This window comes from Caldimonas thermodepolymerans (genome assembly GCF_015476235.1).
GTDB lineage: Bacteria > Pseudomonadota > Gammaproteobacteria > Burkholderiales > Burkholderiaceae_C > Caldimonas > Caldimonas thermodepolymerans.
Genome location: NZ_CP064338.1, coordinates 1,676,872 through 1,732,817 on the forward strand (window position 1 = coordinate 1,676,872; position 55,946 = coordinate 1,732,817).

Genomic DNA, 55,946 nt, shown 5'->3' on the forward strand with positions numbered 1-55,946 from the left:
CGCCGGCGCCGAGGCCGAGGCGCTGCGCAACCACTGGGCGGTGAGCATTGCGATCGTCGACGACGGCGGGCACCTGCTGTGGCTGCAGCGGCTGGACGGCGCCGGTCCGGTGTCAGCGCAGATCGCCCCGGCCAAGGCCCGCACCGCGGCGCTGGGTCGCCGGGAAAGCAAGGTCTATGAAGACATGATCAACCAGGGCCGCACCTCGTTCCTGAGCGCGCCCGGCTTGGAAGGCCTGCTCGAGGGCGGGGTGCCGATCATGGTCGAGGGCCAGTGCGTCGGCGCGGTCGGCGTCAGCGGCGTGAAGTCGGGCGAGGACGCCCAGATCGCGAAGGCCGGCATCGCGGCGCTGGGCCAGTGAGGTCGCGGGAAAAGGTGCTTGGCTGAGGGCCGGGCGGACCGGCTCGTGGCTGAGCTCAAAACACGACCCGGCGGCCCTGCGGCCGTCCGGGTCGCCCCACGATGAACTACTTGGTCAGGATCAGCTTGCCGAACTTGGTCGCGCGCAGCTGGTAGAGCGCGCCGTTGTGTTCGATCCGGACCGACTTGCGGCCGCGCAGCAGGGCGCTGCTGGCGATGGCCTCCAGGGCCTCGGCCGCCTCGGCCTGCGGCTGGAGCCGGCCACGGGGGCTGGCATCCGGCCGGTGCGCTGGAACAGCCGTCGGCGCGGTGGCCGGTTCGGTGGCGAGGGCGGACGGTTTCATCGGTCTTCCTGGTTCCAGAAACACTGAAAAACGGGGCAGGTTGCCTGCGGATCAGGGCCGCGACAGGGCCCACCAGGCCCCGAGCAGCACCACCAGCAGGCTCGTCAGCCAGACGAGCAACCCGGTCAGTTCGGTCATGCCAGTGCCAGCTCCGCGGCAAGGGGCAGGTGGGAAGCGGCCGGCTCGTGCCGCAGCGTAGAGGCCAGCTTCTGGCGGGCGCAGTCGGCGCACTGCCCGCAGCAGGTGGCCACGCCCAGCTCCATCTGCAGTTCGTCAAACGACGTGCAGCCAGAACGGGCCACGCGTTCGATGTCCCGGTCGGAGACCCTGCGGCATACGCAAACGATCATCTGGCGAACCCTTTCCAATCGACGCCTGTTCAATCGACGGGGTCAGTATAAATGAGAATGATTCCCACTTGAAAAAGTCTCGCTGGCGGCAGGGGCAAGCATTTGTTACCGAGTTCCCCCCTTTAGGGGACGCGGGCGCCCTGCCTGGGTCCGCATACTGGGGCGCCTGTGGACCACCGTTCGAGGACCCTTGTGACGGCCATCGGCCTGACGCCTTGCATCTGCCGCCCCTCATCCGCCTGTTCGCAGGCGCGCCGCCCCCCGGCACCGGGGCGGCGCCCGGACCGCCGGGACGCACCCCAGGGGGGGGCGGCATGAAGCCGGTCCATGCTTCTTCCGACCCTCGCCGCCCCAATGCCACGGCCGGCGTCTACGGGGCCCGGCTGCGGCTGTGGTTCCCGGTGCTGCTGTTCCTGCTGGCCATGCTGGCCTACCTCTGGCGCCGCGGCAGCGGCGTGCTGTGGCACGAGGTTGCCTGGGCGCTGGCGTCGTTCCTGCAGGCGGCGATCCGCTGGCCGTACGTGGAGGCGAACCGGGCCAACCGCATCGAGGCCAGCCGGGTGGGGCGCCTGGAGCAGTGGCTGATGTTCGTCGTCTTCATGACGCTGCTGTGCCTGCCGATGCTCTCCATCGCCACGCCCTGGCTGGACCGCTTCGGCTACCGGCTGCCGTGGCCGGCCGCGGCGGTCGGGGCAGTGCTGATGGCGGCGTCGCTGTGGCTGTTCCACCGTGCGCACGCCGACCTGGGGCGGCACTGGTCGCCGTCCCTGGAGGTGCACGTCGGGCATGAGCTGGTCACCCACGGGGTGTACCGCCACATGCGGCACCCGATGTACGCGTCGATCTGGCTGTTCGCGCTGGCGCAACCGCTGCTGATCCACAACTGGGTGGCCGGGGTGCTCGGGGTGCCGGGGTTCGCGCTGCTGTACTTCCTGCGCGTGCCGCGCGAGGAGCGGTTGATGCTCGACCGGTTCGGGTCGGCGTACCAGGACTACATGGCCCGCACCGGCCGGCTGTGGCCGCGCGGAGGGCGGCCACGGGAGGGACAGGGGCGTCGCTTCAGCTGAGTTCGCCCATCTGGGCCTGCAGGTAGTTCTGCACGCCGACCTTGTCGACCAGTTCCAGCTGGGTTTCGAGGAAGTCGATGTGTTCCTCGGTGTCGTCCAGGATGTCCTGCAGCAGGTCGCGCGAGACGTAGTCGCGCACCGATTCGCAGTAGGCGATGCCGTCCTTGATCGTGGCCTGGGCGGCCTGCTCGAGCTGCAGGTCGCAGCGCAGGATCTCGACCGTGTCCTCGCCGACCAGCAGCTTGCCGAGGTCCTGCAGGTTGGGCAGCCCGTCGAGCATCAGGATGCGGTCCATCAGCCGGTCGGCGTGCTTCATCTCGCCGATGGATTCCTCGTATTCCTTGCGTGCCAGCTTGTCCAGGCCCCAGTGCTTCAGCATGCGGTAATGCAGGAAGTACTGGTTGATGGCGGTCAGCTCGTTCTTCAGCTGCGCGTTCAGGTACTCGATGACCTTGGGGTCGCCCTTCATGTGGAGTCCTCTTCTTCGTGGGGTGTTTGTCGCGGCATTGTGTCTCCGCGACGAAAGGCTGACAAACTTGCGCAGGCGATGCCCCTGCGCAGCCTTGCGAGGGGCGCCCAAGAAGCAGAAGCGTTTTCATTCCGGACCGCGACCGACCGACCGGGCTCGTGTGCTGCGGTGCAATAAGGAAGGGCGCCTCAGGCTATAATTTTCAGGTTTACCCGCAACCACCCCGCCCCAGCGAAACTCCCCGGCCGTTTCCTTACCGGACTCATGCTGTCGAGCAGAGCTGGGCGTGCACACTCGAACGGAGAATCCCCGTGCTGCCGCAACTGCCTCAAGCACTCCTTGCACTCGCAGACGGCACGGTCTTTCGTGGTACCTCGATCGGCGCAGCCGGTCACACGGTCGGTGAAGTCGTCTTCAACACGGCGCTCACCGGCTATCAGGAAATCCTCACCGACCCCAGCTACTGCCGGCAGATCGTGACGCTCACGTATCCGCACATCGGCAACGTCGGCGTGAACCCTGAGGACATCGAGGCGACGAAAGTCCATGCCGCCGGCCTCATCATCAAGGACCTGCCGGTCCTGGAATCGAACTTCCGGATGACGCAGACGCTGCCGCAGTACCTGCGCGAGCAGGGCACGGTGGCGATCGCTGGCATCGACACGCGGCGGCTGACCCGCATCCTGCGCACCAAGGGCGCGCAGAACGGCTGCATCCTGGCGCTGCCCGAGGGGCAATCGATCACCGAGGCGCACGTGCAGGAGGCCATCGCGAAGGCGCAGGCCGCCCCCAGCATGGCAGGCCTGGACCTGGCCAAGGTCGTCAGCACCGACGGTCCCTACGAGTGGTCCGAGACCGAATGGAAGCTCGGTGCCGGCTACGGCCGCCAGTCCGCGCCGCGCTTCCACGTCGTGGCGTACGACTTCGGCGTCAAGCGCAACATCCTGCGCATGCTGGCCGAGCGCGGCTGCAAGGTCACGGTGCTGCCGGCGACCTCGACCGCGGCCGAGGCGCTGAAACACCAGCCCGACGGCATCTTCCTGAGCAACGGCCCCGGCGACCCGGAGCCGTGCGACTACGCGATCGAGGCCGCGCGCGAGCTGATCGAGCACGGCATCCCGACCTTCGGCATCTGCCTGGGCCACCAGATCATGGCGCTGGCCTCGGGCGCGAAGACCTTCAAGATGAAGTTCGGCCACCACGGGGCCAACCACCCGGTCAAGGACCTCGACACCGGCCGCGTCAGCATCACCAGCCAGAACCACGGCTTTGCGGTGGACGAGAAGTCGCTGCCCGCGAACCTGCGCGCCACGCACGTGAGCCTGTTCGACGGCACGCTGCAGGGGCTGGCGCGCACCGACCGGCCGGCGTTCTGCTTCCAGGGCCACCCGGAAGCCTCGCCCGGCCCGCATGACATCGGTTACCTGTTCGACCGCTTCGTGGCGCTGATGGAGAACAAGAATGCCTAAGCGGCAAGACCTGAAATCGATCCTCATCATCGGCGCCGGCCCGATCGTCATCGGCCAGGCGTGCGAGTTCGACTATTCCGGCGCGCAGGCCTGCAAGGCGCTGCGCCAGGAAGGCTACAAGGTCATCCTGGTCAACAGCAACCCGGCGACCATCATGACCGACCCGGAGATGGCCGATGTCACCTACATCGAGCCCATCACCTGGCAGGTGGTCGAGCGCATCATCGAGAAGGAGCGCCCGGACGCGATCCTGCCGACCATGGGCGGCCAGACCGCGCTGAACTGCGCCCTGGACCTGCACCGCCACGGGGTGCTGGCCAAGTACGGCGTGGAGATGATCGGCGCCAACGAGCACGCGATCGAGAAGGCCGAGGACCGCCTCAAGTTCAAGGAGGCGATGACCAAGATCGGCCTGGAATCGGCCAAGTCCGGCATCGCCCACTCGATGGAAGAGGCCTGGGCGGTGCAGAAGCGCATCGCCGCGGAGACCGGCGGCACGGGCTTCCCGGTCGTGATCCGCCCGAGCTTCACGCTCGGCGGCACCGGCGGCGGCATCGCCTACAACCCGGAAGAGTTCGAGGAGATCTGCAAGCGCGGCCTGGACCTGTCGCCTACCAACGAACTGCTGATCGAGGAATCGCTGATCGGCTGGAAAGAGTTCGAGATGGAGGTGGTGCGCGACAAGGCCGACAACTGCATCATCATCTGCTCGATCGAGAACCTGGACCCGATGGGCATCCACACCGGCGACTCGATCACGGTGGCGCCGGCGCAGACGCTGACCGACAAGGAATACCAGCTGATGCGCAACGCCTCGGTGGCGATCCTGCGCGAGATCGGCGTGGACACGGGCGGCTCGAACGTGCAGTTCGCGATCAACCCGAAGAACGGGCGCATGATCGTCATCGAGATGAACCCGCGCGTGTCGCGTTCCTCGGCGCTGGCGTCCAAGGCCACCGGCTTCCCGATCGCCAAGATCGCCGCCAAGCTGGCGGTGGGCTACACGCTCGACGAGCTGCGCAACGAGATCACCGGCGGCGCGACGCCGGCGAGCTTCGAGCCGACCATCGACTACGTCGTCACCAAGATCCCGCGCTTCGCGTTCGAGAAGTTCCGCGAGGCCGACCCGCACCTGACCACCCAGATGAAGTCGGTGGGCGAGGTGATGGCCATGGGCCGCACCTTCCAGGAAAGCTTCCAGAAGGCGCTGCGTGGCCTGGAGACCGGCATCGACGGCCTGAGCGAGCGCAGCACCGACCGTGAGGAGATCGAGCAGGAGCTGGGCGAGCCCGGCCCCGAGCGCATCCTCTATGTCGCCGACGCCTTCCGCATCGGCATGACGCTGGAGGAGGTGTTCGAGGAAACCGCGATCGATCCCTGGTTCCTGGCGCAGATCCGCGAGCTGGTCGAGGTCGAGGCGGGCCTGGCCGGCCGCACGCTGGCCAGCCTGTCGGCCGAGGAACTGCGCTTCCTCAAGCGCAAGGGCTTTTCCGACCGGCGCCTGGCCAAGCTGCTGGGCTCCAGCGAGCACGAGGTGCGCAAGGCGCGCCATGCGCTGGGCGTGCGCCCGGTCTACAAGCGCGTCGACACCTGCGCCGCCGAGTTCGCGACGCAGACCGCCTACATGTACTCCAGCTATGACGAGGAGTGCGAGGCCGAGCCGACCGACCGCAGGAAGATCATGGTGCTGGGCGGCGGCCCGAACCGCATCGGCCAGGGCATCGAGTTCGACTACTGCTGCGTGCACGCGGCGCTAGCGATGCGCGAGGACGGGTACGAGACCATCATGGTCAACTGCAACCCGGAGACCGTCTCGACCGACTACGACACCTCGGACCGCCTGTACTTCGAGCCGCTGACGCTGGAAGACGTGCTGGAGATCGTCGAGAAGGAAAAGCCCTTCGGCGTGATCGTCCAGTACGGCGGCCAGACCCCGCTGAAGCTGGCGCTGGACCTGGAGGCCAACGGCGTGCCCATCATCGGCACCTCGCCGGACAGCATCGACATCGCCGAGGACCGCGAGCGCTTCCAGCAGCTGCTCAACGACCTGGGCCTGAAGCAGCCGCCCAACCGCACCGCGCGCACCGAGGAAGAGGCGCTCAAGCTCGCGCAGGAGATCGGCTACCCGCTGGTGGTGCGCCCGAGCTACGTGCTGGGCGGTCGTGCGATGGAGATCGTGCACGGCGACAAGGACCTGGAGCGCTACATGCGCGAGGCGGTCAAGGTCTCCGAGAAGTCGCCGGTGCTGCTGGACCGCTTCCTGGATGACGCGATCGAGGTCGACGTCGACTGCATCAGCGACGGCGAGGAGGTCATGATCGGCGGCATCATGGAGCACATCGAACAGGCGGGCGTCCACTCGGGCGACTCGGCCTGCTCGCTGCCGCCGTACTCGCTGCCGCAGTCGCTGCAGGACGAGCTGCGCCGCCAGACCAAGGCGATGGCCAAGGCGCTCAAGGTCGTGGGCCTGATGAACGTGCAGTTCGCGATCCAGGGCGAGGGCGACGACGCGGTCGTCTACGTGCTGGAAGTGAACCCGCGTGCCTCGCGCACCGTGCCGTACGTCTCCAAGGCCACCGGCCAGCCGCTGGCCAAGATCGCCGCGCGCTGCATGGCCGGCCAGAAGCTGCGCGACCAGAAGGGCGTGCGCGGCGAGGTCGTGCCGCCGTACTTCACGGTCAAGGAAGCGGTGTTCCCGTTCAACAAGTTCCCGGGCGTGGACCCGATCCTGGGTCCGGAGATGCGCTCCACCGGCGAGGTCATGGGCGTGGGCCGCACCTTCGGCGAGGCCATGCTCAAGAGCCAGCTGGCCGCCGGCTCGCGCCTGCCTTCGGGCGGCACGGTGTGCATCACGGTCAAGAACGGCGACAAGGAGCGCGCCGTCGCCGTGGCCCGCGAGCTGCACCAGCTCGGCTTCCAGCTGGTGGCGACCAAGGGCACGGCCGCAGCGATCGCCGCGGCCGGCATCCCGGTGCGCACCGTCAACAAGATCAAGGACGGTCGTCCGCACATCGCCGACCTGGTCAAGGCCGGCGAGATCCAGCTGGTGTTCACCACCGTGGACGAAACCCGCACGGCGATCGCGGATTCCCGCTACATCCGCATGGCCGCGATCGCCAACCGGGTGACCTACTACACCACCATGGCCGGCTGCGAGGCCGCCGTCGAGGCGATGAAGCACCAGGCCGACCTGACGGTGTACTCGCTCCAGGAACTGCACAACCAGCTAAACTAAGCACGACTCTAACGATGCGGCCGCCGCCGCCCTCCTGTGCAAGGGAGTGTGGCGGCGGCTGATTTTTTGCTGCCGGAGAGACACTGATGGCCACCATTCCACTGACCAAGCGCGGGGCCGAGAAGCTCAAGGAGGAGCTGCACCGCCTGAAGACGATCGAGCGCCCGGCCGTGATCAACGCGATCGCCGAGGCGCGCGCCCAGGGCGACCTGTCGGAGAACGCCGAGTACGACGCCGCCAAGGACAAGCAGGGCTTCATCGAAGGCCGCATCCAGGAAATCGAGGGCAAGCTGGCCGCCGCCCAGATCATCGACCCGTCCACGCTGGACGCGGGCGGCCGGGTGGTGTTCGGCGCCACGGTCGACCTGGAGGAAGAGGAAACCGGCGAGGCCGTGACCTACCAGATCGTCGGCGACGACGAGGCCGACCTGAAGCAGGGCCTGATCTCGGTCAGCTCGCCGATCGCGCGCGCGCTGATCGGCAAGGAAGTCGGCGACGTGGCGGAGGTGCAGGCCCCGGGCGGCATCAAGCGCTACGAAGTCGTCAACGTCCGCTACATCTGATGTCCGCGCCGGCTGCCATGACGCTGTTGCGCCTGCGCGGCTGGCTGGCCGGCCTGTGGGCCGGCGCCGTGCTGTGCATCGGCGCCCTGGCGGCGCCGTCGCTGTTCGCGGTGCTGGAACGCGCCCAGGCGGGGCTCGCCGCCGGGCGCATGTTCAAGCTCGAGGCGGCGCTGAGCCTGGCGCTGGCGGTGGTGCTGCTGCTGGTCGAGCGCCGGGTGGCCGCGCGCCGGGTCGAGTCGGGCGCCGCCCGTTCGCTGGTCAGCGCCGAGCTGCTGCTGGTGCTGGGCGTGCTGTTCTGCACGGTGGCGGGCTACTACGCGCTGATCCCGCTGATGGAGGAGGCCCGCGCCGGGACCGGCCGCTGGACCTTCATGCAGCTGCACGGCGTCTCGAGCGCCTTCTTCGGCGTCAAGGCGCTGCTGCTCGCGGCGCTGGCCTGGCGCTGCGCCGCCCCGCGCTGACGGCGGGGCGCGGCCGGCCTCACTGGCCGGCCAGCTTCTTCTTGACGCTGGTGGCGCGCGGCTTGGCGCGCTTGATGCTGCCGCCGGGGGTCACGCGCTGGTTGCCCAGTACGGTCACCTTCTTCACCTGGGGCCGCTGGCCGCCGCGCTTCGAGTACTTGATGATCTTGACGGTCTTCGGGCCGGGCTTGCGGTCCTCGTCGGGGGCCTTTTCCTTCGGGGGGATGGGGCGCCACAGCACCAGCAGCTTGCCGATGTGCTGGATCGGCGCGGCGTCGAGCCGGCCGCTCAGCTCGGCGAGGATGCGTTCGCGTTCCTCCCGGTCGTCCGAGAACACCCGTACCTTGATCAGGCCGTGGGCCTTGAGGGCGGCGTCCGTTTCCTTCACGACGGCAGGCGTCAGGCCCTCGGCGCCGACGTAGACGACGGGGTCGAGGTGGTGGGCGGCCGCGCGGTGTTCCTTGCGCTCGGCCGGGGTCAATTGGATGGCAGGCATCTGCGTATTATCGTTGGGCAATGAAGATCAAGACCAAGAGCAAGAAGGTTAACAAGGCGTGGCTGCATGACCACCTCACCGATCCGTACGTGAAGCTGGCCCAGAAGGAGGGCTACCGTTCCCGCGCCGCGTACAAGCTCAAGGAAATCGACGAGGAGATGCAGCTGATCCGGCCCGGGCAGCTGGTGGTCGACCTGGGGGCGGCCCCGGGCGCCTGGAGCCAGTACGTGCGGCGCAAGTTCGCCGGTGCCGGGGCGGCGGCCGGCGAGCTCGACGGCACCATCATCGCGCTGGACCTGCTCGACTTCGAGCCGATCGAGGGGGTGACCTTCATCCAGGGGGATTTCCGCGAGGACAGCGTGCTGGAGCGCCTGAAGGAGGCGGTCGGCGGTCGCCCGGTGGACGTCGTGGTGTCGGACATGGCGCCCAACCTGTCCGGCATCGAGGTGTCGGATGCGGCCCGGATCGCCCACCTGGTGGAGCTGGCGGTCGAGTTCGCCCAGGCCCACCTGAAGCCCGAGGGGGCCCTGGTCTGCAAGGTGTTCCACGGCAGCGGCTACAGCCAGCTGGTCGAGCTGTTCAAGCGCACCTTCCGGATGGTCAAGGCGATCAAGCCGAAGGCCTCGCGGGACCGCTCCGCAGAAACCTTTCTGGTCGGCCGGGGTCTGAAACGGGTCGGCTGAGCCCGGGCTGCCGACCGGCGGCAAAGACTTGTCGCAAGCGTGGGAAACGTCGGGCGGGGCCTTGTCTTGAGTGGTCTAGAATCGTCCCAATCTAGGCGGCTGACGCTGGTTTATTGGATTCAGAGTTCGGAGAAGGAACCGCGGTGAACAATCAATGGTTCTCGAAAGTGGCCGTTTGGCTGGTGATCGCGTTGGTGCTGTTCACCGTTTTCAAGCAGTTCGACCGGGGTGTCGCGACTGCCGGCCAGATCGGTTACTCCGATTTCCTGGAAGAGGTGCGCAACGGCCGCATCAAGCAGGTCACCCTGCAGGAAGGCCCCGGCGGGGCCGAGATCGTTGCGCTCACCAATGACGACCGGCGCATCCGCACCACGGCCACCCATTTCGACCGGGGCCTGGTCGGCGACCTGATCAACCACAACGTCAAGTTCGACGTCAAGCCGCGCGAGGAGCCCTCGCTGCTGATGAGCATCCTCATCAGCTGGGGGCCGATGCTGCTGCTCATCGGCGTGTGGATCTACTTCATGCGGCAGATGCAGGGCGGCGGCAAGGGCGGGGCGTTCAGCTTCGGCAAGAGCCGTGCCCGCATGCTCGACGAGAGCAACAACTCCATCACCTTCGCCGACGTGGCCGGCTGCGACGAGGCCAAGGAGGAGGTGCGCGAGCTGGTCGACTTCCTGAAGGACCCGCAGAAGTTCCAGAAGCTGGGCGGGCGCATCCCGCGCGGCGTGCTGATGGTCGGCCCGCCGGGCACCGGCAAGACGCTGCTGGCCAAGGCGATTGCCGGCGAGGCCAAGGTGCCGTTCTTCTCGATCTCCGGTTCCGACTTCGTCGAGATGTTCGTCGGCGTCGGCGCGGCGCGCGTGCGCGACATGTTCGAGCAGGCCAAGAAGAACGCGCCCTGCATCATCTTCATCGACGAGATCGACGCGGTGGGCCGCCATCGTGGCGCCGGCCTGGGCGGCGGCAACGACGAGCGCGAACAGACGCTGAACCAGATGCTGGTCGAGATGGACGGCTTCGAGACCAACCTGGGCGTGATCGTGATCGCCGCGACCAACCGTCCGGACATCCTGGACCCGGCGCTGCTGCGCCCGGGCCGCTTCGACCGGCAGGTCTACGTCACGCTGCCTGACGTGCGCGGCCGCGAGCAGATCCTGAACGTGCACATGCGCAAGGTGCCGATCGGCACCGACGTGCGGCCGGACATCCTGGCACGCGGCACGCCGGGCTTCTCGGGCGCCGACCTGGCCAACCTGGTCAACGAGGCGGCGCTGTTCGCCGCGCGCCGCAATGCCCGCGTGGTCGAGATGCAGGACTTCGAGAAGGCCAAGGACAAGATCCTGATGGGCCCGGAACGCAAGTCCATGATCATGCCCGAGGAGGAGCGCCGCAACACCGCCTACCACGAGGCCGGGCACGCGCTGGTGGCCAAGCTGCTGCCCAAGACCGACCCGGTGCACAAGGTGACCATCATCCCGCGCGGCCGGGCGCTGGGCGTGACGATGCAGCTGCCCGAGGGCGACCGCTACAGCATGGACAAGGAGCGCATGCTCAACACCATCTCGGTGCTGTTCGGTGGCCGCATCGCGGAAGAGGTGTTCATGAACCAGATGACCACCGGCGCGAGCAACGACTTCGAGCGCGCGACGCAGATCGCCCGCGACATGGTCACCCGCTACGGCATGACCGACGAGCTGGGCCCGATGGTCTACGCCGAGAACGAGGGCGAGGTGTTCCTGGGCCGCTCGATCACCAAGCAGGTGAATGTCTCGGAAGAGACCATGCAGAAGGTCGACAAGGAGATCCGCAAGATCATCGACCAGCAGTACGCGGTGGCGCGCAAGCTGATCGAGGACAACAAGGACAAGATGCACGCGATGGCCAAGGCGCTGCTCGAGTGGGAGACCATCGACGCCGAGCAGATCGACGACATCATGGCCGGCCGGCCGCCGCGTCCGCCCAAGGACTGGACGCCCAACGACGGCAAGCCGGGCGGCGACGGCAACGCGCCCTCGGTCAACACCGACGGTGCGCCGGCCACGGCCTGAGCGCCGCAGGCATCCGACGACGGGGCTTCGGCCCCGTTTTCGTTTCTGTCCCCCGCGTTTTCCGTTCCGACCCGACCAGACCACCAGGAGTGCCGATGAACCCTTGCTGGCAGACCAGCCGCTTCCGCATCGACCTGTCCCGCCCGCAGGTGATGGGAATCGTCAACGCCACCCCCGATTCGTTTTCCGACGGCGGGCAGCATGCCGACCTGCGCTCGGCCCTGGCCCATTGCGAGCAGTTGCTGCAGGAAGGCGCCGACATCCTGGACATCGGCGGCGAATCCAGCCGGCCGGGGGCCGACCCGCTGCCGCTGGACGAGGAACTGGCCCGGGTGGTGCCGCTGGTGAAGGAGGCGGTGAGGCTGGGCGTGCCGGTCTCGGTGGACACCTACAAGCCCGAGGTCATGCGCGCCGTGCTCGACCTGGGGGCCGACATCGTCAATGACATCAACGCGCTGCGCGCGCCGGGGGCGGTGGAGGCGGTGGCGGCGCACCCCGCCTGCGGCGTGTGCCTGATGCACATGCGCGGCGAGCCCAAGTCCATGCAGCTTGACCCGCGCTACGGGGACGTGGTGGGCGAGGTCGCCGCCGAGTTGCGCGAGCGGGCCGAGGCGGTCCGGGCTGCCGGCGTGGCGGCCGAGCGCATCGTGCTGGACCCGGGCTTCGGCTTCGGCAAGACCGTGGACCACAACTTCGAGCTGCTCGCCCGCCAGGCCGAGCTGCTGGCGCTGGGCTACCCGCTGCTGGCCGGCTGGTCGCGCAAGTCCTCGCTGGGGGCCGTGACCGGCCGGCCGGTGCAGGAGCGCCTGGCCGCGAGCGTGGCCGCCGCGCTGGCGGCCGTCCTGCACGGTGCGCGCGTCGTGCGTGTACACGATGTCGCGGCGACTGTCGATGCCCTGAAAGTGTGGCGTCGCGCCGGCCTGCCGGGCATCTGAAGCGGTGAAAATACCGGCCGCGACGTATCTATCGAGCACACGAAGGGATCCGATGAGCAGGAAGTATTTCGGGACCGACGGCATCCGCGGCACCGTCGGCCTGGCCCCCATCACGCCGGATTTCGTGTTGCGGCTCGGCCATGCGGTCGGGCGGGTGCTGCTGCAGGACCAGTCGCGCGCCACGGTGCTGATCGGCAAGGACACACGCATCTCCGGCTACATGCTGGAGTCGGCGCTGGAAGCCGGTTTCTCGTCGGCCGGGGTGGACGTGCTGCTCAGCGGCCCGCTGCCGACCCCGGGCGTGGCCTACCTGACCCGGGCCCTGCGCCTGGACCTGGGCGTGGTGATCAGCGCCTCGCACAATCCGTACCCGGACAACGGCATCAAGTTCTTTTCCGCGCGCGGGGAGAAGCTGCCCGACGAATGGGAAGAGCGCGTCGAGGCCGCGCTGGCGGAGGCCCCGCAGTGGGTGGACTCCGCCCGCCTCGGCAAGGCGCGCCGCCTGGACGATGCCCAGGGGCGTTACGTCGAGTTCTGCAAGAGCACCTTCGGCAACGAGCTGTCGCTCAAGGGGCTCAAGGTGGTGGTCGACGCGGCCCACGGTGCCGCCTACCAGGTCGCGCCGCTGGTGTTCCATGAGCTGGGCGCCGACGTCATGACCATCGGCTGCAACCCGGACGGCCTCAACATCAACGAGCGTTGCGGTGCCACCGCTCCGCAGGCACTGGTCGAGGCGGTCAAGGCGCACGGCGCCGACTACGGCATCGCGCTGGACGGCGACGCCGACCGCCTGCAGCTGGTCGACCGCGACGGCCGCCTGTACAACGGCGACGAGCTGCTCTACGTGATGGTCAGCGACCGCCTGTCCAGCGGGCAGGGCGTGCCCGGGGCGGTCGGCACGCTGATGACCAACATGGCGGTGGAGCTGGCGTTGCAGCGCCGCGGGGTGAGTTTCGTGCGTGCCAAGGTGGGCGACCGCTACGTGCTCGAGGAGCTGGTCGCGCGCGGCTGGCAGCTGGGCGGGGAGGGCTCGGGTCACCTGCTGGCGCTGGACAAGCACACCACCGGCGACGGCATCATCAGCGCGCTGCAGGTGCTGCAGGCGGTGATCCGCTCGGGACGCTCGCTGGCGCAGCTGCTGGAGGGGGTCACGCTGTTCCCGCAGACGCTGGTCAACGTGCGCCTGCAGCCGGGGCAGGACTGGAAGTCCAACACCCGCCTGGCCGGCGAGCAGGAGGCGGTGCTGGCCGAGCTCGGCGCGCGCGGCCGCGTGCTGATCCGCCCGTCCGGCACCGAGCCGCTGCTGCGCGTGATGGTCGAGGCGGAAGATGCGGCGCTGGCGCAGCGCTGCGCGAACCGTCTGGCCGACGCGGTGCGCGCCGGCTGACGGCCACCGGCCCGCGCGGGCGTTCCCCGCCGCCGGGCGGCGGGGCCCCTGTGCCTTGTGGCGCCCCGGCTGGCGGTGTCACGATGGTGTCACATGCGGCACCTACAGTTCGCGGCAGTCGAGGTGTTTCCTCATGACCCGCAGCTGAAAAGGTGTTTCGCATGAAGCTTTCCCCGATCCGATGGGCGCTTGCCGCCTGCGCGCTGGCCGGTGCGGCCGGCATGGCTTCGGCCCAGAACGTCACTGGTGCCGGCGCGTCCTTCCCGGCGCCGGTGTACGCGAAATGGGCTGATGCCTACCACAAGGCCACCGGCGTGCGCATCAACTACCAGTCGGTCGGCTCCGGTGCCGGTCTGCGCCAGATCAAGGCAAAGACCGTGGACTTCGGAGCCTCCGACGCACCGCTGAAGGACGAAGAGCTGGCCCGCGACGGGCTGGTGCAGTTCCCGACCGTGATCGGCGGCGTGGTGCCGGTGGTCAACCTCCAGGGCGTCGCGCCCGGGCAGCTCAAGCTGACCGGTGCGCTGCTGGGTGACATCTACCTCGGCAAGGTCACCCGCTGGAACGACCCGGCGATCGTGGCGCTGAACCCTGGCGTGCCGCTGCCGGACGCCCGGATCGCGGTGGTGCGCCGGGCCGACGGTTCCGGTACCACCTTCCTGTTCACCAACTACCTGTCCAAGGTGAATCCGCAGTGGCAGGCCCAGGTGGGCGAGGGGACGGCGGTGAACTGGCCGACCGGCGCCGGTGGCAAGGGCAACGAGGGCGTGTCGGCCTTCGTGCAGCGCCTGCCGAACTCGATCGGCTACGTCGAGTACGCCTATGCCCGGCAGAACCGGATGTCGCACGTGCAGCTGCGCAACCGGGACGGGCAGTTCGTCGCGCCCGAGGAGGCCAGCTTCAAGGCCGCGGCGGCCGGGGCGCGCTGGGAGGAAAGCTTCTACCAGGTGCTGACCGACCAGCCCGGCAAGGACGCCTGGCCGATCACCGGCGCCACCTTCATCCTGATGCACCGGGCCTCCGACCGGCCGCAGCAGAGTGCGCAGGTGCTGAAGTTCTTCGACTGGGCCTACCGCCAGGGGGATGCAATGGCCTCGGAACTGGAGTACGTGCCGCTGCCGGAAAGCGTCAAGGCGCTGGTGCGCAAGCAATGGAGCACGCTGACCGACACGGCCGGCTCGCCGGTCCTGGCGCAGTGACCCGCACCGTCCCGGCCGCAAGCACCACACGAAGGGGGCGACGGGCACGTCGCCCCGAACCTGCATGAACGACGACGGCATGGCGGTCGCTACACTCCCTGCATCCGAATTCAAGCCTCGACACATGGACGAGACGACCAGCTCCCTCGGGGAGCCGCCGGGCGCGAGGACGCTGTCCCCCTGGGGCGACCGCGTGTTCGCGGCGCTGGCGCATGGCGCCGCGCTGCTGACGCTGGCCCTGCTCGCCGGCATCATCGCGGCGCTGGCCGTGGGGGCCGCGCCGGCCATCGAGGCGTTCGGGCTGCGCTTCCTGTGGAGCGCGGACTGGGATCCGGTGCAGGACCGCTACGGCGGCCTGGTGATGATCTACGGCACGCTGATGACCTCGTTCATCGCGTTGCTGATCGCGGTGCCGGTGAGCTTCGGCATTGCGCTGTTCCTGACCGAACTCTCGCCGCGCTGGCTGCGGCGGCCGCTGGGCATCGCGGTCGAGTTGCTGGCGGCGGTGCCGTCCATCGTCTATGGCATGTGGGGCCTGCTGGTGTTCGGGCCGGTGCTGTCGACCTGGGTGCAGCAGCCGCTGCAGGCGGCGTTCGGTGAGGTGCCCGTCCTGGGCGCGCTGTTCTCGGGACCGCCGGTGGGCATCGGCATCCTGGCTGCCGGGATGGTGCTGGCGATCATGATCATCCCGTTCATCGCCTCGGTGATGCGCGACGTGTTTGAGGTCACGCCGGCCATGCTGAAGGAATCGGCCTACGGCCTGGGCGCGACCACCTGGGAAGTGGTCTGGAAGGTGGTGCTGCCATATACCAAGGCGGGCGTGATCGGCGGGATCATGCTGGGCCTGGGGCGGGCGCTGGGCGAGACGATGGCGGTCACGTTCATCATCGGCAACATGAACCAGCTCGGCTCGTTGTCGCTGTTCGAACCGGCCAACAGCATCACCTCGGCGCTGGCCAACGAGTTCGCCGAGGCGGCTGAGGGGTTGCACCAGGCTTCGCTGATCTACCTGGGGCTGGTGCTGTTCTTCATCACCTTCGTCGTGCTGGCCTTGTCCAAGCTGTTGCTGCTGCGCCTCAAGCGCCGTGAAGGAACCCGGGCATGAAGTTCGACGCGCGCGATGCGTCCCGCCTGGCGAGCCTGCGCCGCCGGCAACGGGTCAACGACGTGGCACTGGCGTTGTCGCTGCTGGCAATGGCCTTCGGCGTGTTCTGGCTGCTGTGGATCTTGTTCGAGACGCTGCGCCAGGGCCTGGGCGGCATGGCTTTGTCGCTGTTCACCGAGATGACGCCGCCACCCCTGCAGGAGGACGGGGGGCTGGCCAACGCGATCTGGGGCTCGCTGCTGATGGTGACGCTGGCCACGCTGATCGGCACGCCGGTAGGCATCTTCGCGGGCATCTACCTGGCCGAGTACGGCCAGCGCGGCTGGCTGGGCAGTGCAGTGCGCTTCATCAACGACATCCTGCTGTCGGCGCCGTCCATCGTGATCGGCCTGTTCATCTACGCCGTGGTGGTGGCCCCGCTGCGAGGCTTCTCCGGCTGGGCCGGCGTGCTGGCGCTTGCGCTGATCGTCATCCCGGTGGTGATCCGCACCACCGAGAACATGCTGGCACTGATCCCGAACGCGCTGCGCGAGGCGGCCTACGCGCTGGGCGCCCCGGAATGGAAGGTGGTTGCCTCGGTCACGCTGCGCGCCGCGCGTGCCGGCGTGGTGACCGGCGTGCTGCTGGCGCTGGCGCGCATTTCCGGCGAGACCGCACCGCTGCTGTTCACGGCCCTGTCGAACCAGTTCTGGACCTCGGACCTCGGCGAGCCGATGGCCAGCCTGCCGGTGACGATCTTCAAGTTCGCGATGAGCCCTTACGAGAACTGGCAGCAGCTGGCCTGGGCCGGGGTGTTCCTCATCACGCTGGGGGTGCTGGTGCTCAACATCGTCGCGCGCGTGCTGCTGCGCAACCGCGACTGAACCGGAAGCAAGAGAATGGACGCAAGAGTCGAACTGCCGGTGACCGAGAAGCCCAAGCTCTCGGTGCGCAACCTGAACTTCTACTACGGCAGCTTCCATGCGCTGAAGAACATCAGCCTCGACATCCCGGAGCGCAAGGTGACGGCCTTCATCGGCCCCTCGGGCTGTGGCAAGTCCACGCTGCTGCGCACGTTCAACCGCATGTACGAGCTGTACCCCGACCAGCGGGCCGAAGGCGAGATCCTGCTCGACGGCGAGAACATCCTGCACTCGCGCCTGCCGGTGGCGCTGCTGCGCGCCAAGGTCGGCATGGTGTTCCAGAAGCCCACGCCGTTCCCGATGTCGATCTACGACAACGTCGCCTTCGGCGTACGGCTGTTCGAGAACCTGCCGCGGGTGGAGATGGACGAGCGGGTCGAATGGGCGCTGCGCAAGGCGGCGCTGTGGGACGAGGTCAAGGACAAGCTCTCGCAAAGCGGCGCCAGCCTGTCCGGCGGCCAGCAGCAGCGCCTGTGCATCGCGCGCGGCATCGCCATCCGGCCCGACGTGCTGCTGCTCGACGAGCCGTGTTCGGCGCTGGATCCGATCTCGACCGCCCGCATCGAGGAGCTGATCCACGAGCTGAAGAACGACTACACCGTGGTGATCGTGACCCACAACATGCAGCAGGCGGCGCGCTGCTCGGACTACACCGCCTACATGTACCTGGGCGACCTGATCGAGTTCGGCCCGACCGACGAGCTGTTCATGCAGCCGAAGAAGAAGGACACCGAAGACTACATCACCGGCCGCTTCGGCTGAGCCGGTGCAGGCCACGGAGCACGTCATGAGCGACAAGCATCTGTCCACGCAGTTCGATGCCGAGCTGAGCGGCATCTCCACCCGGGTGCTCGAGATGGGCGGGCTGGTCGAGTCCCAGGTGGCGCAGTCCATCCAGGCGCTGACCCGTTTCAGCAGCGACCTGGCAGCCGAGGTGATCGCGACCGAGGAGCGCGTCAACCAGATGGAAGTCGAGATCGACCGGGACCTCTCGACCATCATCGTGCGGCGACAGCCCACCGCGCGCGACCTGCGCCTGCTGATCGCGATCTCCAAGACCATCGGCAACCTGGAGCGCGTCGGCGACGAGGCCACCCGCATCGCACGCACCGTGCGGCGCCTGGTCGACACCGGCGTGTTCGGCCGCGTGCGCCTGCCGGTCTCCGACGTGTCGTTCGAGGCGAGCCTCGCGACCGCGCAGCTGCGCAAGGCGCTCGACGCCTTCGCCCGGCTGGATGTCGATACGGCGCTGGCGGTGCTCAAGGAGGACGACCAGATCGACCAGGAGTTCGACGGCCTGATGCGCAAGCTGATCACCTACATGATGGAGGACCCGCGCACGATCTCGGCCAGCATCGACCTGGTGTTCGTCGCCAAGGCCATCGAGCGCGTCGGTGACCATGCCAAGAACGTGGCCGAGCAGATCATCTACATCGTCAAGGGGACCGACGTGCGCCACATCCCGATGGAAAGCGTCGAGTCCGCCATCCGATGAAGCAGGGTGCGGGAAGGATGAACGACGCAAGGACGCCGTCATGAGCCGGGTGCTGGTGGTCGAGGACGAAAGCGCGATCGCCGAGCTGATCGCGATCCATCTGCGCCATGCCGGCCACGAGGTCACGGTGGTCGCGGATGCGGCCAGTGCGGCTGCGGAGGTCGACCGGGTGCTGCCCGACCTGGTGCTGCTGGACTGGATGCTGCCGGGCCACAGCGGCCTGTCGCTGGCGCAGCGCTGGCGTGCACAGGCACGCACGCGGGAGCTGCCCATCATCATGCTGACCGCGCGCGGCGAGGAGCCGGACAAGGTGGCCGGGCTGGATGCCGGTGCGGACGACTACGTCACCAAGCCGTTTTCCACCAACGAGCTGATGGCGCGTATCCGCGCGGTGCTGCGGCGCAAGGCGCCCGAGGCGTTGGATGCGCCGGTACAGGTCGGCGCGCTGCGCCTGGACCCGTCCACGCGCCGGGTCTCGCATGGCGACCAGGAGGTGAAGCTTGGGCCGACCGAGTTCCGCCTGCTGCACTTCCTCATGACCCACCCGGAGCGGGTGCACAGCCGGGTGCAGCTGCTCGACCGCGTCTGGGGCGACCATGTGTTCATCGAGGAGCGCACGGTGGACGTGCACGTCAAGCGCCTGCGCGAGGCGCTGGCGCCCGTGCACTGTGCGGCGATGATCGAGACGGTGCGCGGCGCGGGCTACCGGCTCACGCAGCCACGCCCGAGTGCGGCCGGCTGAGCCGATGGGCTGGATGCTGCGACGCGTCGCTGCCGTGCTGGCCTGCATGCTGGCCGGCGCGGCCGCGGCCCACTGGCTGTCGCAGCGCTTCGGCGCGCCGCCGTGGGCAAGCCTGCTGGGTGCGGGCCTGGGCGTGGCGCTGGCGGCCGGCTTTGACGCGCTGCTCGGCCAGCGCCTGGTCCACTGGTTGCGCGGCGAGCAGCAGGGGCCGGCACCGCGCGACGGCGGCCTGTGGGGCGAGCTCGGCTACCGCATCGAACGCGCGATCCGGCTGCGCGAGCGCGCCACTGCGCACGAGCGGGACCGGCTGGCGCAGTTCCTGTCGGCGATCGAGGCCTCGCCCAACGGGGTGATGCTGCTCGACGCCGACGACCAGATCGTCTGGTGCAACCACATGGCGGCCGAGCACTTCGGGCTCGACCCGCAGCGCGACCTGCGCCAGCGGATCACGAACCTGGTGCGCATGCCCGCCTTCGTCGAACACCTGCAGGCCGGCGATTTCGACCATGCGATCGTGCTGCCGCAGGTACGTGACAAGGCCACGCTGTCGGTCGCGGTGCGCGGCTACGGCGAGGCGATGAAGCTGGTGCTGTCGCAGGACATCACCGAGCGCGAACGTGCCGAGACGATGCGCCGCGATTTCGTCGCCAACGTCTCGCACGAGATCCGCACGCCGCTGACCGTGCTGGCCGGCTTCATCGAAACCCTGCGCGACCTGCCCCTCGCCGAGGCGGAGCGCCAGCGCGTGCTCGACCTGATGGCGCAGCAGGCACGCCGCATGGACACCCTGGTCGGCGACCTGCTGACGCTGGCGCAGCTGGAAAGCAGCCCGCCGCCCCCGAACGACCAGTGGGTCCCGGTCGCGCGGCTGCTGGAGGTGGTCGAGACCGACGCGCGCACGCTCTCGGCCGGCCGGCACGAGCTGCGCGTCGGCGCTGCCGGTGCGGCCGAGGTGGCCGGCTCGGAAACCGAGCTGCTCAGCGCGCTGGCCAACCTGGTCAGCAATGCGGTGCGCTACACGCCCCCGGGGGGGCGCGTCGAGGTCCTGTGGCACGCCCGGCCGGACGGGGCGGGCGAGTTGCTGGTCCAGGACACGGGCATCGGCATCGCGAAGGAGCACCTGGCGCGGCTGACCGAGCGCTTCTACCGTGTCGACGGCAGTCGCTCGCGCGAGAGCGGCGGCACGGGGCTGGGACTGTCCATCGTCAAGCACGTGGTGCAGCGGCACGGCGGCGAACTGCAGGTGCACAGCGAACCGGGACAGGGCTCGCGGTTCTGCATCGTGCTGCCCGCCTGGCGGGTGCGCGGGCTTCAGCGGCCCGAGGGCTGAAGGGCGCGCCGCGACACGCTGCGGTACAGCAGCACCAGCGCCCCGGCGACGAGCGCGAGCGCGGCCGCGTTGCCGAACCAGAAGCCGCTGGCGCCGAGCAGCCAGTCAGGCGTGCGGCCGCCCAGGTCGAACGCGAGCATGTAGCCCCCGGCCAGCCCGATGCCCCACAGCCCGACCGCGTAGCCGATCGCCGGCACCAGCGCGACGCCGTAGGAGCGCAGCGCGAACGCGGTGGCGACCTGCGTCGCGTCGAACACCTGGTACAGCGCGATGTAGAGGAACAGCCCCGAGGCGGCCGCACGCACCGCCGCATCCTGGGTGTAGGCGGCCAGCAGCAGGGGGCGCGCGAGCAACAGCAGCAGGCCCAGCACCACCGCCAGCCCCACCGCGAGCGCGATGCCCTGCCAGCCGGCGATCCGGGCCAGGCGCGCATCGCCTGCGCCGCGCAGCTGCGCGACCCGGGCGCCGGTGGCGATCGCGATCGACAGCGGCAGCATGTACATCACGCTGGCCAGGTTGGCCACGATCTGGTGCCCGGCCAGCGCGACGGTGCCGAAATGCGAGATGAACACCGCCATCAGCGTGAAGGCGGTGACCTCGAAGAAGTAGGCCGCGCCGGTGGGCAGGCCCAGGCGCAGCAGCTCGCGCTGCGCCGCCCAGCGCGGGCCTTCCCAGCGGCGCCACAGCGCGAACGGCCGGTAGATCGGGTGCAGGCGCAGCATCACCAGCGCGAACAGCAGCAAGGCCGCGTGGATCACGACGGTGGCGAGCGCGCAGCCGACCACGCCCAGCGCGGGCAGGCCGGCGCCGCCGAAGATGAACCAGGCGTTGAGCGGCACCTTCAGCACCAGCGACAGCAGCTGCAGCAGCGTCACCAGTAGCGGCCTGGAGATGCCCTGGTTCAGCCCGGCGTAGCAGCGGAACAGCAGCGACAGCGGCAGGCCGAAGGCGAGCACGTGCAGGTAGTCGCGCACCTGGACCGCCATCTCGGGCGTGCTGTGCGCCAGCGCCAGCACCGCATCCGGCCACCACAGCAGCAGGCAGCCCGGCAGCGACACGCCCAGCGCCAGCCACAGCCCTTGCCGGAACGCCTCGCCGATGCGCTCGGGCGCGTGCGCCCCGTGGTGCTGGCCGATCACGGGGATCAGCGCCTGGACGATGCCCGCCAGCCCCACGTGCAGGCTGATGTAGACGGCCATGCCGATGGACAGCGCCGCCAGGTCGGTGCTGGCGTAGCGCCCGGCCATGATGGTGTCGGCCACGCCGAAGCCGATGGTGGCCAGCTGGCCGAGCAGGATCGCGCCCGCGTCACGGGCGATGCCACGCCACGGCGCCGTCATCATCGCGGCGCCGGGTCGCGGCGGTAGACGTAGGTGAACTCGTTGCGGTCGGTGGGCCGGCGCTCGCGGGCGACGAACTGCCAGCCGGCCGGCGCGGTACGCGTCCGCCCACCCAGGACGAGCAGGTGGTCGCAGGCCTGGGCACCGGCAGCACGTTCGTCGACGACGCGGAAGCCGCCCAGAGCCTCCAGCGCCGCGACCTGGTAGCGCGGCAGGTCGCGCGCGACCACGCACGCCGCCGGCGGCAGGTGCGCCGACAGGCGTTCGACCAGCGGCCGTTCGCTGCGTGCGTAGTCGAGCACCGGCAATCCCAGCGTCATCAGCAGCAGCCAGCACAGGGCGACGCCGCTGCCTGGCAGCACCAGGCTGCGCCACAGCACCTCGCGGTTGCGCCCGGCGCGCCAGCGCACCAGCCACACCCATGCCAGCGTGCCCAGCAGCGCGGCGAGCAGGGCCGGCAGCGAGAACTGCGGCTCGAAGCCGGGCGCGAGCTTGCGGATGTTCATCAGCGGCTTGGCCGGCACGCCGACCTGCATCGAGGCGTAGATCACCCACAGCGCCAGCGCGCAGGTGCTGAAGAAGAACACCGAGAACCAGTCGATCGCCGAGGCGACCCCGCGGCGCAGCGTCGGCAGCGAGAACGCGGCCAGCACCGCGAGCGAGGGCAGGGCGAGCAGCAGGGCGCGGTCCGAGCCGTTCATCAGCACGCACGAGGCCAGCGCGACCAGGGCGGTGGACAGCGGCACCGCGATGTGGCGCTTGAGCAGGTGGCTGCGCCAGCGCCACAGCGTCCAGGCCACCAGCGGCCAGGTCGGCCAGGTGAACCAGACCAGCAGGCGGACGAGCTGCCGCGGGCTGGACGCCGACAGCTTCCACTGCCACGCGTCGAAGGCGGTGGCGGTCAGTGCGCCCAGCAGGAGTGCCGCGCCGACCCAGGGCGCGAAGCGGCGCGTCTGCGGCAACTCCGAACGCAGGCAGGTGAGCAGCCCCACGGCCCCCAGCGCCAGGCCGATGGTCGGGGCGCCGCTGCCGGCCATCAGCGGCAGCGCGGCGAGCATGGCCAGGCGCGACTGCAGGCTGCGGTGCTGGTTGGCCGCCAGCCCGTAGGTGTAGAGCCCGACGCCGGTCAGCTGCAGCAGTTCCGGCGTGGTCTCGTGCCCGAGCTGCAGCAGGCCGAGCGTGGCGACCAGCGCGAGCAGCGCGCCGTCGGCGATCGCACGCGCGTAGTCGACGGGATGGGCCTCGCCGCCGAACGCGAAGGCCACCGGCTGCGCGGCTTCGGAGCGGGCGAGGTGGTAAGTGGTGTACCAGGTCAGCATCAGCACCGCGACCAGCAGCAGCGCGAACGGGACGCGCGCCGCCACGGCCGGGTCGAGCACGCCGCCCAGCAGGTGGATGAAGGCCGCTCCCAGCCAGTAGGGGAACAGGCCGACTTCCGGGGGCACGCCGCCGACCACCGGGTGCCACAGGTCGGCGCCGCCGCGCGCCAGGCTGTGCATGAAGCCGAAGGCGGTCAGGTCGGCGCTGCGCCAGGGGTCGCGGCCGAACAGGCCCGGGATCACGTAGGCGGCGCAGAACAGCAGCAGCGCAAGGCGCGGCAGCCGTTGCGCAGCGCGTTGCGTGACGATGGCAGGCGTGGGCTGGTTCACGGACGGGGGGCAGGGTTCACCGATGCTGCAGGCCTACGATCATGCAGGAAAAAACCGCGAGCCCAGCAAAAAGGGCAGCCGGTTGCCCAGGCTGCCCTTGCATGGCGGGAGCTTCGGATTACTTCTTGAGGCCCACGCGGGCGAACTTGTTGCGGAACTTCTCGACGCGGCCGCCCAGGGAGTCGACGCTCTTCTGCGTGCCGGTGTAGAAGGGGTGCGACTCGCTGGTGGTTTCCAGCTTGAACAGCGGCAGCTCGCGGCCATCTTCCATCTTGATGGTTTCCTTCGTGTTCACGCAGGAACGCGTCACGAACTTGAAGCCGTTGGACTGATCCACGAAGCAGACTTCGCGGTATTCGGGGTGGATGCCTTCTTTCATGATGAGCCTTGATCGCTGGTCTGTCGCCGGGAGCCATCCCGAACCCTTCGGGACACTTTCCGCAAGCGTAGGAAACCAGCAATTATGCCATGAACTGGAAACACGAGGGGCCGGATCGCCCCCGGATGCGCGGTGCGGCCGCCTCAGCCGCCGCGGCGCATCATCTCGAAGAACTCCTGGTTGTTCTTCGTGGACTTCATCTTGTCCAGGATGAACTCCATCGCCTCGATCTCGTCCATCGGGTAGAGCAGCTTGCGCAGGATCCAGGTCTTCTGCAGGATCTCGGGCTTGAGCAGCAGCTCCTCGCGGCGCGTGCCGCTCTTGTTGATCAGGATCGAGGGGTAGACGCGCTTCTCGGCCATGCGGCGGTCCAGGTGGATCTCGCAGTTGCCGGTGCCCTTGAACTCCTCGTAGATCACCTCGTCCATGCGGCTGCCGGTGTCGACCAGCGCCGTGCCGATGATGGTCAGCGAGCCGCCTTCCTCGATGTTGCGCGCCGCGCCGAAGAAGCGCTTCGGGCGCTGCAGCGCGTTGGCGTCCACGCCGCCGGTCAGCACCTTGCCGGAAGAGGGCAGCACGTTGTTGTAGGCGCGCGCCAGGCGGGTGATCGAGTCCAGCAGGATCACCACGTCCTTCTTCAGCTCGACCAGACGCTTGGCGCGCTCGATCACCATCTCGGCGACCTGCACGTGGCGCGCGGCCGGCTCGTCGAACGTGGAGCTGATGACCTCGCCGCGCACGGTGCGCTGCATCTCGGTCACTTCCTCGGGGCGCTCGTCGACCAGCAGCACGATCAGGTAGACCTCGGGATGGTTGGCGACGATGGCGTGCGCCAGGTGCTGCATCATCACTGTCTTGCCGCTCTTGGGCGGGGCCACCAGCAGCGCGCGCTGGCCTTTGCCGATCGGTGCGATCAGGTCGATGATGCGGCCGGTGATGTTCTCTTCGGACTTGATCTCGCGTTCGAGCTTGAACTGCTCTTTCGGGAAGAGCGGCGTCAAGTTCTCGAACATGATCTTGTGCTTGTTCTCCTCCGGCGTCAGGCCGTTGACACGGTCGACCTTGACCAGCGCGAAATAACGCTCGCCGTCCTTGGGCACGCGCACCTCGCCTTCGATGGCGTCGCCGGTGTGCAGGTTGAAGCGGCGGATCTGGCTCGGCGACAGGTAGATGTCGTCGGTGCTCGCGAGGTAGCTGGTCTCGGGAGAACGCAGGAAGCCGAAACCGTCCGGCAGCACCTCGAGCACACCATCGCCGAAGATCTGCTCGCCCTGCTTGGCACGGCGTTTCATGATCGCGAACATCAGCTCCTGCTTGCGCATGCGGCTGGTGTTCTCGATCTCCAGCGACTCGGCCATCTTGATGAGTTCCGAGACGTGAAGGACTTTCAGTTCAGAGAGGTGCATGGGCGTATACCCTTGTCGATTCCCGTGTTGTGGCCAGAGGCGCCGGGCTGGATGGATTTCGGCAGTGCATTGCGCCTGGCACGAGGCTGGCGCAAGGACCTGCGCGTCATTCGCGACAACTGCGAATCAGGAAGAACGCTGGAATTGGGGGTGCCGAAACTGCGCTGCGAAAGGTGCGCAGTGGCGAAACTTGTGCTGACTGGGGCCTCGGCTTGTGGCTCTAGGGCCCCGGACGCATTGGAGCGGATTATAGATGACCGTCGAGGAACGCAGTCAACTGGGCCTTGGACAACGCGCCGACCTTGGTCGCAGCGAGCTGGCCGCCCTTGAACAGCATCAGGGTCGGGATGCCGCGGATGCCGAACTTCGCGGGAATGTCGCGGTTCTCGTCCACGTTCATCTTGGCGATCTGCAGGCGGCCCTCGTAGTCCTTGGCGACTTCGTCCAGGATGGGGGCAATCATCTTGCAGGGGCCGCACCATTCGGCCCAGTAATCGACCAGCACCGGCTTGTCGGCCTGCAGCACGTCGGTTTCGAAGGATGCGTCGGAGATGTGTTTGATCAGCTCGCTGCTCATGGTCATGGATCCTCGGGGATGTCGCGGCTCGTGCACGACAAGAAGGCACAATGATTCTGACACAAAGCCCCGCAGCGTCCGGTGCGCCGGGCCACAAGCATTCCTATCGCAGGGATAACCACTTTCTTCGCACGGCATGTCAGCACGAGAACGCTGGGCTCCGCGCCCGACCGCCGACCCCTGGCCGCAGATCGCCGAGCGCGTGCGGCGTTTCGCCGAGGAGCGGCGACTGGAGCCCCGTCACCTGCTGGTGTTGCTGCCGTTCGCGCAGCACCTGCCGCTGGCGCGCGAGGCCTGGGTGCGCACCTGCCCGGCCGGCTGGATGCCGCGCTTCGAGACCACGCAGACGCTGCGCGAGCGCCTGCCTGCGGCGTCGCCCGCAGCCGACGGGCCCAGCGGCGACATCGCCACCGACCGGCTCGCCGCGGCGCGCATGCTGGGGCAGAAGCAGGGCCTGAAGGAGATGCGCGAGCGCGACCCGGCGATGTTCCGGCACTGGGTGCACGGCGTGGTCGAGATGGCGCACGAGTTCATGCAGGTGGCCCATGCGGTGGCGCCGGCGCGGCGTGCCCAGTGGTGGGATCGTGCTCATGCGGCGCTCGGCGCCCACGGCGGCCCGGGGGCGATGGAGCTGACGCTCGCACGCGTGGCCCTGGCCTGGGCCGCGCAGCGCGAGGCCGGGCCGGCCGATGCGCTGTTCGCGCTGCGGCCGCAGGGCTGGGTCGCGGTGCATGCGGGCGGGCCCGAGCCGCTGGTGCGCGCGCTGCTGGACGAGGCCGAGGCGCCGGTGCTCGAGATCGACACCGACCCGGCCGGGGACGCGCTGTTCGAGGGCGTGTCCCCGGACGCGCAGTTGCTGCCTTGCCTGGACTTCGAGGACGAGGCGCAGATGGCCGCGGCCCAGGTGCTGCGACACCTCGCGGCGGGCGAGGCGCCGGTGGCGCTGATCGCGCAGGACCGCGTGCTGGTGCGGCGCGTGCGCGCGCTGCTGGCGCGCCAGGCGATCGCCGTGCGCGACGAGACCGGCTGGCGCCTGTCGACGACGCGTGCGGGTGCCTGCGTGGCCGGGCTGCTGCGCCTGGCCCAGCCGCGCGCGGGCACCGACGACCTGCTGGACTGGCTGAAATCCGGCTTCACGGCCGGCCTGGCCGAGGACGGCGCCGAGGGCCTCGCGGCGCTGGAGACCGTGCTGCGGCGCCGCCTGTGGAGCGCGCTGCAGGAGGTGCACGAGCCGGCCCTGCCCGAACGCGGCCGGGTGCTGTGGCGCGCCGCGCTCGAGGCGCTTGCGCCCTTGCACGGTGAACCGCGCCGGGTGTCGCTGGCCAGCTGGAATGACCGGCTGCGCAGCGCCTTGCAGGCCGGCGGCGTGTGGGACGCGCTGGCCGCCGACGGTGCCGGGGCCGAGGTGCTGCGTGCGCTGCGGCTGCCGGGCGCGGCGGCCGACGATCCCGGGTTCCTGCAGCAGGCGCGCGCAGCCAGCATGGACCTGGCCGACTACGCGGCCTGGGTCGACAGCCTGCTGGAGGCGGGGGCCTACGCCCCGGAAGCCCCGGCACAGGTCGAGGTGGTGGTCACGCCCCTGCCGCGTGCGATGCTGCGGCCGTTCGCGGCGGTGGTGATGCCCGGCTGCGACGAGCAGCGCCTCGGGCCGGCGGCTTTCGCGCCGTGGCTGTCCGAGCGGGACCGGGCCGCGCTGGGCCTGCCGACGCGCGTGCTGTCGCTGCAGCAGCAGGCGCTCGCCTTTGCGCACCTGCTGCGCCAGCCGCGCGTGAGCCTGCTGTGGCGGCAGTCGCAGGATGGCGAGCCGCTCGATCCCGGCGCGCTGGTCGAGCGCCTGCAGCTGGAGCGCTCGCGGCGTGCCGACCTGCAGGTGCCCGTCGAGGATCCGCGCCTGCGGGTGCCGGTGCAGCCCAGCCCGCAGGGGCCGACCGCGCCCACTGCGCCGGGCCTCTTGCCCGAGGCACTGAGCGCCACGGGGTACGAGGCCCTGCGCAACTGCCCGTACCGCTTCTTCGCGCTGTACATGCTGGGGCTGGCCGAAGCGGACGAGCTGGACGACGAGATCGAGCGGCGCGACTACGGCATCTGGCTGCACGCGGTGCTGCAGCGCTTCCACGAGCTGCACCGGCAGGCGCCGCTCGACGAGGCCGGCGAGGTGGAGCGCCTGGTGGCCATCGGCGCACAGGAGCGCGCGGCGCAGCAGCTCGACGAGGCGGCGTTCCTGCCGTACGCGCTGCGGCTGCGCGAGCTGGCCCGGCTGTACGTGCGCTGGCTGTTCGAGCACGAGCGCGGCGGCGGGCAGGTGCAGGCCAGCGAGGTGAAGTTGCAGGCACGCCTGCCGGGCTTCGAGCAGGTGTGCCTGAAGGGCACGCTGGACCGCATCGACCGGGTGCGCGACGGGCAGGGCGAGGCCACGCTCGTGGTGGACTACAAGACCAGCCGGCTCGACACGCTGAAGAACCGCGTCAAGGAGCCGCTGGAGGACACCCAGCTGGCCTTCTACGCCGCCTTGCTGCAGCTGGCCGGGCAGGCGCCGGACGGCGGCGCGCTGCGGGCGATGTACCTGGCGCTGGACGGCAACGAGGTCGGGCAGGCCGAGCACCAGGACGTGGCTGCCAGCGCGCAGCTGCTGCTCGAGGGCATGCGGCAGGACCTGGAGCGCATTGCCGGCGGCGCGGCGCTGCCGCCGCTGGGCGAGGGCACGGTCTGCGAGTACTGCGAGGCGCAGGGGCTGTGCCGCAAGGGGCACTGGAGCGGCCCGGACGAGCCGCTCGCAACGGGAGTCGCATCGGCATGAACGGGGCCGCCTACCGTGTCGACAGCGCGCTGGTGGCGCGCGAGGAGTTCTACCGCATCGCCTGCGACCCGGCGCGCAGCGTGGTCGTCGAGGCCTGCGCCGGGGCCGGCAAGACCTGGATGCTGGTCTCGCGCATCCTGCGCGCGCTGCTCGACGGCGTGGAGCCGCAGCAGATCCTGGCGATCACGTTCACGAAGAAGGCCGCGGCCGAGATGCGCCACCGCCTGATGCAGTGGCTGGCGCAGTTCGCCGCCTGCAGCGAGGAGCAGCGCGTGCAGGAGCTGGTGGCGCGCGGCCTGGACCCGGCGGCGGCGCGCCGCCAGGCGCCGGTGCTGGGCGGGTTGTACGAGCGCCTGCTGTGCAGCCCGCAGGCGGTCGAGATCCGCACCTTCCACGCCTGGTTCTCGCAGCTGATGCGCGCGGCGCCGCTCGAGGTGCTGGACGAGCTGGGCCTGCCGCCGCAGGCCGAGCTGCTCGAGGACGTCGAGGAACTCAAGCCCCAGGCCTGGCGGCAGTTCCTCGCGGCGGTCGCGGCCGACGAGGCGCTGCGCGCCGACTTCGAGGCGCTGGTGCTGCAGCGCGGCCGGCACACCGCGCAGCAATGGCTGCTCAACGTGATCGACAAGCGCGTGGAGTTCGAGCTGGCCGCGCGGCACGGCGTGCTGGAGCGCAGCGTGCCGCCCGCCGCGGCGCTGGATGCGGCGTACGCGGGGCTTTCGCATCCCGCGCAGCGCGTGCGCTCGCCGGCGGTCGCCTCGCTGCTGCGCGAGGTTGCGCAGGCGCTGGGGCGACAGGGCAAGGCCACGCCGCAGAAGCAGGCCGCGCTGTTGCAACAGGCGCTGGAGGAGGCCGACGACCTGCGCTGCGTCGAGGGGGCGTTCGCCGCGCTGTGCACCAAGGCCGGCGAGCCGCGCAAGCACCTCGATGCGCCCGGCCTCGACGAGGCCGTGGCCTTCCTGCGCGACATCCGGGTCGCGGTCGTGCAGCACGAGGCGCACCTGGAGCACCAGCGCATGGTGCGGCTGGCGCAGGTGCTGCTCGAGCAGTACGCGCGCGTCAAGCGCGCACGCGGACTGGCCGACATGGCCGACCTGGAGCGCTGCGCGCTGCGGCTGCTGCAGGACGTGCAGCTGGCCGGCTGGCTGCAGGAGCGGCTGGACGCGCGCATCCGCCAGGTGCTGATCGACGAGTTCCAGGACACCAACCCGCTGCAATGGCAGGCGCTGTCGAGCTGGCTGGGGTCCTACGCCGGCGCGGGCGGTGGCGCGAGCGGCCAGCAGCCGCCCGGCATCTTCATCGTCGGCGACCCGAAGCAGAGCATCTACCGCTTCCGCCGCGCCGAGCCGCGCGTCTTCGACGCCGCGAAGGAACTGGTGCGCGAGCTCGGCGGTGCGGTGCTGGCCTGCGACCACACGCGGCGCAACGCGCCGGGCGTGCTCGAGGCGGTCAACGCGGTGTTCCGCGCGGCGCAGGACGAGCGCGCCTACGGCGAGTTCCGCGCCCACACCACCGAGCCGGGGCATGCGCATGCGGGCGAGGTGGCGGCGATCGAGCGGGTGGAGCGCCCGGCCAAGGAGACGGCGGAGGAGGGCGAGGCCGGCTGGCGCGACAGCCTCGTCACGCCGCGCCACGAGCCCGAGGTACTGCTGCGCCTGCAGGAGGCGCGCCGCGTGGCCGGCCACATCGCGCGGTTGGTCGCGCAGGGCCGCCGGCCGGGCGACATCTTCGTGCTCAGCCGCAAGCGCGCCAGCCTGCGCGTGCTGGCCGAGGCGCTGCGCGAGCTGCACCTGCCGTTCGCCACGCCCGAGGACAGCGTGCTGATGGACGCGCTGGAGGTGCGCGACGTGGTGGCGCTGCTGGATGCGCTGGTCTCGCCGCAGCACGACCTGTCGCTGGCCCATGCGCTGCGCTCGCCGATCTTCGGCGCGAGCGACGCGGACCTGGTCGCGCTGGCGCAGGCGGCGCGCGCGGGAGGCCGCGGCTGGATGCAGGCGCTGGCCGGATTGCCCGAGGAGGCGCTGAGCCCGGCGCTGCAGCGTGCGCGCCGGCTGCTGGCCGCCTGGCGCGAGGACGCGCTGCGCCTGCCGCCGCACGACCTGCTCGACCGCATCGTGGCCCAGGGCGAGCTGCGCGCGCGTTATGCCGCGGCCGTCCCGGCCGAGCTGCGCAGCGCGGCGCTCGCGCACCTGGACGCCTTGCTGGCGCTGGCGCTGGAGCTGGACGGCGGCCGCTACGCGACGCCGTACAAGCTGGTGCGCGCGCTGCGCCGCCGGCCGCTGAGCGTGAAGTCGCGCACCGACGCGCAGGCGGTGCAGCTGCTGACCGTCCACGGCGCCAAGGGGCTGGAGGCGCCGGTGGTCTTCATCATGGACACCGACAGCGCCAGCGACCGCCCCGAGCGGACCACCGCGCTGATCGACTGGCCGGCCGAGGCGGCCTGCCCGGACTGCTTCGCCTTCATCGCGTCCGAGGCGCGCGTGCCGCCGAGCCTGGCTGCGGTGCTGGAGCACGAGCGCCAGGCGCGTGCCCGCGAGGAGCTCAACGGGCTGTACGTGGCGATGACCCGCGCGCGCGAGCAGCTGGTCTTCAGCGCCACCGCGCCGCACCGGCGCCCGTCCGAGCGCACCTGGTGGGAGCGCATCGGTGAGGTGCCGGGCGTGGTGCGCTGGGAGGGCGAGCCGGAGCCGGCACCGGCGGCTGCAGCCGGGCCGGGCGCTGCGGCGCCGCTCGTGCTGTGCGAGCTGCCGGCGCTGCCGCGTGCGGCCGAGGCCGTGGCGCCGTCCGTGCCGCAGGCGGCCACGACCGCCCGCGTGGGCGAGGCCGTGCACCGTGCGCTGGAGTGGCTGACGGCGCGGCCCGACCCGCTCGACGGCTGGCGCGAGACCGTGGCCGCCGCGGCGCGGGCATTCGGGCTGGACGACTCGCAGCGCGCCCACGCCGAGCACGTGGTCGCCCGGGTGCTGACAAGCGATGCGTTCCGGCCGTTCCTGGCCGGCGAGCGGCTGCGCTGGGCCGGCAACGAGGTGCCGCTCGCCCATGGCGGGCAGGTGCTGCGGGTGGACCGGCTGGTGCAGCTGGCCGACGGCGAGGGCTGCCAGTGGTGGGTGCTGGACTACAAGCTCGACCACGCCCCGCACGAGCTGGCAGCCTACCGCGAGCAGCTGGCGCGCTACCGCGAGGCGGTGCGCGAGGCGCTGGCCGGACGCGAGCCGCATGCGCAGGTGCAGGTGCGCGCCGCCTTCGTGACCGGGCGCGGGGAGGTGATCGAGCTGCCGGCCTGAGCCGGCGGCCGTGCAGAACGGCGGGCAGAGCGGCCGTTCGTGCGAATTGCTGCCCGTCCGACCGCTTGTTCGCGCCTTACCCTGGTGCCCCGGCGTGGTGCAATGCGCGATGCGGGGCACCGGGCGCCCCGGCGAGACGGGCAGGCATAGATCTGAGCTGAACGTGGCCATCGAGGACGAGACGCTTTCCAACTCCGCACAGACGCTGGGGCGCTACCGCCTGCTGCGCGCTGCCTGGCGCACGCACGACAGCAGCTGGTGGATCGCCCACGACCCGCAGCGCGGCGAGGTGTTGCTGCAGCTGCGTCGCCGGCCCGCTCGCGGGGCCGATCCGCTCGCCTGGCGCCAGGCCGCCGGCCCGGTCCTGGCGCTGCGCCATGCCAACATCCTCCCGGTGCTGGACGCCCGTATCGAGGACGACCAGCCGGTGCTCGTCGCGGAGGCCGTGCCGGGGGTGAACCTCGCCCAGTGGCTCGCCGAGCACGAGACCATGGCGCCGCGCCAGGCCGTGTTGACCATCATCGGCGTGCTCGACGGGCTGGCCCACGCCCATGCCGCCGGGGTGGTCCATGGCCGCATCGAGCCCGCTGCGGTGCTGCTCGATGCCACCGGCCGCCCGCGCCTGACCGATTTCGCCCTGGGCCACGCGCCGGTGGACCCGGCCGGCCTGCCGACCGCCAGCGGCCTGTACCTCGCCCCGGAGGTGCTGCAGGGCGCGGCGCCGGACGTGCGCTCGGACCTGCATGGCGTGGGGCTGGTGCTCCATGAGCTGCTCACCGGCCGTCCGGCGGTGCACGACGGCAGCCCGCAGCGCGCGATCGCGCGCATGCTGCAGGACGACCTGGTCCTGCCGCCCGGCTTCGCCTACGTGGAGCACGGCGAGGCGCAGCTGCGTGCGCTGCTCGGACGCTGCCTGGCGCGCGACCCGGCGCAGCGCTTCGCCAGCGCGGCCGAGCTGCGCGATGCGCTGCAGGAGTGGCTGACCCCTGCGCTGCTCGAGGGCAGTGCCGACAGCCGGGCCACGCTCACGCTCAACAGCCTGATGCGCCGCACCGCACAGCACCCGGACCTGCCGGTGCAGACCGAGGTGGTGCGGCGCGTGCGGCGCCTGGTCGCGGCCGAGAAGGTCAACCTGGACGAGATCGCGCGCGCGGTGCTGGAGGACGTGGCCTTCACGCTCAAGCTGCTGCGCATGACCAACGCCGCCTACTTCAGCTCGGTGGGCGGCGGCACCATCACCACCGTCTCGCGCGCCGTGGCGCTGCTTGGCTTCATGGCGGTGCGCGACCTGGCCGGAGCCCTGCCCACGCTGGACGACCTGCCCGACCGGGCCCAGGCCGAGGCCCTGCGCGCCGAGTACCTGCGCTGCCGCAGCGCGGGCCGCCTGGCCGCACGCCTGTGCCCGACGCAGGCCGAGGAGGAACCGTCCTGCATCGTCGCGATGCTGCAGAACCTGGGGCGCACGCTGGTGCAGTGCTACCTGCCGGAGCAGGCGACCCAGGTACGCCAGCTCACGCACAGCAAGGGTCGCAGCGAGGCCGACGCCGCGCTGGCGGTGCTCGGGATGAGTTTCGAGGACCTGGGGTGCAGCGTCGCGCGCACCTGGGGGCTGCCGGAAGTGCTGATCTCCGCGATGCGCCGGCCAGGTGGTGCCGTGCGCCCGCCCGAGCGGCGCGGTGACTGGTTCCGCCTGCTGGGCAGCCTGGGCAACGAGCTGGTCGAGCTGCGGCTGCGGCCGGATCGCCGCGAGCGCATCGCGCAGCACCACGCCGCGGTCGAACGCTACGCCAAGGCGCTGGGGTTGACGAGCCGCCAGGTCTGGGAGGCCGCCGACGCGAGCGCGCCGAGCGCACCGGCGGCCGCGACGCCGGCCGGCGAACCGGCCACCCCGAGTCCCGCCGATGCGCTGGCCGGCGCCGTCTCGCAGCTGCGCGCGGCGCTCGCCTTGCCGTACGACACCCATGCCCTGCTGCTGGTGGCCGGCGACGCGATGTACCGCGCGCTGGGCTGCCGCCGGGTCGTGATCGCGCTGCGCGAGGCCGACGGCGAGACGCTGGCGGCCCGCCACGCCTGGGGCACGGACGCCGAGGCGCTCAAGTCGCAGTTCCGCTTCAGCCTGCGCGACGAGCGCGACGCGTTCAGCGCGCTGTGCCGCAAGGGAGCCGACACGCTGATCCGCGACGCCGCCGCGCCGGCCTTCGAGTCGCGCCTGCCGGCCTGGTACCGCCGTCACGTCAACGGCGCGACCTTCCTGCTGCTGCCGCTGATGCACGAGGGCCAGCCGCTGGGGCTGATCTACCTGGACAAGGCCGAGCCGGACAGCCTGCAGCTGCCGGCGCAGGAGCTCGGCCTGCTGCGTGCACTGCGCGACGAGGTGCAGCGCGCGCTTGCGCCGGCCCCGCCGGCCTGAGGGGCCCTCCGGGCGCGGCGCCGTGTTCCAATAGCCCCGAGCGGCTGCCGTCGGGCGGGACGGCACGGCCGCAGGACATCCTGAAGGAGCGGCGACGATGCAAACCTCCGTGCAGACCGTGCTGGCGGCGACGGACTTCTCCGAACATGCCGAGCGGGCCGTGCAGCGGGCGGCCCGGTTGGCGGCCGAACGCCGGGCCCGGCTGTGCCTGCTGCATGTGGTCGACCCGAGCGGCTTCCACGCGATCGGCCAGTGGCTGACCCCCACGCTGGACGTGGGCGTGACCTTCGTGACGCAGGCGCAGGCGGCGCTGGACGCCCAGGCGCAGGCGCTGCGCGAGCGGCACGGCATCGAGGTGGAGGCCCGCGTGGTGACCGGCGACCCGCTCGAGGAAACCCGCGACGCCGCGGCCCAGGCCGACCTGCTGGTGCTGGGGGCCCAGGGGGTGCATCCGGTGCGCGCCCTGGTGGTGGGCACCACCGCCGACCGGCTGCTGCGCAAGTCGGTGCGACCGCTGCTGGTCGTCAAGCAGGATGCCGGGCGCGCCTACCGCCGCGTGCTGGTGCCGGTGGACTTCTCGCCGTACTCGGTGGCGGCGCTGCAGGCCGCGCTCGCGCTGGCGCCGCAGGCGGCGGTCGAGGTGTTCCATGTCTTCGACACCAGCTACGAGGGCAAGCTGCGCCTGGCCGGCGTCGGCGACAGCGACATCATCGAGCACCGGGTGCGCGCGCGGCAGGACGCGCTGGAGCGCCTGAACGCGCTGGTCGCCGGCCTCGGCACCGACGCGCAGCGCATCTCGGTCGCGGTGGACCACGGCGACGTGCCGATGCTGCTGCAGCATCGCGTCGAACAGTTCGCCCCCGACCTGGTCGCGATCGGCAAGCATGGGCAGTCGTTCATGGAGGACCTGCTGCTGGGCAGCGTGACCCGCCACGTGGTGGCCGAGTCCGCCTGCGACGTGCTGGTCGTGCCGCGCGGCGCCGGACAGGGCTGAGCGCCGCGCCTTTCAGGGTGCGCGGTTGCGCGCGGCCAGCCGCTCCAGCGTGTGGCGGGCCATCGAGTCGCCCAGCTCGGTCTCGCCGACGAACACCCGGCCCACCAGCTCCTTCTGCAGCAGGGCGGCTTCCTCGTCGTTGTGGCTGCGCACCAGCGTCTCGATGCCCGGGTTGAGGGTGCGCGCGGTCTCGATCATCTGGCGCACCTCGACGGTCTCGGGCGTGGCGATCACCAGCAGGCTGGCGTCGGCGATGTGGGCCTGGATCAGCACCGCCGGGTCGGTGGCGTTGCCCGAGACGGCCGGGATGCCGGCCTCGCGCAGCTTCTCGACCAGCTCGCGGTTCTGCTCGGCCACCACGTAGGGGATGCCGTGCGCGTCCAGCGCCGAGGCGATGCGGCGCCCGACGCGCCCGTAGCCGACCAGCACGACCTGCTTGGACAGGTACTTGCGGTCGGTGGTCATCGGCAGCTCGGCCAGCGGGTCGTCGCGGCTGTGCAGCTTGCGCGCCAGCTCCGAGTGCTCCAGCACCCAGCGCTGGATCGGCTCGATGCCGGCGAACACCAGCGGGTTCAGCGCGATCGAGATCAGCGCGCCGGCCAGGATCAGGCTCTGGCCTTCGACCGGCAGCATGCCCAGCGCCGCCCCCAGCCCGGCCAGGATGAACGAGAACTCGCCGATCTGGGCCAGGCTCGCGGACACGGTCAGCGCCGTGTTGAGCGGGTAGCCGAAGGCCAGCACCAGTGCCGCGGCGGCAAGCGACTTGCCGACCATGATGATGCCGACCACCGCCAGCACCTGCAGCGGCTGCTCGACCAGCACGCGGGGGTCGAACAGCATGCCCACCGAGACGAAGAACAGCACCGCGAACGCGTCGCGCAGCGGCAGCGACTCCTCGGCCGCGCGGTGGCTGAACTCCGACTCGCGCATCACCATCCCGGCGAAGAAGGCGCCCAGCGCGAAGGACACGCCGAACAGCGACGACGAGACGTAGGCGATGCTGACCGCCGCGGCGATCACGCACAGGGTGAACAGCTCGCGCGAGCCGGTGCGCGCCACCTGCCACAGCACCCAGGGGAACACCCGCCGGCCGACGATGAGCATCAGCGCGATGAAGGCGGCCACCTGCGCCAGCGTGCCCAGCAGCGTGCGCCACAGGCTGGTGCCGGGAGTCGGGGCCGTCTCGGCGTTGCCCAGCCAGGCGCCCAGCGGCGGCAGCAGCACCAGCACCAGCACCATGGCCAGGTCCTCGACCACCAGCCAGCCGACCGCGATGCGGCCGTTCATCGTGTCGAGCAGCCCGCGGTTTTCCAGCGCCTTGAGCAGCACCACGGTGCTGGCGACCGACAGGCACAGGCCGAACACCAGCGCGCCGCCCAGGCTCCAGCCCCACCACATCGCGACCCCCAGCGCCAGCACGGTGGCCGCGGCGATCTGTGCGACCGCACCGGGCAGCGCGATCTTGCGCACGGCAAGCAGGTCCTTCAGCGAAAAATGCAGGCCGACCCCGAACATCAGCAGCATCACGCCGATCTCGGCGAGCTGCGAGGCGATCGAGGTGTCGGCGACGAAGCCGGGCGTATGCGGGCCGATGGCGATGCCGGCCAGCAGGTAGCCGACCAGCGCAGGCAGCTTCAGGCGCGAGGCGATGGACCCGAGGATCAGGGCCAGCCCCAGGCCGGCCGCCACCGTCGTGATGAGGGACTCCGCATGCGGCAAAGAGGGCTCCTTTTCGTGGGGGTTCCTCCGCGGACGCGGAGGTGCAGCGAGTCTAGCGTCAACCCGGGTGCGGGGCGGCGCTGTCAACTTCTGCATTTGTAGTGGACGGGGCGCACCGGCCACAAGCGGGCGCGCCGCTTGCTGGCCTTGCTGGGATCGGGATTCCTCCCATGGAGCATGCGATGCAGACCCTGCGCGGACTACACACCCATGCGCTCACCGGCCGGGTGTTCGCCTGGCTCGGGCAGTACGAGGTGGAAGGCACGGAGGTGCGCTGGCAGGCGTGGATCGAGCGCGACGGCCGCCCGGTCGACCGGATCGAGGGACGCACGGTGTTCAACTCGGCCGACATGACGGCGGACAAGGCCGTGACCGTCGGGGTGCACAGCCGCATCGACGCGGCCGACTACGACGACCTCTGACGATGCGGCACCGCAGGTTCGCCGCCAGTGCCGCCCGGAAGCCGACCATGGAGCTGCCGAAACTTCAGTGGATCCGCCGCTGCGCCCAGCGCTTCCTGGACACCAACCCCTGGCTGGACGCCGACCAGGCGATCACGCTGGCCGCCGGGCTGTGGCCGCTGGCCGACGAATGGCGCAGCCCGGAGGAGGCCGCCGACACCGAAGCCGCGGCCTGGGAGGACGATCCCGACGAGCCGCCGCCGGCCGCGCGGCGCACCTTGCACTGACCTCCGGCGCCCGCCGTCGGCCCTGCGGGCGAATCCCCCCGATCCGGAAACGGGGTTTGCAATTCGCTTACCCACGTGGTCCGCGCATTGCTCAACATGGAGGCATCCGTGGCGGCAGTTGCGGCGACGCAAGACGCGCGTCGCGACCGACGCTCAGACTGGAAGGGTGTCGACGGCAAGCGGCCGGTACGGGAGGTTGCATATGTCGAACTGGGCAGTGGGTCTGAAGGTGGTCGCCCTGGTGGCGCTGGTGCTCGCCGCCGTCGGTGTCGCGGTGGGGACCGAGGTGGTCGAGGCCCTGCTGGTGCTGGCGGCCCTGCCGGCCGTCGCCGCGCTGGTGGTGGGCGTGCGGGCCTTCCTCGATCTGGACCGATGAACCGCCTGCGGCACGGCGGTTGCCCTGTGGCTGGCTCGGGGAGCTGGGCAGGGGACAGGGGAATGACTTGCGAGGGTGAGCTTGTTGGTCGGTTCCTGGTGTCCGCCGTGGCATCGCACGAGGGTGCCACGGCGGCTGGCGATGGTCATGGCGTGCGCCGCCGTGCTGGCAACGGTGGCGCGTCCCGGCCACGCCGGGGATGAGGCGTCGCCCGGCTGGCATCCGCAGGTCGGTTTCGTGCAGGCCGGGTGGGCCAAGGAGACCCGCTCGTTCACGCTGGGGCTGGTGTGGCCCTGGCAGCGCGCCTGGCGCATGGGCGACGGACAGTGGTCCGGCTACTGGGAGCTGGCGCTGGGGCGCTGGAGCACCTCGGGCGTCGACGGCCGCGACCGGGCCTGGGTGACCCAGGCCGCGGTGACGCCGGTGTTCCGCTACCGGCCCGCGGGCGGGCGCTCGCCGTGGTTCTTCGAGGCGGGCGTCGGACTGGCCGTCCTGTCGCCGATCTACCGCAGCCCGAGCAAGCGTTTCAGTACGGCTTTCAATTTCGGCGATCACCTCGCCCTCGGGCGCAACTTCGGCGCACGCGGGCAGTACGAGCTGTCACTGCGCTACCAGCACTTCTCGAACGGCGGGGTCAAGCATCCCAACCCGGGCGAGGACTTCGTGCAGCTGCGACTGGCGTGGTCGTGGCGCTGATGCGGTAAGGTCGGGCGATGGCGACCCCTTCCAATCCCCAGAAATTCGCCGTCGAGGTGAAGCCCAGCGCGATCGACGGCCTGGGCGTGTTTGCGGCCGAACCGATCCCGGCCTACAAGAAGATCGGCGAGTTGCGCGGCGAGGCCGTCAGCGTGCGCGAGGCGCGCCGGCGCGCGCGGCAGCAGCAGCGCATCATGATCGTCGAGGTGTCCGACAGGCGTGCCATCGACGCCTCGCACTCGCAGGACCCGATGCGCTACACCAACCATTCCTGCGCGCCGAACACCGTGCTGCGCATCCAGCGCGGCCGGGTGGAGTTCTACGCGATGCGCGCCATCGCCCCGGGCGAGGAGCTGACCGCCAACTACGGCACCACCCACCACGAAGGCAAGCTCGAGTGCCGCTGCGGGGCACCCAACTGCGTCGGGCGGATCTGAGCCGCGGTCACGGCGTCACGCCCAGCGCCTTCATCATCTTCACGGTCAGCGTCGCGCGGCTGGCGTCGTAGTCGGCCCAGGCGGCTTCGGCATCCGCCACGTGCGCGGCGGCGTTGTGCAGGTTGAAGCGGGCGCCACGCAGGTCCTCGTGCGGCGACAGGGCGTCCCAGTGCAGCGGCATCGCGACCGGTGCGCCGTCGCGGGCGCGCAGGGAGTAGGCAGCGATCGCGGTGGCGCCGCGGCCGTTGCGCAGGTAGTCGACGAAGATGCGCCCGCGGCGGCGCGACTTGGACAGCTGCGCGGTGAAGCGCTGCGGGGCGACCGAGGCGAGCCGGGTCGCGACCGCCCGCGCGAAGGCCTTGACCTCGTCCCAGCCGCGCGTGGCCTTGAGCGGGACCACCACGTGCAGTCCCTTGCCGCCGGTGGTCTTGAGGAAGGGGCGCAGCCCCAGTTCCTCGAGCAGCACCCGGGTCAGCCGGGCCGCTTCGACCACCTGGGACCAGGGCAGCGCCGGGTCCGGGTCCAGGTCCATCGTGAGGCGGTCGGCCTTTTCCAGCCGCGGCGTGCGGGCGCCCCAGGTGTGCAGCTCGAGCGTGCCATACTGGGCCAGCGCGACGATGCCTTCCGGCCGGGAGACCATCACCTGGGTGTCGGGGCCGTCGCTGGCCGGCACCTCGACGCCGACCACACCGGGCGGCAGGCGCGTCTCGATGTGCTTCTGGAAGAAGCACTCGCCGCCGGCGCCCTGCGGGCAGCGCAGCAGGCTCAGGGGACGCTTGCGCAGGTGCGGCATCAGGTACTCGGCCATCGCCTCGTGGTAGCGCACCACCTCGAGCTTGGTCACGCGCGGGGTCCCGTAGACGACCCGCCCGGGGTGGGTGACCCGCACCCCCATCACCGTGTCGTCGTCGCGCGGGGCCCGTGGGCGGTGGCTGGACCTCGCAGGGGTGGCAGCGGTCGGCATGGTGGCGGTCTCCTGGACGGGACGGGCGCGCTCGCGCACCACTTCGCGCGCCGGCTTGTCCTCGCGCAGGCCGGCGTACGAGGCCTGGCGCAGCAGCCCGTCGCGGCTCCAGGTGGCATAGCGCACCTGCGCGACGTGGTGCGGCTGCACCCAGTGCACCCGCGAGGCGCCGGGCAGGGCCGGGCGGTGGCGGAACGGGCAGGTGGCGCGCTCGTCCGGTGCGAGGCGGGCATGCAATGCGGCCAGCGTCGCGGCATCGAAGCCGCTGCCGACCCGCCCGGCGTAGTCCAGCTGGCCGTCCTCGCCCCACACGCCGACCAGCAGCGCGCCCAGGTGGCCGCGGCTGCCTCGCGGCTCGGTGTAGCCGCCGATCACCACTTCCTGCTCGGCACGGCACTTGAGCTTGATCCAGTGCGGCGAGCGGCCGCTGCGGTAGGGGGCGTCGAGCCGCTTGCCGATCAGGCCCTCCAGCTGCATCCGGCAGGCCGCATCGAGGACGGCCTGGCCGACGTGGTGCGGGTCGAGCGGCCTGCTGCGGCCCAATGCGGCGTCGGCGGGCAGGGCGTCAAAGATCCCGTCCAGCACGGCCAGGCGTCGCGACAGCGGCGCATCGCGCAGGTCCTGCCCCTGCCACCAGGGCACGTCGAAGACGACGTACTCGACGTCGGTCGCCGGACCGTCGAGCTGCGCCTGCAGGGCGTGGAAGTCGGTGCGGCCGTGGGTGTCCATCACGACGATCTCGCCGTCCAGCCAACCCGGGCCCAGCCGCAGCCGCGACAGCCGCTGCGCCAGCCGCGGCAGCCGCGCGGTCCAGTCCAGCCCGTTGCGGCTGTACAGGCGCACCTCGCGGCCGTCCAGGCGCGCCAGCATGCGGTAGCCGTCGTACTTGACCTCGTAGACCCAGCGCGCGTCCTGCGGCGGGCGTTCGACCAACGTGGCGAGCTGGGGGGCGATCCACTCGGGCAGCGGGTCGCCGTGGCCGGCCCGAGGGGGGCGGCGCGCGGAGGCGGTCGGGGCCGAGGCGCGCAGCACCCCGTCGCCGTCGCCGGGACGTGCGTGCGCGTCGCGCCGCTTCCTGAGCATCCACTGCGAGCCGCTGGTGCGAAACAGCACCCAGCTGCCGTGCAGGCGCTCGCCGTGCAGCTCGAAATGCAGCTTGCCGCGTTGCAGGGCGGCTGCCACGTCCTCGTCTTCCGGCACCCAGGTGCCGCGGTCCCAGATCGCGACGTCGCCGGCGCCGTAGTGCCCCTGCGGGATGGTGCCTTCGAAGCGGGCGTAGTCGAGCGGATGGTCCTCGACCTCCACGGCCAGGCGCTGCACCTGCGGGTCCAGGCTGGGCCCCTTGGGCACGGCCCAGCTCTTGAGCGTGCCGTCCCATTCGAGGCGAAAGTCGTAGTGCAGCCGGCGCGCGTCGTGGCGCTGGACCACGAACTGCAGCGTCCGGGCCGGGCGCCGGCGCCCTGCGGTGCGGCCGGCGGGTTCCGGCGAGTGCCGGAAGTCACGCCGGGCATGGTAGGGCGCGAGCGGGTCGTCGCGTCGCATCGGGGCGGCTTTCAGGCACGCTTGCGCGCCGCCGTCTTGCCGGCCGTGCCGCGTCGGGTGGACGTCTTCGCCACCGCCTTGCGCGCCGTGCCGCTGCTGCGGGACGTGCGCTGGGCCGTCGCACCGGCATTCTTGGCACCCCGCTTGGCGGGTGCGGGCGGCGGGGCGTCCGGCTTGTCGCCACTCCCATGCATCGGCTTGACCTTGCCACCGCGACCGCCCGCAGACTTTTTCTGCCCCCCTTCGGCGCGTTGCACGCTCTGGCGCAGGGCGGCCATCAGGTCGATCACCTGGGCGCCCTGGCCGGAAGGCGCGGGCTCGTCGCCGGCCGGAGTCAGGGTGTGGGTTTCGCCCGCGTCGATGCGGGCCTCGATCTGGGTGAGCAGGTCCTCGCGGTAGGTGTCGCGGTACTGCGCCGGCTCCCACGGCTGGGACATCTCGTCGACCAGTCGCTCGGCCATCTCCAGCTCGCGCGCGCCGACGCCGACCGCCTTCAGGTCCTCGTCGGGAACGTAGATGTCGGTCGGCTCCAGCACTTCGTCGGCAAACCGCATGATGTCGAGCATCAGCACGTTGCCGTCCACCAGCAGCGCGGCCAGGTGCTGCTTGCCGTGGATCACCACCTTGGCGATGCCGGCGCGGCCGCTGCGGCGCAGCACCTCGCGCAGCAGGGCATAGCCTTTCTCGCCGCGCTTGCCGGCTTCGAGGTAGTAGGGCGTCTCGAAGTAGGCCGGCGAGATCTCCCCCGCGTCGACGAAGCCGAGGATGTCCACGGTCTGGGTCGCCTCGGGATTGGCGCGGCGGAAGTCCTCGTCGGACATCAGCACGTATTCGCCCTTCTTGTACTGGTAGCCCTTGACGATGTGTTCGCTGTCGATGGGCTTGCCGGTGCGCTTGTTGATGCGCCGGTAGCCGACCGGGGCCATGTCGCGCCGGTCCAGCCAGTCGAAGTCGAGATCGTTCCTGCGCTGCGCGGCGCGCAGCGTGACTGGGATGTGCACCAGCCCGAAGGTGATGGCGCCTTTCCAGACGACGCGTGGCATGGCCTCGGTGCAGCAACCGTCATGCCCGCGCCGCGCGCCTGGCCCGGCGGGTGTTGCGCCAGTAGATGGCCTGGCCGGCCACCGCGCTGCACAGCAGGGCGACGTTGACGAACAGGAACACCCAGTTCTGCAGCAGCGCGCTGTAGATCGAGAAGCCCAGCGAGGCGGCCGACTGCCCGATGAACAGCCACGACGAGACACCGCGGCTGTCGCCGCTGCGCCATTGCTTGCGGACCTGGTGGAAGATGGTCCACAGCAAGATCACCGCGCTGGCCCATCCGATGGCTTCGGTCATGTCGTGCGTCCTTCCTGGGTCAAGGCTTGCCGGGGGCCGCCGGTGCGGGCTGGCCGGTGCGGGCGCTGCGCAGGCGTTGCAGCGCCTGTTCGCAACCCTGGGTCGTCGCGCCGCCCGGGTCGATCAGCGGGATCACGGCGGCCAGCGGCGTGATCGCTGCCAGCGCGGCGGCGGCCAGCACCTTCAGGCCGATGCGGCCGGCATCGAGCTGCACCTGCGGTTGCGAGAAGCTGCCGTGCAGGCGGATCGGCGAGCGCAGCGACAGGGGCGAGAAGTCCTTGGGATGCGCCATCACCTGCAGGTCCAGCTGCTCCTGCGCCAGCGAGACGTTGCCGTTGATCAGCACGGTGGTGTCGGGGGTGTCGACCAGCCCCAGCTCGCTGCGCAGCAGTCCTTCGCGCGCGACGAAGCGCATCACCGCGCACTGCATCGGCAGCTGGCGGTCGCCGCTCAGCATCAGGCCCAGGGTCTCGGCGAGGTCGATGCCCGAGGCCTCCACGACCAGGTGCGAGAGCTGGCCCTCGCGCACCCACAGCGAGGCGGTGCCCTGCAGCGAGCCGAGCATCGCCGCGGTCGAGCGTCCCTGGCCCTGGAACGCGGCGCGCGCACCCAGCACCCCGGTCACGTAGGGCGGGGCCGGCTGGCCGGAGCGGGCCTGCTCGGCGCGCGGGTTGCGGGCCTGCAGCCACTGCTCCAGGCGCACGCCGGACAGGGCCAGGTTCACGTCCCAACGCGGCACGTCCGGGCGGCTGTCCAGCACGAGCCCGGCTTGCAGCGTCCCGCCGGAGGTGGTGGCGCTGAGGTCCTCGACGCGCAGCACGCCGTCCTGCAGGCGCACGTGCGCGCCGACCGGGCGCAGGTCGCGCAGGTAGGCGGTGCCCAGGTCGAGCTCGCGCAGGTCCACGCGCACGTCGGCGTCCATCGCGCGCAGCGCGGGCAGATTGAATTCGCGCCGCGGCAGCACCGATGCGCGGGCCGTCCGGCGGTCGGTGCCCCCGCCGGCCCCGAACGCCGGGCCCAGGTCGGCGAGCACCAGGCGGTCGCCGTTCAGCGTGCCCGACAGCAAGGGCACCTCGGGGCGGCGGTCGAAGGTGAAGCGCCCGGCCAGCCGGCTGCGGCCCACGGTGGCCTGGCGCACCGTCGCCTGCCAGACCGCGCCGTCCTTGGCGAGCCGGCCGTGCAGCTGGAACGGCGGGGTGCTCGGCAGCGTGATGCCCCACGGCGCCCCGGCCGCGGCCAGCGAATCGCCGCGGGCGGTGAACGCGCCGTCGAAACCCTGCAGGCGCAGCACGTCGACGGTGTGCCCTTCGAAGGTGTAGGTGGCGCGGCCGGCACTGGCACGCAGGGTGACGGGCACGGGCCGGGCGCCGTGGTCCGGCGCGACCAGCGGCAGGGCGCCGGAGGCCGCGAGGCGGAACTCGACCCGCGCATCGCGCCAGCGCCCCTCGCCGGTCACGAGCAGGCCATGCGCCTGGCCGCCGGCCTGGCGGCCCTCGTCGGTGCGCGCCTCGGCGCGCAGCTGGATCCTCTGCATCGCGTCGTCGTACCGCAGCCGGCCCTGGCCCACCACCAGCCGCCCGAAGGCGGGCACCTGCGGGCGGGTCGACGGCCGGTTCGCGGGGGGCGGCGGGCCGAGCTGCCAGTTCGCCCGGCCGTCAGCGAGCCGCCACAGGGTGGCCTTGATCGTGTCGACTTCCAGCGCCTGGATGCGCAACGGCGGCGCCTCGTCGCCGTGCTGCCGCCACGCCGACAGCAGCGCGGCATAGGACAGCGCCAGGTGCACGCCTTGCGCCTGCACGAAATCCGGCGCCTGCCCGGCCTCGGCCGCCCAGGCCGGGCTGCCGATGCGCAACTGGTCGGTGTGCACGCGCAGGCGCCCCAGCAGGCGCAGCCGGAAGTCGCTGCCGATGGCGACTTCGCGCTGCAGGCGCTGGGCCAGCTGCCGCTCCAGCGGGGGGCGCAGGAAAGGCCAGCCGAGGACCTCGCAGGCCGCCAGCCCCGCCACGAGCGCGGCCAGCATCCCGGCCGCCGTCCAGCCGGCACGGCGGCGCGAGCGCGCTGTGGGTGAGGGCGGCGGGACAGGGGCAGTCACACCCCCGGCCGGCAAGACGCGTACCTGTGGGGCCCGCCCGTGGTCCGCCGGAGGGCACGGGGCTGCCGGCGTAGAATGCGCCCGCGCCTGCCGTGCAGGCGCCGTTCACTGCCCGTAGCTCAACTGGATAGAGCAGCTGCCTTCTAAGCAGCAGGTCGGGGGTTCGAGTCCCTCCGGGCAGGCCAGGGCCGCCCGAAGGGGCGCCGTCGCCCCTTCAGTGACGCTTGTACTGCTCGCTGCCGAACAGGATCTCGCGCGCCTTGTCGTTGTTGAGCGGCTTGCGCCGGTCGGCCAGCACCTCCACGCCGCGCTTGACCGCCGGGCGGGCGGCGATCTCGTCGAACCAGCCCTTCAGGTGCGGGTAGTCGTCCCAGTCGATGCCCTGGTTCTTCCACGAGCGCAGCCAGGGGAAGATCGCGATGTCGGCGATGCTGTACTCGTTGCCGCCGATGTAGCGGCTGTGCGCGAGCCGCTTGTCCATCACGGCGTAGAGACGCTTGGCCTCGTTGGTGTAGCGGTTGATCGCGTAGTCGATCTTCTCCGGCGCGTAGACGCGGAAGTGGTGCGCCTGGCCCAGCATCGGGCCGACCCCGCCCATCTGGAACATCAGCCACTGCAGCACCTCGAACTTCTCCCGGTCGCCCTTGGGCAGGAACTTGCCGGTCTTGGAGGCGAGGTAGACCAGGATGGCGCCGGATTCGAACATCGAGAACGGCTTGCCGTCGGGGCCGACCGGATCGACGATGGCCGGGATCTTGTTGTTCGGGCTGATCGCGAGGAACTCGGGCTTGAACTGGTCGCCGGCGCCGATGTCGATCGCATGCACCGTGTAGGGCAGTCCACATTCTTCCAGCATGATGTGGACCTTGTGGCCGTTCGGCGTGGGCCAGGAATACACTTCGATCATCTGAGGTGCGCTCCGTGATGTGGTTGTCGACGGCCACAATCTAGCAGCGTGAGGACCGGTTCGTCGGCGGTGCCCGTTCCCGGGACGGGACTTACATACGATGCTCAACGCGCTGAAACGTCTGTTCGCGGGGAAATCCGTCGAGGTCGACTGGCCCGCCGTCGAGGCCTGGGCTCGCCACCTGGGCCTTGGCCTGAGGCACGAACGCGACCCGTTCAAGGTGGTGTGCGAAGGGGCGTTCGACGCCGCACAGCGCTGGCGCCTGGAGTACGGCACCCCGCAGCGCGACTACATCGAGGGCCACGAGCTGCGCGCGCGCGTGGAGCTGGACCTGCCGCCCACGCTCAACGTGCTGCTGCTGTCGCGCCCGCTGAAGGAGCAGCTGGAGGCCGCGGCCTTCGAGCGCTTCACCCAGGCCATGGCCACGCGCATCGACACCGCCTCGCCGGAGGAAATGCGCTGGCTGGCGATGTATCCCAAGGTGGCCCTGCGCGCCAGCGAAGCGCTGCGCACGCGCTACAGCCTGGTGGCCAACGCGCCGGCGGCGGCGCTGGCCTGGCTCGACGGCCGGCTGGCCCAGCGGCTCGGCGAGCATGCCGCCGGCATGCAGGACGCGCCTTTCGTGCTGATGACGCTGCGCGGGCGCCTGTACCTGCGCCAGGCGGCCGCGGCCCCGCTCAACGTGCAGCTGCTCGAGGAGACGCTCGACCTGCTGAAGCTCGCCTCCGCGCGCGCCCGCGAGACGCTGGCGCAGTGGACGGAGGACGACGACGGTTCCTGGGTCAGCACCACCTCGCACGCCTGGGCGATCGACACCCACATCGACCTGCCGCTCGACCCGCTGCCCGGCGCCGAGCCGCGTTGACGGCGGCCCGGGCGGGCAGGGGCCCTGTTCAGCCGGCGTGCCGGCCCAGTTCCATCTTGGCGATCGCGTTGCGGTGCACCTCGTCGGGCCCGTCGGCAAAGCGCAGCGTGCGCGCGTGGGCGTAGAAGCTCGCGAGCGGGAAGTCCTCGCTGACCCCGCCGCCGCCGTGCACCTGCATGGCCCAGTCGATCACCTGGCAGGCCATGTTGGGTGCCACCACCTTGATCATCGCGATCTCGGACTTGGCGGCCTTGTTGCCGGCCACGTCCATCATCCAGGCGGCCTTGAGCGTCAGCAGGCGCGCCTGCTCGATCATGCAGCGCGCCTCGGCGATGCGCTCCTGCGTGACGGTCTGCGCCGCCACCGGCTTGCCGAAGGCGATGCGGGAGCTGGCGCGCTTGCACATCAGCTCCAGCGCGCGCTCGGCCAGCCCGATCAGGCGCATGCAGTGGTGGATGCGGCCCGGGCCGAGGCGACCCTGCGCGATCTCGAAGCCGCGGCCTTCGCCCAGCAGCAGGTTGGACGCCGGCACGCGCACGTTCTCGAACAGCACTTCCATGTGCCCGTGCGGGGCGTCGTCGTAGCCGAACACCTGCAGCGGGCGCACGATCTTCACCCCCGGGGTGTCGGTGGGCACGAGGATCATCGACTGCTGCTGGTGGCGCGGCGCGTCGGGGTTGCTCTTGCCCATGAAGATCATGATCTTGCAGCGCGGGTCGCCGGCACCGGAGGTCCACCACTTGCGGCCGTTGATCACGTACTCGTCGCCCTGGCGCTCGATGCGCGCGCTGATGTTGGTGGCATCCGACGAAGCCACGTCGGGCTCGGTCATCGCGAAGGCGCTGCGGATGCGGCCCTCGAGCAGCGGCTCGAGCCACTGCTTCTTCTGCTCCGGCGTGCCGTAGCGCACCAGCACCTCCATGTTGCCGGTGTCGGGCGCCGAGCAGTTGAACACCTCGCTGGACCAGGGCACGCGCCCCATGATCTCGGCCAGCGGCGCGTATTCCTGGTTGGACAGTCCTGCGCCGTACTCGCTGTCGGGCAGGAACAGGTTCCACAGGCCGGCGGCGCGCGCCTTGGGCTTGAGTTCCTCGATCAGCTTCAGCGGCGTCCAGCGGCGTCCGGCGCGGGTGTTTTCCTCCAGTTCGGCGTGGTAGCGCGCCTCGTTCGGGTAGATGTGCTCGTCCATGAAGGCCTGCAGGCGTTCCTGCAGGGCCTTGGTGCGGGGGGAGTAATCGAAGTCCATGGGATCTCCGTCAGGTGATGCCGGGCAAGGCCGGGCAGGGTGGGCAACGGTACGGCACCCAGCATCGCGCAAACCGGCATCCGGCGCTGTCACCTAGGTGCCGCGCACCGGGTCCGGCGCGGCCGGCGACGGCCATCCTTGCGCGGGATCAACCCATGCGCTGCGCGTAGCGCCAGGCCATCTCGGCCAGCGGCCGCGCGCCGGCGCCGGCCTGCTTCGCCTGCGCGCTGGAGGCCGTGCCGTCGACCACGCGTTTGGCAATGCCCTGCAGGATGCCCGCCAGCCGGAACAGGTTGTAGGCGAGGTAGAAGTCCCAGTCGGCCATCACCGCATCCGGATCGCCGCGACCGGTGCGCTCGCAGTAGCGGCGCACGTACTCGCGCTCGTCAGGGATGCCCAGCGCCTGGATGTCCAGCCCGCCGATGCCGCGGAAGGTGCCGGGCGGGATGTGCCAGGCCATGCAGTGGTAGCTGAAGTCGGCCAACGGGTGGCCCAGCGTCGACAGCTCCCAGTCCAGCACCGCCAGCACGCGCGGCTCGGTCGGATGGAAGATCAGGTTGTCGAGCCGGAAGTCGCCATGCACGACCGAGACCTGCTGGTCGTCGCGCGCGCTGGCCGGGATGTGTGCCGGCAGCCATTCGATCAGGCGGTCCATCGCCTCGATCGGCTCGGTGATCGAGGCCTGGTACTGGCGCGTCCAGCGCGCGATCTGGCGCTCGAAGTAGTTGCCCGGCTTGCCGTAGTCGGCCAGCCCGCGCGCGGCGAAGTCCACGCTGTGCAGGGCCGCGATGACGCGGTTCATCTCGTCGTAGATCGCGGCGCGCTCGTCGCGCGTCATGCCGGGCAGCGACTGGTCCCACAGCACCCGGCCCTCGACGAACTCCATCACGTAGAAGGCGCGGCCGATGACCGATTCGTCCTCGCAGAGCAGGTGCATGCGTGCCACCGGCACGTCGCTGCCGTGCAGCGCCTGCATCACGCGGAACTCGCGCTCGATCGCGTGCGCCGAGGGCAGCAGCTTGCTGACCGGCCCCGGCTTGGCGCGCATCACGTACTGGCGCTGCGGCGTGGTCAGCTTGTAGGTCGGGTTGGACTGCCCGCCCTTGAACAGCTCGATCGACAACGGGCCGGCAAAGCCGTCCAGGTGCTGCTCGAGGTAGGCGGTGAGTGCCTGCACGTCGACGGCGTGCTGGGCGGAGACGGGTCGGGTGCCGGTGTAGTCTTCCATTCAGGGCTTCCAGTCGTCATGCCGGGCGCGGGGCGTTCAGCCCTCGGCCATGGCCATCAGCTTGTCCTTGGAGAGCACGACCAGGCGCGTGGGCTCGATGCGCACGATGCCCTCGCGCTCGAAGGCCTTGAGCTCCTGGTTCACGCGCTGGCGCGAGGCACCGAGCAGCTGCGCCAGGTCCTCCTGCGCGAGCTGCAGGCCGATGCGGATCTCGTGGCCCTGCGGGATGCCGTAGCTGCGCGCCAGCAGCAGCAGCTGCTTGGCCAGCCGCGCGGCCAGCGGCAGCGTGTTCAGGTCCTCGATGACGTTGAACATCAGCCGCAGGCGCCGGCAGTTGAGCCGCAGCAGCGCATCGTACAGCTCGACATGCTGGTGCAGCAGCTCCATGAAGTCGGGCTTGCGCACCACCAGCAGCGTCGTCTCGCCATGCGCGTGCGCGTCGTGGGTGCGCGGCAGCCCGTCGAACAGCGAGATGTCGCCGAACCAGGTGCCCGGCTCCACGTAGGTGAGGGTGATCTGCTTGCCCGACAGCGAGACGGAGCTGACCCGCACCGTGCCCTTGGCCACGCCGATCCATTCCGATGCGGGCTGGCCCCGCGACGAGAGCATCGCCCCGTCCGGCACGCGGCGTACCGTGGCCCTGGAGAGGATGTCGGAACGCAGCGCGGGCGAAAGCCTGGAGAACCAAGGTCCGGACTCGATCGTTTGGCGTTCGTCGATTGTAAGAACGGGGGTGGTCATGGCTTGTCGCTGAAGTGACAGGACGGCTCCGGGCCCTGGGCCTGCCGTCGCGTCGCGCAGGAGCCGCCATGCCGGGCAGCCTATCGGGTCCGGCCGCCGCCGGCCATCGGGTGTGCCTCTGAGGAATGGGGGAATGGGTGCGAGCGCCGCACGCGGTGCGGCGGGCACGGGCCGGCAGGGCGCCGGCGTTCAGCGCGGGGCGAGGGTGTCCTGCAGGCGCAGGTACTGCGCGAGCAGCTTCTCCATCGTGGTGTGGCGCTCGCGCTCGTGCAGCCACTGCGTCGGCGCGAGGTTGATGGCGCGCACCACGGCGTCCTCGGCGCTGACGTCGACCACGTTGATGCAGGCCGGGGCCTGCTCGATGCGGCCGAGGAAGCAGCGCTGCCCGGCCATCAGGTAGGACAGCAGCCCGCGGTTGACCGCGCCGTGCAGCACCAGCAGCAGCTGCTGCCAGCTGTCGTCGGCGAGCAGCCGCTCGAACGCCGGCAGGATGCGGTCGAGCATCTCGCCGATCGACTCGCCGCCGAGGAAGCGCGCCGATTCGTCGGCGAATCCCTGGAAGGCGCCGACGAAGGCCTCCCGCAGGCCCTCGCGCGGGATGTCGGCGAGCCGCCCGGGGCGGATCTCCTGCAGCGCAGGCTGGATCTCGATCTCCAGTTGCTGGTCGCTGGCGGCCAGCACGCGCTCGGCGGTCTGCACGGTGCGCGGCAGGCCGCTGACGATCACGCGGTCGAAGCGCACGCCCGCCGTGGCGAACAGCCGGCCCGCGGCATCGGCCTGGGCCTGGCCCGCGGCGTTCAGCGGCACGGTGTCGGGATGCACCGGCGTGCCGTCGGGCAGGAAGTAGTCGACCGAGCCGTGGCGCATCAGGTAGATGCGCCGGCGCTGGGGCCAGTGCGGCGTCATGCGGGCACCCCCGTGGCGTCAGCGGTAGCCCGGGGCGCGCTTGGCGAGGAAGGCATCGATGCCTTCGGCGGCATTGGGGTGCAGGAGGTTGTCGACAAAACAGTCACGCTCGGCGTCGAGTTGCTGGGGCAGGCTGCGGCCGGGCCACTGGTTCAGCAACTCCTTGCTGCTGGCCAGCGCATTCGGGGCGAGTTCGGCCAGCTGCTGCGCGATGGACAGAGCTTGCGCGAGGGCCTGCCCCTTGTCTGTCACCCGGTTGACAACCCCCCACAGGTGCATCTGCTCGGCGTCGACCGGGTCGCTCAGCCAGATCAGCTGCGTGGCCAGCGTGCGCGGCAGGGCCTGCATCAGCGCCCAGGTGGCGCCGCCGTCGGGCGACAGGCCGATGCGGTTGTAGGCCAGCGTGAAGTGCGCGTCGCGCGCGGCGACGATCAGGTCGCAGGCCAGCGCAAGCGAGCATCCGCCGCCGGCGGCCGCGCCTTCGACCGCGGCGATGACCGGCTTGGGAAAGGTGCGGATCGCCTCGATCAGCCGATGGAAGTGGTCGAGCAGGCGGGTCTGCGTCTCGGCACCCTGGCGACGGCTGCGCAGCAGCTGCTGCAGGTTGCCGCCCGAGCAGAACTGGCCGCCGGCGCCGGTGATGACGACGCAGCGTACCTCCTCGGACGATTCGGCCACGCTCAGGGCCTCGACGCCGGCGGCGACGAGCTGTTCGGACAGCGCGTTGCGGGTCTGCGGGTCGGTCAGGGTCAGGATCAGGGTGCGATCCTGACGTTCGGTGCTCAGTTCTGCAGACATGGGCGTCGTCCCCGGTGCGCAACACGGGCCCGCACCGCGCGGGCCGTACAGGGCCGCGATTGTGCACGACCACCCAAGTTCGGGGGGCCCCAGGGACGAAGATCGCACTGGCCGTGGAACAGGCATGCTAGAGTTGCCGGATACATCTCGTCACCAATCGCATGAATCATCCGGACCAGGGTCGCCAGCTGACGTTTGCAGTGGTCTTGCTGTGCGCTAGCGTCCACGCTCATGCGATGGGACTGGGGCAGGTGAACGAGCCGGCCGTGCTGGGGCATCCGCTCGACCTGCGGGTGCCGGTGCGCATGGAGCCCGGCGAACAGCTCCTGCCCGAGTGCCTCAAGGCGGACGTCAGTTTCGCCGAGCGACGCCTGTCGCCCTGGACGGTGTCTGCGACGCTCGAGCCCGACGGGCGCGCGATCCGCGTGCGCACCGAAGCCCCCGTGGACGAGCCGGTGCTGTCGGTCGTGGTGTCGGCCGGGTGCAACCCGAGCATCTCGCGCAGCTTCACGCTGTTCGCCGATCCGCCAGCGGCCCTGCCGACCTCGGTCGCGCAGGTCCCGCCCGCACCCGCGACCCCGGCTGTGGCTTCGCAGCCCGAAGCGCCCCCGCGGCGCCCGCAGCCGCCGCAGCGTCCCGTGGCCGCGTCGGGTCTGCCCGCGACCCCGGCCGAAGCGACCACGCCGCGCGCTTCGGGCGCCTCCCGCAGCGCGGCGCGCGCACCGCAGCGGCGCACCCCTCGCGCGGCCTCCGCAGAGGCGGTGCGCACGGCCCAGGCCGCGGTGCCCGCCGCGTCCGCACAGCGCGCGAACGGTCCGCGCCTGCAGCTCGACGCGCTGTACGCCGACGCCACGGCGGCCCTGCCGGGGCCGGAGTCGGCCGCGTCTGCGGCAGAGGCGGCCGCCAGCGCCGCGGCCGAGGCCCGGGCGCGCGACGAGCGCCTGCAGGCGCTGGAGCGCACGCTGCAGGAGATGCGCGGCGAGGCGGCCCGTACCCGCGAGAGCCTGCTGCGCCTGCAGGCCCAGCTGGCGCGCGCCGAGCGCGACCCGCCGGTGCATCCGGCGGTGTGGGTGCTGGCGGCCTTGTGCGTGCTGCTGGCCGCGGCGCTAGCCTGGGTGCTCGCCCGCCAGTCGCGCCATGGGACGCGCTGGTTGCAGTCGGCGCTGGCCCCGGAAAGCCGGCGCGGCGAGCTGGCCGAGGCGGCGCCCGCGTCCCGGCCGGCGGTGCGTGAGGCCGATGCGCCCGTCACCACGCCGGATGCCCGGCTGGCGCTGGCGGCGGTCAGTTCGACGCGACGCTGGCAGGAGGCCGAGCAGGCCGCGATGGCGCACCAGGCCGAGATGGTCGAGCGCACCGTGGTGATCCCGCGCGAGGCCTTGCCGTCCCTGCCGCAGGAGCAGGGCAACGGCTCGCACAGCGTCGAGGAGCTGATCGACCTGGAGCAGCAGGCCGAGTTCTTCATCGTGCTCGGCCAGGAAGAGGCCGCGATCGACCTGCTGCGCAGCCACCTGTCGGGACACCCGGACAGCAGCCCCCTGCCGTACCTGAAGCTGCTGGAGCTGCACCAGCGGCGCGGCGAACGCCCGCAGTACGAGGAGATCCGCGCCCGCTTCAACGAGCGCTTCAACGCCTACGCCCCGGCCTGGGACGAGGCGCTGTCCGAAGGCCGCTCGCTGGAGGACTACCCGAGCGTGATCGCGCGCCTGCAGGCGCTGTGGAGCAGCCCGCACCATGCACTGGAAGTGCTCAAGGCCTCGCTGCTGCGCACCGACCCGACCTCGCAGCCGTTCGATTTGCCGGCCTACCGGGAGCTGCTGCTGCTGTACTCGATCGCGCGCGAGCGGGTCGAAGCCTCGCCGTACCAGGAGGTGGACATCCTGCTGCCGCTCGGCGAGGAGGACGAGGAAGCCATTACCGGGTTCTCCCACTCGATGCTGGAACCCCTGAGCGCCACCACGCCGGTCGCGCCCTATGCCGGACCCGAGCCGGCGGTGCAGGTGGACCTGGAACTCGAGCCGGCGCTGCCGCCGGCCGGGCCGCCCAGCAGCATCGACTTCGAGCCGCTGCACCTGGAGCTGCCCGACGAAGCCCCCCGGCGCAAGCCGGATTGAGCGGCGACGGTCGCGTCCTCAGAGGCGCGCCAGGCGCTGCAACGCTTCCTGCAGCGTCTCGTCCTTCTTGGCGAAGCAGAAGCGCACCACGCGCTGCTCGCGCCCGCCGTCGTAGAACACCGACAGCGGGATCGCCGCCACGCCGATCTCGGTGGTGAGCCAGCGGCAGAACTCGAGCTCGCTGCTGTCGCTGATCGCGCTGTAGTCCACGCACTGGAAGTAGCTGCCTTCGCTGGGCAGCACGCGGAAGCGCGTCTGCGCCAGCCCGGCGCGGAACAGGTCGCGCTTGCGCTGGTAGAACGCGCTCAGCCCCAGGTAGGGCGACGGGTCGTCCATGTAGCGTGCCAGCCCGTGCTGCACCGGCGTGTTGACCGTGAACACGTTGAACTGGTGCACCTTGCGGAACTCGGCGGTCAGCGGCGCCGGCGCGGCCACGTAGCCGACCTTCCAGCCGGTCACGTGATAGGTCTTGCCGAAGCTGGAGACGATGAAGCTGCGCGCGGCCAGCTCCGGGTGGCGCGCGACGCTCTCGTGCACCCGCCCGTCGTAGACCATGTGCTCGTAGACCTCGTCGGCGATCACGACGATGTCGGTCGGGCGCAGCAGCTCGGCCAGCGCCTGCATGTCCTCGCGGGTCCACACCGTGGCGCTGGGGTTGTGCGGGGTGTTGACCAGGATGGCGCGCGTGCGCGGCGTGATGGCTGCGGCGATGCGCGCGAAGTCGGGCCGGAAGTCGCCCGGCTCGCCGCTGCGGCCCAGCGGCACGAACACCGCCTTGCCGCCGGCCAGCTCGATGTTGGGCTCGTAGCTGTCGTAGCAGGGCTCGAGCACGATCACCTCGTCGCCCGGGCGCACCACCGCCAGGATGGCCGTCAGGATGGCCTGCGTCGCGCCGGCGGTGACGGTGATCTCCTGGTTGGCGTCGTAGCGGCGGCCGTAGACGCGCTCGATCTTGGCCGCGATCGCCTCGCGCAGCGCCGGCACGCCGGCCATCGGGGGGTACTGGTTGTGCCCGGCGCGCATCGCCTCGGTCACGCAGTCGACCAGCCGCGGGGCGCAGTCGAAGTCCGGGAAGCCCTGGCCCAGGTTCACGGCGCCGTGCTCCTGGGCGAGGGCGGACATCACCGTGAAGATGGTCGTGCCGACCTTGGGCAGGCGGGACCCGATCTCGGGGGTGCGGGGGGCGAGGGCGGTGGTGGTCGTGCTCATGGGGGGGCTGCAGGTCAGAGTCCGTAGTCCTGTCCTTCCGCGCCCATCGCGCGGATGATCAGGTTGCGGTTGAGCCGGTCGGACAGCAGTTCGGCAAAGGCATAGACGAAGTTGCGCAGGTAGGCGCCGCGCTTGAACGCCAGCCGGGCGACGTTCTGCCCGAACAGGTGGCCGGCCGGGCGCCAGACCAGCTCGCCGCCGGGGGCGAAGGCCGGGTCCTCGCGCACCGCCATCTCGGCCACGATGCCGATGCCCAGGCCCAGCTTCACGTAGGTCTTGATGACGTCCGAATCGATGGCCTCGAGCACGATGTTGGGCTTGAGGTGCTTGAGCGCGAAGGCCTGGTCGACCTTGGTGCGGCCGGTGAAGGACGGGTGGTAGGAGATCAGCGGCTCGGCGGCCAGCTGCTCGAGCGACAGGCGCTCGGCCTTGGCCAGCGCATGGGTGGCGGGCAGCACCACCACGTGCTGCCATTCGTAGCAGGGCAGCGTGACCAGCTCGTCGAACTGCGCGAGCGACTCGGTCGCCAGCCCGATCTCGGCAGCCTCCTCGATGACCATCTGCGCCACCTGCTCGGGCGTGCCCTGGTGCAGGCTGATGTTCACCT

The 55,946-nt window shown here is 70.8% G+C and carries 50 protein-coding genes and 1 tRNA gene (2 of these 51 only partly in view); 29 read left to right on the forward strand and 22 right to left on the reverse strand.

Annotation, left to right across the window (positions count from 1 at the left end; genetic code table 11):
• Positions 1-361: the 3' portion of a GlcG/HbpS family heme-binding protein gene (locus IS481_RS07875; protein ID WP_104356520.1), read on the forward strand. It extends 47 nt beyond the left edge of the window; the window shows 361 of its 408 coding nt (coding positions 48-408); the start codon falls outside the window, past its left edge; its stop codon occupies positions 359-361.
• A 106-nt stretch (positions 362-467) separates the two neighbouring features.
• Here IS481_RS07875 and IS481_RS07880 read toward each other — a convergent pair whose 3' ends face one another.
• Both IS481_RS07880 and IS481_RS07885 read right to left on the reverse strand, forming a co-directional pair.
• On the reverse strand, positions 468-704 hold the full coding sequence (locus tag IS481_RS07880) for a hemin uptake protein HemP (protein ID WP_104356521.1): 237 nt from the start codon (positions 702-704) through the stop codon (positions 468-470).
• 134 nt (positions 705-838) lie between these two features.
• Positions 839-1,054: a (2Fe-2S)-binding protein gene (locus IS481_RS07885; RefSeq protein ID WP_104356522.1), complete on the reverse strand. Its 216-nt coding sequence runs from the start codon at positions 1,052-1,054 to the stop codon at positions 839-841.
• A 314-nt stretch (positions 1,055-1,368) separates the two neighbouring features.
• Between IS481_RS07885 and IS481_RS07890 the strand changes: the two genes are divergently transcribed.
• Complete coding sequence (locus IS481_RS07890; protein WP_232529503.1) at positions 1,369-2,121, forward strand: protein-S-isoprenylcysteine O-methyltransferase; 753 nt, start codon at positions 1,369-1,371, stop codon at positions 2,119-2,121.
• Here IS481_RS07890 and bfr read toward each other — a convergent pair.
• Complete coding sequence (gene bfr / locus IS481_RS07895; RefSeq protein WP_104356523.1) at positions 2,114-2,590, reverse strand: bacterioferritin; 477 nt, start codon at positions 2,588-2,590, stop codon at positions 2,114-2,116. The two genes, IS481_RS07890 and bfr, sit on opposite strands and share 8 nt — an antisense overlap.
• Before the next feature lie 311 nt (positions 2,591-2,901).
• Between bfr and carA the strand changes: the two genes are divergently transcribed.
• From carA to IS481_RS07915, 4 genes are all read left to right on the forward strand, one after another.
• Positions 2,902-4,059 (forward strand): glutamine-hydrolyzing carbamoyl-phosphate synthase small subunit, encoded by a 1,158-nt coding sequence (gene carA / locus IS481_RS07900; RefSeq protein ID WP_104356524.1) that lies wholly within the window; start codon positions 2,902-2,904, stop codon positions 4,057-4,059.
• Complete coding sequence (gene carB, locus IS481_RS07905; protein WP_104356525.1) at positions 4,052-7,294, forward strand: carbamoyl-phosphate synthase large subunit; 3,243 nt, start codon at positions 4,052-4,054, stop codon at positions 7,292-7,294. The genes carA and carB overlap by 8 nt, the downstream gene beginning before the upstream one ends.
• A gap of 86 nt (positions 7,295-7,380) precedes the next feature.
• Positions 7,381-7,857, forward strand: a complete 477-nt coding sequence (gene greA / locus IS481_RS07910) for a transcription elongation factor GreA (protein WP_104356526.1) — start codon at positions 7,381-7,383, stop codon at positions 7,855-7,857.
• A 17-nt stretch (positions 7,858-7,874) separates the two neighbouring features.
• The gene (locus IS481_RS07915) at positions 7,875-8,318 is read left to right on the forward strand and encodes a DUF4149 domain-containing protein (protein ID WP_104356637.1); all 444 of its coding nucleotides are present in this window, start codon (positions 7,875-7,877) and stop codon (positions 8,316-8,318) included.
• A 19-nt stretch (positions 8,319-8,337) separates the two neighbouring features.
• Here IS481_RS07915 and IS481_RS07920 read toward each other — a convergent pair whose 3' ends face one another.
• Positions 8,338-8,814 (reverse strand): YhbY family RNA-binding protein, encoded by a 477-nt coding sequence (locus IS481_RS07920; RefSeq protein WP_104356527.1) that lies wholly within the window; start codon positions 8,812-8,814, stop codon positions 8,338-8,340.
• Positions 8,815-8,834: 20 nt separating this feature from the next.
• Between IS481_RS07920 and IS481_RS07925 the strand changes: the two genes are divergently transcribed.
• The 11 genes from IS481_RS07925 (at position 8,835) to phoR (ending at position 20,643) form a co-directional block, all read left to right on the forward strand.
• Positions 8,835-9,497, forward strand: a complete 663-nt coding sequence (locus IS481_RS07925; RefSeq protein ID WP_104356528.1) for an RlmE family RNA methyltransferase — start codon at positions 8,835-8,837, stop codon at positions 9,495-9,497.
• A 143-nt stretch (positions 9,498-9,640) separates the two neighbouring features.
• Positions 9,641-11,548 (forward strand): ATP-dependent zinc metalloprotease FtsH, encoded by a 1,908-nt coding sequence (gene ftsH, locus IS481_RS07930; protein WP_104356529.1) that lies wholly within the window; start codon positions 9,641-9,643, stop codon positions 11,546-11,548.
• A gap of 95 nt (positions 11,549-11,643) precedes the next feature.
• Positions 11,644-12,483: a dihydropteroate synthase gene (folP, locus tag IS481_RS07935; protein ID WP_104356530.1), complete on the forward strand. Its 840-nt coding sequence runs from the start codon at positions 11,644-11,646 to the stop codon at positions 12,481-12,483.
• Between the two features lie 52 nt (positions 12,484-12,535).
• Complete coding sequence (gene glmM, locus IS481_RS07940) at positions 12,536-13,870, forward strand: phosphoglucosamine mutase (RefSeq protein ID WP_104356531.1); 1,335 nt, start codon at positions 12,536-12,538, stop codon at positions 13,868-13,870.
• A gap of 161 nt (positions 13,871-14,031) precedes the next feature.
• Positions 14,032-15,069: a phosphate ABC transporter substrate-binding protein PstS gene (pstS, locus tag IS481_RS07945; protein WP_104356532.1), complete on the forward strand. Its 1,038-nt coding sequence runs from the start codon at positions 14,032-14,034 to the stop codon at positions 15,067-15,069.
• A 124-nt stretch (positions 15,070-15,193) separates the two neighbouring features.
• Complete coding sequence (gene pstC, locus IS481_RS07950; RefSeq protein ID WP_104356533.1) at positions 15,194-16,174, forward strand: phosphate ABC transporter permease PstC; 981 nt, start codon at positions 15,194-15,196, stop codon at positions 16,172-16,174.
• Positions 16,171-17,037: a phosphate ABC transporter permease PstA gene (gene pstA / locus IS481_RS07955; protein WP_104356534.1), complete on the forward strand. Its 867-nt coding sequence runs from the start codon at positions 16,171-16,173 to the stop codon at positions 17,035-17,037. The genes pstC and pstA overlap by 4 nt, the downstream gene beginning before the upstream one ends.
• A gap of 15 nt (positions 17,038-17,052) precedes the next feature.
• On the forward strand, positions 17,053-17,838 hold the full coding sequence (pstB, locus tag IS481_RS07960; RefSeq protein ID WP_104356535.1) for a phosphate ABC transporter ATP-binding protein PstB: 786 nt from the start codon (positions 17,053-17,055) through the stop codon (positions 17,836-17,838).
• Positions 17,839-17,863: 25 nt separating this feature from the next.
• Complete coding sequence (gene phoU / locus IS481_RS07965; protein WP_104356536.1) at positions 17,864-18,571, forward strand: phosphate signaling complex protein PhoU; 708 nt, start codon at positions 17,864-17,866, stop codon at positions 18,569-18,571.
• 40 nt (positions 18,572-18,611) lie between these two features.
• Positions 18,612-19,313, forward strand: coding sequence for a phosphate regulon transcriptional regulator PhoB (gene phoB / locus IS481_RS07970; RefSeq protein WP_104356537.1), 702 nt, complete (start codon positions 18,612-18,614; stop codon positions 19,311-19,313).
• Between the two features lie 13 nt (positions 19,314-19,326).
• Entirely contained in the window at positions 19,327-20,643 is a 1,317-nt protein-coding gene (phoR, locus tag IS481_RS07975) for a phosphate regulon sensor histidine kinase PhoR (protein WP_232529504.1), read from the forward strand.
• Here the strand turns inward: phoR and IS481_RS07980 are convergent.
• From IS481_RS07980 to trxA, 5 genes are all read right to left on the reverse strand, one after another.
• Positions 20,625-21,986: an MATE family efflux transporter gene (locus IS481_RS07980; RefSeq protein WP_165908602.1), complete on the reverse strand. Its 1,362-nt coding sequence runs from the start codon at positions 21,984-21,986 to the stop codon at positions 20,625-20,627. The genes phoR and IS481_RS07980 overlap by 19 nt on opposite strands.
• The gene (locus IS481_RS07985; protein WP_104356540.1) at positions 21,983-23,632 is read right to left on the reverse strand and encodes a hypothetical protein; all 1,650 of its coding nucleotides are present in this window, start codon (positions 23,630-23,632) and stop codon (positions 21,983-21,985) included. The genes IS481_RS07980 and IS481_RS07985 overlap by 4 nt, the downstream gene beginning before the upstream one ends.
• A gap of 118 nt (positions 23,633-23,750) precedes the next feature.
• The gene (locus IS481_RS07990) at positions 23,751-24,011 is read right to left on the reverse strand and encodes a type B 50S ribosomal protein L31 (RefSeq protein ID WP_104356541.1); all 261 of its coding nucleotides are present in this window, start codon (positions 24,009-24,011) and stop codon (positions 23,751-23,753) included.
• A gap of 143 nt (positions 24,012-24,154) precedes the next feature.
• Positions 24,155-25,417, reverse strand: coding sequence for a transcription termination factor Rho (gene rho / locus IS481_RS07995; protein ID WP_104356542.1), 1,263 nt, complete (start codon positions 25,415-25,417; stop codon positions 24,155-24,157).
• A 247-nt stretch (positions 25,418-25,664) separates the two neighbouring features.
• Positions 25,665-25,994: a thioredoxin TrxA gene (trxA, locus tag IS481_RS08000; RefSeq protein ID WP_104356638.1), complete on the reverse strand. Its 330-nt coding sequence runs from the start codon at positions 25,992-25,994 to the stop codon at positions 25,665-25,667.
• Between the two features lie 136 nt (positions 25,995-26,130).
• Here trxA and IS481_RS08005 point away from each other — a divergent pair, with 136 nt between their 5' ends.
• The 4 genes from IS481_RS08005 (at position 26,131) to IS481_RS08020 (ending at position 35,476) form a co-directional block, all read left to right on the forward strand.
• A complete protein-coding gene (locus IS481_RS08005) occupies positions 26,131-28,791 on the forward strand; it encodes a PD-(D/E)XK nuclease family protein (RefSeq protein WP_104356543.1) in 2,661 nt (886 codons plus the stop codon).
• Positions 28,788-32,072, forward strand: a complete 3,285-nt coding sequence (locus IS481_RS08010; protein ID WP_104356544.1) for a UvrD-helicase domain-containing protein — start codon at positions 28,788-28,790, stop codon at positions 32,070-32,072. The genes IS481_RS08005 and IS481_RS08010 overlap by 4 nt, the downstream gene beginning before the upstream one ends.
• Before the next feature lie 163 nt (positions 32,073-32,235).
• Entirely contained in the window at positions 32,236-34,482 is a 2,247-nt protein-coding gene (locus IS481_RS08015) for a serine/threonine protein kinase (RefSeq protein WP_170067443.1), read from the forward strand.
• Between the two features lie 97 nt (positions 34,483-34,579).
• Positions 34,580-35,476, forward strand: a complete 897-nt coding sequence (locus tag IS481_RS08020; RefSeq protein ID WP_104356546.1) for a universal stress protein — start codon at positions 34,580-34,582, stop codon at positions 35,474-35,476.
• Between the two features lie 12 nt (positions 35,477-35,488).
• Here IS481_RS08020 and IS481_RS08025 read toward each other — a convergent pair whose 3' ends face one another.
• On the reverse strand, positions 35,489-37,195 hold the full coding sequence (locus IS481_RS08025; RefSeq protein ID WP_104356547.1) for a cation:proton antiporter domain-containing protein: 1,707 nt from the start codon (positions 37,193-37,195) through the stop codon (positions 35,489-35,491).
• Between the two features lie 182 nt (positions 37,196-37,377).
• On the opposite strand from IS481_RS08025, the gene IS481_RS08030 reads away from it, so the two are divergent.
• The 5 genes from IS481_RS08030 (at position 37,378) to IS481_RS08050 (ending at position 39,392) form a co-directional block, all read left to right on the forward strand.
• On the forward strand, positions 37,378-37,617 hold the full coding sequence (locus IS481_RS08030) for a hypothetical protein (protein ID WP_104356548.1): 240 nt from the start codon (positions 37,378-37,380) through the stop codon (positions 37,615-37,617).
• Positions 37,618-37,664: 47 nt separating this feature from the next.
• Positions 37,665-37,883: a hypothetical protein gene (locus tag IS481_RS08035; RefSeq protein ID WP_104356549.1), complete on the forward strand. Its 219-nt coding sequence runs from the start codon at positions 37,665-37,667 to the stop codon at positions 37,881-37,883.
• Between the two features lie 202 nt (positions 37,884-38,085).
• Entirely contained in the window at positions 38,086-38,259 is a 174-nt protein-coding gene (locus tag IS481_RS08040) for a hypothetical protein (RefSeq protein WP_165908604.1), read from the forward strand.
• A gap of 147 nt (positions 38,260-38,406) precedes the next feature.
• Entirely contained in the window at positions 38,407-38,955 is a 549-nt protein-coding gene (locus tag IS481_RS08045; protein WP_165908605.1) for an acyloxyacyl hydrolase, read from the forward strand.
• 17 nt (positions 38,956-38,972) lie between these two features.
• Positions 38,973-39,392, forward strand: coding sequence for an SET domain-containing protein (locus tag IS481_RS08050; RefSeq protein WP_104356551.1), 420 nt, complete (start codon positions 38,973-38,975; stop codon positions 39,390-39,392).
• A 7-nt stretch (positions 39,393-39,399) separates the two neighbouring features.
• On the opposite strand, the gene ligD is transcribed toward IS481_RS08050, so the two are convergent.
• Genes ligD through IS481_RS08070 form a run of 4 tightly spaced genes read right to left on the reverse strand, consistent with a single transcriptional unit; the run spans position 39,400 to position 45,328 of the window.
• A complete protein-coding gene (gene ligD, locus IS481_RS08055) occupies positions 39,400-41,898 on the reverse strand; it encodes a DNA ligase D (protein WP_104356552.1) in 2,499 nt (832 codons plus the stop codon).
• 11 nt (positions 41,899-41,909) lie between these two features.
• Positions 41,910-42,941: a non-homologous end joining protein Ku gene (gene ku / locus IS481_RS08060; protein WP_104356553.1), complete on the reverse strand. Its 1,032-nt coding sequence runs from the start codon at positions 42,939-42,941 to the stop codon at positions 41,910-41,912.
• A gap of 19 nt (positions 42,942-42,960) precedes the next feature.
• Positions 42,961-43,236 carry a hypothetical protein gene (locus IS481_RS08065; protein ID WP_104356554.1) on the reverse strand — a complete coding sequence of 92 codons (276 nt, stop codon included), beginning with the start codon at positions 43,234-43,236 and terminating at the stop codon, positions 42,961-42,963.
• A 19-nt stretch (positions 43,237-43,255) separates the two neighbouring features.
• Positions 43,256-45,328, reverse strand: a complete 2,073-nt coding sequence (locus IS481_RS08070; RefSeq protein ID WP_259371680.1) for an AsmA family protein — start codon at positions 45,326-45,328, stop codon at positions 43,256-43,258.
• A gap of 108 nt (positions 45,329-45,436) precedes the next feature.
• Here IS481_RS08070 and IS481_RS08075 point away from each other — a divergent pair.
• Positions 45,437-45,513 (forward strand) — tRNA-Arg (locus IS481_RS08075).
• A gap of 29 nt (positions 45,514-45,542) precedes the next feature.
• Here IS481_RS08075 and IS481_RS08080 read toward each other — a convergent pair.
• Positions 45,543-46,235 (reverse strand): glutathione binding-like protein, encoded by a 693-nt coding sequence (locus IS481_RS08080; RefSeq protein WP_104356556.1) that lies wholly within the window; start codon positions 46,233-46,235, stop codon positions 45,543-45,545.
• A 100-nt stretch (positions 46,236-46,335) separates the two neighbouring features.
• Here IS481_RS08080 and IS481_RS08085 point away from each other — a divergent pair, with 100 nt between their 5' ends.
• On the forward strand, positions 46,336-47,100 hold the full coding sequence (locus IS481_RS08085; RefSeq protein ID WP_104356557.1) for a hypothetical protein: 765 nt from the start codon (positions 46,336-46,338) through the stop codon (positions 47,098-47,100).
• 28 nt (positions 47,101-47,128) lie between these two features.
• Here the strand turns inward: IS481_RS08085 and IS481_RS08090 are convergent, their stop codons facing one another.
• The 5 genes from IS481_RS08090 to IS481_RS08110 form a co-directional block, all read right to left on the reverse strand.
• Positions 47,129-48,346, reverse strand: a complete 1,218-nt coding sequence (locus IS481_RS08090) for an acyl-CoA dehydrogenase (protein WP_104356558.1) — start codon at positions 48,344-48,346, stop codon at positions 47,129-47,131.
• A gap of 148 nt (positions 48,347-48,494) precedes the next feature.
• The gene (locus IS481_RS08095) at positions 48,495-49,574 is read right to left on the reverse strand and encodes a phosphotransferase family protein (RefSeq protein ID WP_104356559.1); all 1,080 of its coding nucleotides are present in this window, start codon (positions 49,572-49,574) and stop codon (positions 48,495-48,497) included.
• Between the two features lie 36 nt (positions 49,575-49,610).
• Positions 49,611-50,315, reverse strand: coding sequence for a Crp/Fnr family transcriptional regulator (locus IS481_RS08100; protein ID WP_104356560.1), 705 nt, complete (start codon positions 50,313-50,315; stop codon positions 49,611-49,613).
• Positions 50,316-50,504: 189 nt separating this feature from the next.
• The gene (locus tag IS481_RS08105) at positions 50,505-51,221 is read right to left on the reverse strand and encodes a histidine phosphatase family protein (RefSeq protein ID WP_104356561.1); all 717 of its coding nucleotides are present in this window, start codon (positions 51,219-51,221) and stop codon (positions 50,505-50,507) included.
• Positions 51,222-51,239: 18 nt separating this feature from the next.
• Positions 51,240-52,019: an oxepin-CoA hydrolase, alternative type gene (locus IS481_RS08110; RefSeq protein WP_104356562.1), complete on the reverse strand. Its 780-nt coding sequence runs from the start codon at positions 52,017-52,019 to the stop codon at positions 51,240-51,242.
• 236 nt (positions 52,020-52,255) lie between these two features.
• On the opposite strand from IS481_RS08110, the gene IS481_RS08115 reads away from it, so the two are divergent.
• Positions 52,256-54,130, forward strand: a complete 1,875-nt coding sequence (locus IS481_RS08115; protein ID WP_104356563.1) for a hypothetical protein — start codon at positions 52,256-52,258, stop codon at positions 54,128-54,130.
• A gap of 18 nt (positions 54,131-54,148) precedes the next feature.
• On the opposite strand, the gene IS481_RS08120 is transcribed toward IS481_RS08115, so the two are convergent.
• Together IS481_RS08120 and IS481_RS08125 are read right to left on the reverse strand one after the other, a co-directional pair.
• Positions 54,149-55,339: a pyridoxal phosphate-dependent aminotransferase gene (locus IS481_RS08120; protein ID WP_104356564.1), complete on the reverse strand. Its 1,191-nt coding sequence runs from the start codon at positions 55,337-55,339 to the stop codon at positions 54,149-54,151.
• Positions 55,340-55,353: 14 nt separating this feature from the next.
• Positions 55,354-55,946, reverse strand: the 3' portion of a protein-coding gene (locus tag IS481_RS08125; protein WP_104356565.1) for a CysB family HTH-type transcriptional regulator. 361 nt of this gene lie beyond the right edge of the window; 593 of the gene's 954 nt are visible here — the last part of the coding sequence; its start codon lies off the right edge, out of view — the gene reads right to left on this strand; the stop codon is at positions 55,354-55,356.

Bases quoted from the DNA above. Each gene is read 5' to 3' on its own strand.
- IS481_RS07880 (WP_104356521.1), bottom strand. From the start codon at position 704: ATGAAACCGTCCGCCCTCGCCACCGAACCGGCCACCGCGCCGACGGCT.
- IS481_RS07885 (WP_104356522.1), bottom strand. From the start codon at position 1,054: ATGATCGTTTGCGTATGCCGCAGGGTCTCCGACCGGGACATCGAACGC.
- IS481_RS07890 (WP_232529503.1), top strand. From the start codon at position 1,369: ATGAAGCCGGTCCATGCTTCTTCCGACCCTCGCCGCCCCAATGCCACG.
- bfr (WP_104356523.1), bottom strand. From the start codon at position 2,590: ATGAAGGGCGACCCCAAGGTCATCGAGTACCTGAACGCGCAGCTGAAG.
- carB (WP_104356525.1), top strand. From the start codon at position 4,052: ATGCCTAAGCGGCAAGACCTGAAATCGATCCTCATCATCGGCGCCGGC.
- greA (WP_104356526.1), top strand. From the start codon at position 7,381: ATGGCCACCATTCCACTGACCAAGCGCGGGGCCGAGAAGCTCAAGGAG.
- IS481_RS07915 (WP_104356637.1), top strand. From the start codon at position 7,875: ATGACGCTGTTGCGCCTGCGCGGCTGGCTGGCCGGCCTGTGGGCCGGC.
- IS481_RS07920 (WP_104356527.1), bottom strand. From the start codon at position 8,814: ATGCCTGCCATCCAATTGACCCCGGCCGAGCGCAAGGAACACCGCGCG.
- IS481_RS07925 (WP_104356528.1), top strand. From the start codon at position 8,835: ATGAAGATCAAGACCAAGAGCAAGAAGGTTAACAAGGCGTGGCTGCAT.
- folP (WP_104356530.1), top strand. From the start codon at position 11,644: ATGAACCCTTGCTGGCAGACCAGCCGCTTCCGCATCGACCTGTCCCGC.
- glmM (WP_104356531.1), top strand. From the start codon at position 12,536: ATGAGCAGGAAGTATTTCGGGACCGACGGCATCCGCGGCACCGTCGGC.
- pstS (WP_104356532.1), top strand. From the start codon at position 14,032: ATGAAGCTTTCCCCGATCCGATGGGCGCTTGCCGCCTGCGCGCTGGCC.
- pstC (WP_104356533.1), top strand. From the start codon at position 15,194: ATGGACGAGACGACCAGCTCCCTCGGGGAGCCGCCGGGCGCGAGGACG.
- pstA (WP_104356534.1), top strand. From the start codon at position 16,171: ATGAAGTTCGACGCGCGCGATGCGTCCCGCCTGGCGAGCCTGCGCCGC.
- pstB (WP_104356535.1), top strand. From the start codon at position 17,053: ATGGACGCAAGAGTCGAACTGCCGGTGACCGAGAAGCCCAAGCTCTCG.
- phoU (WP_104356536.1), top strand. From the start codon at position 17,864: ATGAGCGACAAGCATCTGTCCACGCAGTTCGATGCCGAGCTGAGCGGC.
- phoB (WP_104356537.1), top strand. From the start codon at position 18,612: ATGAGCCGGGTGCTGGTGGTCGAGGACGAAAGCGCGATCGCCGAGCTG.
- phoR (WP_232529504.1), top strand. From the start codon at position 19,327: ATGCTGCGACGCGTCGCTGCCGTGCTGGCCTGCATGCTGGCCGGCGCG.
- IS481_RS07980 (WP_165908602.1), bottom strand. From the start codon at position 21,986: ATGATGACGGCGCCGTGGCGTGGCATCGCCCGTGACGCGGGCGCGATC.
- IS481_RS07990 (WP_104356541.1), bottom strand. From the start codon at position 24,011: ATGAAAGAAGGCATCCACCCCGAATACCGCGAAGTCTGCTTCGTGGAT.
- rho (WP_104356542.1), bottom strand. From the start codon at position 25,417: ATGCACCTCTCTGAACTGAAAGTCCTTCACGTCTCGGAACTCATCAAG.
- trxA (WP_104356638.1), bottom strand. From the start codon at position 25,994: ATGAGCAGCGAGCTGATCAAACACATCTCCGACGCATCCTTCGAAACC.
- IS481_RS08005 (WP_104356543.1), top strand. From the start codon at position 26,131: ATGTCAGCACGAGAACGCTGGGCTCCGCGCCCGACCGCCGACCCCTGG.
- IS481_RS08010 (WP_104356544.1), top strand. From the start codon at position 28,788: ATGAACGGGGCCGCCTACCGTGTCGACAGCGCGCTGGTGGCGCGCGAG.
- IS481_RS08020 (WP_104356546.1), top strand. From the start codon at position 34,580: ATGCAAACCTCCGTGCAGACCGTGCTGGCGGCGACGGACTTCTCCGAA.
- IS481_RS08030 (WP_104356548.1), top strand. From the start codon at position 37,378: ATGCAGACCCTGCGCGGACTACACACCCATGCGCTCACCGGCCGGGTG.
- IS481_RS08035 (WP_104356549.1), top strand. From the start codon at position 37,665: ATGGAGCTGCCGAAACTTCAGTGGATCCGCCGCTGCGCCCAGCGCTTC.
- IS481_RS08040 (WP_165908604.1), top strand. From the start codon at position 38,086: ATGTCGAACTGGGCAGTGGGTCTGAAGGTGGTCGCCCTGGTGGCGCTG.
- IS481_RS08045 (WP_165908605.1), top strand. From the start codon at position 38,407: ATGGCGTGCGCCGCCGTGCTGGCAACGGTGGCGCGTCCCGGCCACGCC.
- IS481_RS08050 (WP_104356551.1), top strand. From the start codon at position 38,973: ATGGCGACCCCTTCCAATCCCCAGAAATTCGCCGTCGAGGTGAAGCCC.
- ligD (WP_104356552.1), bottom strand. From the start codon at position 41,898: ATGCGACGCGACGACCCGCTCGCGCCCTACCATGCCCGGCGTGACTTC.
- ku (WP_104356553.1), bottom strand. From the start codon at position 42,941: ATGCCACGCGTCGTCTGGAAAGGCGCCATCACCTTCGGGCTGGTGCAC.
- IS481_RS08065 (WP_104356554.1), bottom strand. From the start codon at position 43,236: ATGACCGAAGCCATCGGATGGGCCAGCGCGGTGATCTTGCTGTGGACC.
- IS481_RS08080 (WP_104356556.1), bottom strand. From the start codon at position 46,235: ATGATCGAAGTGTATTCCTGGCCCACGCCGAACGGCCACAAGGTCCAC.
- IS481_RS08085 (WP_104356557.1), top strand. From the start codon at position 46,336: ATGCTCAACGCGCTGAAACGTCTGTTCGCGGGGAAATCCGTCGAGGTC.
- IS481_RS08090 (WP_104356558.1), bottom strand. From the start codon at position 48,346: ATGGACTTCGATTACTCCCCCCGCACCAAGGCCCTGCAGGAACGCCTG.
- IS481_RS08095 (WP_104356559.1), bottom strand. From the start codon at position 49,574: ATGGAAGACTACACCGGCACCCGACCCGTCTCCGCCCAGCACGCCGTC.
- IS481_RS08100 (WP_104356560.1), bottom strand. From the start codon at position 50,315: ATGACCACCCCCGTTCTTACAATCGACGAACGCCAAACGATCGAGTCC.
- IS481_RS08105 (WP_104356561.1), bottom strand. From the start codon at position 51,221: ATGACGCCGCACTGGCCCCAGCGCCGGCGCATCTACCTGATGCGCCAC.
- IS481_RS08110 (WP_104356562.1), bottom strand. From the start codon at position 52,019: ATGTCTGCAGAACTGAGCACCGAACGTCAGGATCGCACCCTGATCCTG.
- IS481_RS08115 (WP_104356563.1), top strand. From the start codon at position 52,256: ATGGGACTGGGGCAGGTGAACGAGCCGGCCGTGCTGGGGCATCCGCTC.
- IS481_RS08120 (WP_104356564.1), bottom strand. From the start codon at position 55,339: ATGAGCACGACCACCACCGCCCTCGCCCCCCGCACCCCCGAGATCGGG.